The organism is Niastella caeni, assembly GCF_004834005.1.
GTDB lineage: Bacteria > Bacteroidota > Bacteroidia > Chitinophagales > Chitinophagaceae > Niastella > Niastella caeni.
The window spans coordinates 346,029-402,734 of the sequence record NZ_STFF01000007.1; the positions used below are offsets into that span (position 1 = coordinate 346,029).

The window sequence follows — 56,706 nt, forward strand, 5'->3', positions numbered from 1 at the left end:
GTTGCTATGATGCTGGCGATTAGCCTCATATGACCTTTTCCGTTACTTTGGTGCGTTTTACTGCCGGCGCCTCCTGTGTTTGCTCCTGCATCATACCACGCAACACCTGCTTCAGCGTATTCAGTTGTTTGAAGATATCATTCTCTGCAGGTTCTCCATGTTGCGTTTGGGGCGATTTAAGATAGAACGACAACCAGTCCTGTACACCGTACATGCCTGCACGTTGGGCCAGGTCGGCAAATAACGCCAGGTCAAGTACAATGGGGGCTGCCAGAATAGAATCACGGCAAAGGAAGTTGATCTTGATCTGCATGGGATAATTGAGCCAGCCGAAAATGTCGATATTGTCCCAGCTCTCTTTATTATCTCCATGCGGAGGATAGTAATTGATGCGGATCTTATGATACAGTTCTCCATAAAGATCGGGGTGAAGGTCGGGCCGCAGAATATCTTCCAGTACACCCAGCTTCGATACTTCTTTTGTTTTAAAATTCTCTTCATCATCCAGCACCAGGCCATCGCGGTTTCCGAGGATGTTGGTACTGAACCAGCCGTTCACGCCCAGTGAGCGGGCTGCCAGGCCGGGCGCCACGATCGTTTTCATCAGCGTTTGTCCTGTTTTGAAATCCTTACCGCCGATAGGTGTTTTTGTTTTGTGCGCCAGTTGTACAATGGCCGGTATATCGGTGGTAAGATTCGGAGCGCCATTGATAAAAGGAACACCCATGCTTACGGCTGCGTACGCATACACCATACTGGGAGCAATAGCGGCATCATTATTTTTCAGTCCGGCCTCAAAAGAAGCGATCGTTTCATGCACGGCCGTTTGCTCCAGGTACTTCTCGGTAGAGCCGGTCCATACGATCACTACCCGGCTCAGGTTGTTTTCTTTTTTGAACGTTTCAATATCCTTTTTCAATTCCTGGGCCGCGTCCCATTTGGTTGCAGTTTGTTTAATGAACGTACCATCCAGGTTCTTCACATAATTTCTGTCAAAAACCGCTTTCATGGGTTTTATCGCTTCCAGTTCGGGCCTGATGGCATTCAGCAAATGCTGGTCGAGCACCCGGGCATGACTTGCTGCCTGGAAAACATTATCCTCATAGATATCCCATCCGCCAAATACTACATCTTCCAGTGCAGCCAGCGGTACAAAATCTTTAATGAATGGATACCGGTCGCCCTTTCCTTCTCCCAGCTCAATATGACCTGTTTGTGTAAACGATCCGATTGGTTTAGCCAATTCCTTCCTGCTGGCAATAACGCCTGCGATGGTAGTAGAGGCTACAGCACCCAGGCCAGGAAGCAGGATCCCTAATTTTCCTTCTGCCGGTAACATTTGTTCTTTCATCCGTATATTTTTTACTTTTTTAATTGGTCGGATGGAACTCCGCATACCTTTTCCATTTTTTACACGGGTATGCTTCGTTTCATAAACCTTGATTTTTCTTATATAATTATAACCACTTGTTTAAACGATACCATTGCAATGTTTCCCAGAGCCCCTGCTTTAAGGAATACTGCGGCCGATAATCCAGGTGCTTTTTTGCTTTTTCAATACTGCATTGCCAGTTGACGGCCGTTAGTTCATGCAGCTTCTCTCTGTTCAGCACCGGCGTTTTTCCACGCCACCCATTCCATTTTTCCATGGCAAAGGCAAGTCCTTTGATCATTGCATAGGGCACATGCAGCCGCAAGGTCTTCCGGTTCAGGATCTGTTTGGAAAGATTGGCGAGCTCATATTGATCATAGCTCCCACCATCTGAAATATGGAACGTCAGATGCGATCCGCTGCTGAATAACGAATGAATGGCAACCGCAACCAGGTCCTTTACATATACAAAGCTTAGCTGTTGTTCAACCCGGCCGATATACGGTTCTATACCGCGATGAATAGAACGCAGCATTATAAAAATATCCCGCTCACGCGGCCCATACACTGCTGTAGGCCGCAGAATTACCAGCGGAAGCGATGACAGTGTTTTTAATTGTTGCTCAGCAAGCAGCTTGCTTCTGCCATATGCTGTTACCGGAGCAGGCGTTACGTCTTCCGTGATCAACGCCAAACGACTGTTCAAGGGGCCAACTGCAGCCAGGCTGCTCACAAAGACAAACTTTTTTAGTTTACTTCCCAGGCCTTCTAACGCAGCACTGGCCAGGTTAAAAGCATAGGAGGCATTCACTGTATCGTACATTTGCTGCGAGCCTGCCCGTGTAGCGCCGGCGGCATGAATAATATATTGACAACCGGTAGCCGCCAGCTGTTTCGCCAACTCATTCACATTGGTGTAATCCAGTTCGCAAAATTTGATCTCATATTCTTTCAGGTGACTAATATCGCTGCCTGGCCGCACTGCTGCATATACATCCAGTCTCTGGCGAAGCGCAGCTTCAATAAGGTGAAAGCCTATGAAACCACTGGCGCCCGTTATCAGTACCTTTTCTTTCATAATTGTTTTTCTAATGCCTTTTCATAAATGCGATAGCGCTTATAAACCCTGCCATTGATGCTTTCTATACCTTTAGTCATCATTTCATTGTGCTCCAGGATCCAGGATGCTTCCGCTCCCTTCATCTGGCGGGCGCCTACCCGTTTTATAATGGCGGCATAAAAACAGGCTTCAATACCCAGCTTCCTGTATTCCTTATTCACGCCCAGCGCCAGCACGCGGATCCGGTCGATCTTTTTCATATTGAGCAACAGCTTGAAGATGCCGGTAGGCAGCAATCTTCCCCGCCGCACTTTGATCAGGATCTGGTTAATATCGGGGATGGCCAGGGCAAAACCTATCTGCTTGCCGTTGTGTTCCGCTATCAGGCAAAACTGTTCGTCAAGCACCATCTTCAGGTCTTTTGCCAGGTAGCTGAACTCTGCATCTGTCATGGGCACAAATCCCATGTTCTTATCCCAGGCTGCATTGTATACTTCGCGCACGTTCCTGGCTTCATGCGCCAGGTCTTTCTTGTTTACAGGCCTTATAGTGATATTCTTTTGCCGCAGCCTGCTCAGCAATCGCTCTTCCAGCAATAGCGGCCGGTCGCCCACATCCTCTTTGTTAATATTATAAGCCAGCAGGTCTATTTTTTTCTTAAGTGACATGGCTTCCATCAAAGAAGTATAATACGATTTATTATACGTCATCATGGCAAGCGGCGGTTTGTCGAAGCCATCGATCAGCAAACCGCAGGGTTCATTGGTTGATGGATTCACCGGGCCGATGATCGTAGTGGCGCCTTGTTCCCGCAGCCATTGTTCCGCCGTGTTGAACAAAGTACTGGCTGCCTGCAGGTCGTTGATGCATTCGAAAAAGCCAAAGAACCCATCGGTCGTATTATTAAAGCGGTTATGATTGTTGTTAAGGATGGCAGCGATCCTTCCACTGATAACATTGTCCTTATAATAAAGGAATAACTGCACCTTCGAATGTTCATGAAAGGGGTGCTTGCCGGGCGTTAAAAGATCACGCTGGGCAATAAAAAGTTCAGGTACATAATTGCTGTCTCCTTTATACAGGTCATGAGGAAAATCAATGAAAGCCTTTAACTGCTTCCGGGTATAAACGGTTACTATACCGGTCATGCGCTTTCTTTTTTCAGTTTCAATTCAATACCCAGCATAAGGGCTGTTTCTTTCATTTTCTCTACCGCTTCTTCAATCTGGCTGAAAGAATGCGTGGCCATCAGCGAAAGCCTTATCAGGGATGATTCTGAGGGAACTGCGGGTGATACCACGGGATTTACAAAAACACCTTTGTCCTGCAGGGCCTTGGTAAACAAAAAAGTTTTATGATTGTCGCCAATGCGTACAGGAATGATGGGACTTTGTGTGTCGCCGGTGTCGAAGCCCTGCTCCTGCAGCAACAGCAGCATATGGTTGGTATTATCCCATAGTTTGTGTATTCGGTGAGGCTCCTCTTCAATAATATCCAGGGCGGCTATTACACTGGCGGTTGAAGCAGGCGTCATGCTGGCGCTGAAAATAAGCGCCCGGGCTTTGTGCTTCAGGTAATCGATCACTGCGCTGTCGCCTGCCACAAAGCCGCCCAGCGAAGCCAGCGACTTGCTGAAGGTTCCCATAATGAGGTCGGTTTCATTGGTGAGGTTGAAATGCGAAGCCGTGCCGGCGCCATTTACGCCGATAACGCCTAACGCATGCGCATCATCTACCATTACGGCGGCGTCATACTTTTCTGCAAGGGCTGTAATAGCCGGCAAATGGGCGATGTCACCTTCCATGCTGAAAATACCGTCTGTAACGATCAGCTTAAAAGCATTGGCGGGCAGCAGCTGCAGGCGATGTTCAAGGTCCTGCATATCGTTATGGCGGTACTTGATCACCCGTGAAAATGACAACCTGCTGCCATCAATAATAGATGCATGGTCGTACTCATCGAGCAACAGTACATCTGCACGACCCGACAATGCAGAGAGCACGCCCAGGTTGGCCTGGAAGCCCGTGCTGAAAAGAATAGCATCTTCCTTGCCGGTATAAGCGGCCAACCTGCTTTCCAGTTCAACATGTAAGTCGAGCGTACCATTTAAAAACCGGGAGCCTGCGCAACCGCTGCCATATTTTTCAATGGCGCGACTGGCTGCTTCGGCTATCCTTGGGTGGTTGGTAAGTCCTAGATAAGAGTTAGAACCAAACATCAATACGCGCTTCCCATTGAGCACTACCTCGGTTTCCTGTCCTGATTCAATTACGCGGAAATAGGGATATAGGTCTTGCGCTCTTATCAGGTCTGCTTCTTTAAACAGTGAGATCTTTTGCTGTAGTATATTTCGCATTAAATAACTTTCCAATCTTTATAGAATCCAATCTTCGTATGCAAAGTTGAAAAGAGCGTCACACAACTTCAATGTCAGAAAGTCGCCGGAATATGTCTAAAATTCCTTAACTGCATTGCCAATGATTGAATTAAAAATAATTGCTGACTGCATGAACAAAAGCCTGTGCTGGCTTGTATTGTGCATATTCTATTGATACAATAAATGCATGTAACCATGCATGGCTCTTTTCGGGTGAGCCGGCATGGTATATGTCTAAAAGGAATGAACAATATTCGCTTTAAACGCTTTTTCTATAGACGGAAGGAGTAATTCCTGTATAGCGTTTAAAAAATTTGCTGAAGAAAAACTGATCACTGAAATAAAGAAGGTCTGCCACCTGGGCAATGGTCAAAGCAGGGTCGCGCAGTAAATTCTTGGCTTCTACAATTACCAGTTCATCAATATATTTTCCGGCTGTTTTGCCTGTAAGTTTCTTAACCGTTTGCGTAAGGTATTTGGGTGTTACATATAATCTGTTCGCATAGAACAGCAGGTTACGTTCAGATTTAACGTGTTTCGATAGTAACCCAAGGAACCGCCATACGATCTCTTCCTTGTGATCATGCACTGCCTTTTTCTGATTTGAATGTTTGTGGTAAAGACCGGCCAGTTCAAACTGGAACACATTAAAGAAGTGACGTACCACTTCAGTGGCAAACGGATGGTGTTCCCGGGAGAAATTCTTTTCCTGCAACATGGTGATCATGGTAAGGAACCGGGAAGCGTCCTCTGAAGCCAACCGCAGATGTGTACTGTGGCTATTAAAAAGATATTCAAATAGATCAATATGCCTTTGTGAAAGACCTGTATCCAACATGAAATCCGGCGTAAACGCCACACAGGCCGCATTACAGGTATTATTAGGTGCTTCGTCAAACTGGCGCACTACGTGCGGCGGTATGATCAACATGCTATTCTCATTTATTACCTGCTCTTCTCCATTCAATTGAATGGTTAAAGACCCGTTTAAAACCAGGGCAACCCAGTAAGAATCACTGCGGAAAGGATATTGAATGAAATCTTTTTTATGTTCGGGTCTGCTTAAAAATACCCTGAGGCCTTCCATATTCCATGAATGATCAGAATAGTCATTCATGTCCTTCAGGGGATACAGGTAAACAGCAGAAGTAGCCTTCATTGCAGCGTTAGCCTTCATAGAAAACCAGCTTTAAATCATAGCAGTAATAGATTAATCGCATACCTGTCATCTTAGAATGGCAGGAACGGCAGATCAAAATTAACGGGAAAATAACATGGGGGATTGGTCAATTGTTCGGCAGGTTTGAAAAAAATCTGTTTTTATTTTATTGAGATGCGCAGTGGGCCGGAAACGTTTTATACATCCATTCGTTTCCTTTCTTATGGATGTTGTTCCTCCAGCACCAACAAACTGATGGGCGTGTGCTCCTGTATATAATATATAGACATTTCATATTGCTGCCTGCAAAAGGGCAACAGTTTTTCAATAAAAGGTTTTGCCATCAACCGTTGGGGAGTGGTTAACAGAATGACCGTGCCTTGTTGAAGAAACCGTTGCATTACCTGGTAAAGCTGGTCAAACTGGTCGGGATCGTAATTGATATCACTTAATAATAATACGTCTGCAGTAAGATCGTCGGGCAACTGGTTCCAATCGAGTACCTGGCAGGTAACATGGGGAAGCTGTAAATGCCGGGCAGACTTAGCCATAGTGGCAACGGCTTCTTCCAGGTAATCGCTGCAGCAAACAGTTTTGGCGTACCGGGCAGCCATAAAAGAGGGGAGTCCGAGACCGGCGGCCAGCTCCAGCACGTTTTTATTCTGAACCAGTTCGGGATGCTTATATATAAAGTCTCCCATAGCCAGTGCAGCCGGCCATAGTTTTGTCCAATGCGGAAAAGGGACCTGCGCCTGTACCTGCTTTTGCCGAAAGTAGTTATTCTGTACTTCCTGTGCATTGGGTACAAACAGGTCTATGGTATAACCTGGTCTTACTACGTGCTGTAATTGCAGTGATAGGGACATGAATGTTGCGTAAACCTGTAAAGTAAATGCATTTTAAGGTACAGGTTTATAAGAACGGAAAAAAATGGGGAAGAAAATTTATCCGTTCTTTCTAAAAAAGGTTTGAAAGCGATTTACTTTCTATGTTCTTCATTTTAAGATTAAAATCGTTTCCCTGAAACTCAAATAAGGGTGTTTCTTTGGGATTGCGATTGTACTTGTCAATAAGACCATTGACAGCATCAACTATATATTGATTTTGAAATAACTCTCCAACCCAAAGGTTGTGTATTATTTTATACTCGGTAAAAAATTTATTTTCCTCATTTTCCCAGGCGCCGCCGTACCCTTCGCTTAACCAGTTGTAGAAAAGCATTATCTGCTCGTGGTTGCTTAGCTGCGCTCTGAGTATTTTTAAATATTTCATCTTGCCATCATAGTCAGTTATTGCATTACTGTAAGCAACAAACTTTACCATCAAAAATAAATGCCTGAAATAGTGACCTAATGAACTTGAATACCCTTTGTATTCTCTAAAGTCAATGGGGAATAAATGATTATCCTCATTTGGTCCGTCTATTATCCTGTTCCAGGAGCTTGATAATGTATCTATGTCTATATATTCTTTATTCCAGCCCCAGAAGAAAATGTCGAGCGCATGTTTATACTCATGAATGAATGGCAGGTGATCGTAGTTGATATAGCTTAAAAAAATTTTAAATTCATCTGCCATCGTAACAAAGGCCTGTCGCTTTGTAACTTGTTTTCCGTTTACAACACTAATTATATTAAGTTCATCAACATTCTCTTTATGTAAACGTAGCATTTCAAAAAACTGGCTTTCAAATTGCTGGACCTTGTTTTGTGTTTCCTTATATAAATGCTCTTTCCTGAACTGTCTTTCAGTTTGTTTTATCTGGTCGGTGAAGATCTGCACCTGTAATGTATTAGCTCTATACTGCATGTAAAAAGCCAGGCCTGTAACTATTACTGCCGCCAGGTTAATGAACGGGCTCATTAAGCCGCCCAGGGTGTCGCCAATTTGACCGGTGTTTCTAAAGTCAACATATTTTAATAAAGCAGGGTTGGTAAATAGATGTGGCGCAAATGGCGCAAACACGAATAGCGACCCTGCTAATATTAATAAGGTTATTAGGAGTGGGGTGAGGTTGGTTTGATAGTCCTTTTTCTTGTCTTGCATGATGAACTATTTTGTGTCTGTGTAATGTTGTTCGTACGCATTAGGTTCATCAAATCAGACCCGGTTTAACCTTACTATAAGTAACGGAGATATGTATATCAAAAATAATGCATCTCAGATCTCTTTCAATATTATTAACTCATTTTCTTTTGTATGAAATGTAAGCCGGTTACCGGTAAGCGCGGCTGCTTTTTTTCCATTGCGTATCAGTTGTACTGTTTTACCCGGCCAAGGGTTTTCCATAATACAGGTACGGCCTTTTTCGCTCTGTATGTTTACATATTCAATACGTCTATTTTGCAGGCTGCTGCTGATCACAAATGCGCCATATGCGCGCAGTTTGCTGAACCTGGCATTTTTAGTATGGTTCCAGTTGGGAAAAATGCGTATTACCCCTTCATAACTTTGTAACAGCATTTCATTAATGGTCATAGGAACAGCTGACAATGTTTCTGTGCCGCCACCGCCGGCTGTGATCCAGCCGTTGGGAAATGATTGTAGCGCAATACGATCTTTCAATTGTTGCAGAATATCATCGGGGTCATAACCAACACGAACGGCCGCGGGAAAACAGGTTTCAATACCATTATTCAATGTATTGCCCCATTCGCCTGCATGCTGCATCCGGTCTTTCCAATGCGCCACATCATTCAGTAATATGTTATTGAATATACTGTCTGTCACCGGTCCGCAAACGGCGCCGGGGAGTATGAGACCATGAATAGATACTCTTGACAATCCCGTTGTTTTTTTTAACCACTCAGCGGGGCTTCGCTCCACGGGTTTTAAGCTCAGCCTGCTCCCGGTTTCACCAACAGGGAATGGACTTATGTGTGTAACAATATCCTGCCATTTTTCCTGCCGGGATAGGTCCTTTTTTAAAAACGTACTTACTTCAATAATTCCTTTGAATAACATTTTTACCAATCCCAAGGAGAGCGTGGAGTTGAAATCGCCCAACAGGTGGCGCCACTGGCCCCGATTGCGCAGGTTAGGCATTACTTCACCATAATGGTCCATGTAAATAACATAACGGCCATTCTCCAGCTTCAGGTAATCTTCCCAAAAATCGGCACAAGCCAATAAGTAAGGATAAATGCGATTGGCATAACCAGTGTCGTACGTACTATAAAAACGCATCAACATATTGCCCACGCCAAAGACGGCGTTTATTTTTTGGCCAAGAAATTTATAACCGCTGTCAATAGTGTTTTCGGTAGTGCCGTACCGTAACAACATTTCTTCGGGCGTAAGCGGCCATCGTGTGGTGCACAAACCCTTTGGGCCAATGCCCACAGGATAATAGATGCCTTTTACCTGCAGCAGTTCCCTGGCATGCACTTTACCTTTTTCCATATAATCCAGCAATGGTTGATCGTAATTGTCTGTGAGATCGATATAATTGCTCGAATAGGCCGCCCAATACGGCGCCTGGTAATTATAGTTAAGATGGTAATCACCACCCCATGCCGAAGAATCTTTTGTTATAAAAGGGCCCCAGATGCCGGGTGCAAATTTACCGGCGCGTGAAGCGCAGGCAAATAAATACTGGGAGGTATAATAATATTTTTCTATCACCGGATCGTTTACCTGCACACCTGATCTTTCCCAAAATGCCCGCCACCATTGCTGATGTGCTGAATACATGGTTTGTATAATAGCGGGGGTTAACGATTGCGCTTCTTTAATGGCCCCTTCCTTCCAGTTTGTACGATCATTATTGGTATAAATAGTAACAGTGATAATTGTTTTTTACCGGGCGCCAATGTTATTATTTCATTTGAACCGTTGTTTCCCAATACGCGCATCGCCAGCGCAACGTGGCAGGGCCATTCCAGCAATGGGGTGTTTTCAAAAGAACGTGTTGCCCAGATAACATTTCCCGTTGCACCTTCGCTGTTTATAGCGGTATTACCTTTAGCTGCCCATAACGCGGGTTGTAGTGTACAGGTTTTACTGGCTGTTATTTCAATGATCACGGTATTGCGTGTGGCCGCTACCCAGCTATCAACGGTTATTGTTAAATCTTCTTTTTTAAAGGATGCATGAATAACCCCTTTATCAGGTAACTGTTCTGCATAATAATTGGCGCCTTTCAATGCATCTATAGTAAGGTTGAGGCCGCCTGGTAAAGCAATGCCGCCACCGGGATAAACAGGGTAGGCCCGCCAGAAATCATTTTTCCCGAAATATAATTGCAGCTGGCCGGGTTCGCCGCCAAAAGTTAAACCTATATCGCCATTTCCGGTGAGCGGGGCATCTGGTGTTTTTGCCGTGGGCACGTTTGAAGGCGGTGTAGTAAATATGGTTTTATAACGGCCGGCGTATATGGGCTGGGCAACCGTTTCGATGGCATTAAATAAAAGGATAATGCAAAGGAGGACGCTTACTTTCAACGTAAATTTTATTCCTAAAGTACAGGTAATAAGCGGTTGCTGTATTATGAACTTTCGCAAAACAGTAAGCTGGGTTAGCCAGCTGCCGTTAAACTGCCCACATTTTTTTTCTGTTCCGTCGTCCATACAAAAGGAAGCTTTGTGTATCTCTTTTTTTTCGGGCTCCCGGCAAAATTACTTTTGGTATCACATAGAGGCCTCTATACCAGCCGTAGCCGAAAAGCTGTTAAAAGAGTAGGCAATCATTTTTAAAACAAATACAATCATGAAACCAGTAAATCAACAGCAAAAAAACAAATTGTTCCTGAACAAACAAACAGTTACCAAATTAGATGCTACACATCTCAATGCAGTACGCGCAGGTAATGCAAACGCCGCCGTTACCTCCGTTCCATGCTTGATCATTTATTCCATTGCCGTTTCCTGCTCCAATTGCGACGCGCAGGCGGATTAATTTTTTTGGGATGATATAACAGTCTCTCACCGGGGGGACTGTTACCTTCTCTATAAAATTTAAACCTGAAAAAATGAAACCTAACCAATTAACGCAGCAAAATAATCTGCGCCTCAACAAGCAAACCATCGCCAAAATGGAAGCGGCAAAATTACAGGCTATCCAGGGAGGACAGGCCCATAACCAGGCTACCTGGTTATTCGACTGCATCACAGATACGATTTCGAAACTGCTGTCGTGCAATGCCAATTGCGATGCAAACGCTGTATAATCGAGGAATCAAAAACCAACAATTATGAAAGAGGTTAAAAAATCAAAGCTCAGGCTCGATAAGAAAGTTGTTACTATTCTTAATGACGAGCAACAGCAGCAGGTGCAGGGTGGTATAAAAGCCGGAGCGATAAGCAATTTTGAAAGTTTTTGGGCATGCGATACTATTTTCTGTTGTTCCGTTCCGGCCTGCTCCTTATTTGATTGCCCGGAAGAATATTTATAAAATTACCGGTAAGGTTGACCGGGGCTTTACAAGAAAAAGGAAAAAACCAACAATTATGAAAGAGGTTAAAAAATCAACGCTCAGGCTGAACAAGAAAACCGTCACTATTCTCAGTAACGTGCAACAGATGCAGGTAAAGGGTGGTGAAAAAGCCGCATTGGCTTCAGGCTCGTTTCACAGTATGTGGGGATGCGACACTATATCTTGTTGTTCTATTCCGTTCTGCAGCCTGTACGATTGTGATCAGCAATCCGATTAATAAAAAAACCAAAAACTAACAATTATGAAACCAGTTCAAAAACCGAAGCTCACCCTGAGCAAAAAAACGGTTACTGTACTCAGTAACCAGCACCAGCAGCAAATTCAGGGCGGTGCAAACGCTCAGGGAGCTTACAGCGCATGGCAGAGTTTCTGGGAATGTAATACAATCACCTGCTGCTCTGTACCGGCGTGTTCTTTGTGGGACTGTGAAATACAATTATAGTAACCACAGTTAAACAAAAGCCCCCGGGACGAACCAGGGGGCCATTCAGATTGTACAAGTACAATCATGAAACCGATACAAATGTAACGGTAAACCGAAGGGTGGCAAAAATTTCTTCATTACCTTACTCTTGTACGGTTTCATCTGCTGCGTTGGTCAAAGGGCAAAGACGTCTCCCTTTCACGGAGAAATTACAGGTTCGAATCCTGTACGCAGTACGGAACAGGCAATTAAATGAAATAAACTTTTTTCCATGAAAATTCCCTATTACTTCCACCCCGCGCTGGTATTGCGTACCCCACAATTCCCTCTCTGCCAGGATCTCGACGAGCCTGCCATCCGTAACCTCACAGATAACCGGTTGTTCATGGAAGCCATTTACCTGGCTTCGCCTGTATTGTACGATGAATGCATGAAATGGAAAACCGGGGTGCTTACCGATACGAAGGGGATACAAAAGCTCAGCCGTTCACTGGTAAAATATTTCTGGCGTATGAGCAGCCGCTGCACGCCCTTTGGCCTGTTTTCAGGCTGCACCGTGGTGCCCTGGGGCGAATCAAAAACCCAGATAACGCATAACCACACCCGTGTAAAAAGGCATACCCGGTTCGATATGCATTATCTCTGCGCCTTATCGCAAAAGCTGGCAACCCTGCCTGGGATAAAAGAACATTTACGATATTTTCCCAATAACAGTGCTTACCCGGTAGGTGATGAACTCCGTTATATTGAATACAAGTATGTGGGAGGTGCACGCATACACCAGATCAGCTCGGTTTCAGATGCCAGTTACCTGCGATTGATCTTGAAAGAGAGCGAAAAAGGCATTACCATCGACGAGGCGGCCGCTTTGCTGGTCAATGATGAGATCGGCAGCGAGGAGGCCGCTGCCTTCATAGATGAAATACTGCAGGCGCAACTGCTCACCAGTGAGTTGGAACCGGCAATTACCGGTGAAGAATTCATATACCAGGTAATAAGCGTGCTGGAGCGCATCTGGCTGGAGAACCAGAATGAAGGCGTGCGCGAAATTATAGATATCCTCACAGAAGCCAACAGGCAACTGTCGCAGCTCGACCAGCATACCGGTAATGCTGCGGAGCCTTACCGGGCCATTCAAAAATTGCTCGATAAACTGGATATCCCGTACGACGAGAGCAAATTATTCCAGGCGGATATTATCATCGAAGCAGCTCAGGCCGTAGTGTCAAACACCATACAGCAACAGCTCCTTTCCGCGCTGTCGTTACTGAACAGGATGACCCTGACACGCACCAACGAAAATTTGCAATCGTTCATACGCCGGTATTACGACCGCTATGAAGATCGTGAAATGCCCTTACTGGAAGTGCTCGACAATGAATCGGGCATCGGTTATCCCGAAGGCAAAACCGATAATCACACCCCGCTGGTGGAAGACCTGCTGCTGCCCGATAAAAAAGATTCGGAAGGAACGGTGCGCTGGGGACTGGTTGAAAAATGCCTGGTCAATAAGGTGAACAAAGCGATTGAAACCGGCTCATTTTCCATTGACCTGCACGAGAATGAGCTAACCCTTTTTCCTGGTGAAAACTGGGCCGACCTGCCACCATCCCTCGCTGTTATGTTCCGGATGATGGATGCAACTACAAATACCATTTTGCTGGAACATGCCTGTGGCAGCAGCGCCGCCAACCTGTTAGGCCGGTTTGCCCATGCCGACAAAGCCATCAACCAGATCGTGCTTGACATAACAGCTGCAGAACAAAAAAATGATCCGGAGATCCTGTATGCCGAAATAATACACCTGCCCGAAAGCCGGGTAGGGAATATCCTGCTTCATCCTGCATTCCGGGAATATGAAATTCCTTATCTCGCCAAATCTTCGCTGAACGCAGAACACCAGATCCAACTCTCCGACCTGGTTGTTTCCGTAAAAAGCGGCAGGATCGTTTTACGCTCCAAAAGATTGAATAAACAGATCATCCCGCGCCTGAGCACAGCACATAATTACAGTTACAATGCCCTTCCGGTTTATCATTTTCTTTGCGACCTCCAAATGCAAAAGCAACGGTCTTCTGTTTCTTTTAATTGGGGAAGCCTGAAATATCAATACAAATTCCTGCCACGCGTAATGCAGAACAATACAATACTGGAGCTGGCCAGTTGGCGATTGTTACGCGGCGATTATGAACATTTGATGACTGCCAAAGAGGAGCAGTTGCCGGAATTATTACAAGCTTTCCGGAAGGAATGGCGCCTTCCCCGGTACATTGTGCTGGCTGATAGCGATAACGAAATGTTGGTTGACCTGGAGAGCACCATGATGGTAAGGAACTGGCTCGACATGGTTAAGAACCGTCCGGGTATGGAACTGAAAGAATTCTACTATCCGGAAAATACGGCAGTGACCGACGGGCAAAACAACACATACTGTAATCAGTTTGTGGCAACGATCATTAAAGAGCACGCAACCTACAGCGCGCCGAAACAGGTACAAAAAAAAGAACTGCCGCCCGTAACGGCCGATTTTTCCATAGGATCAGAGTGGCTGTATTATAAATTTTATTGTGGCGTAAAATCGGCCGACAAAATACTGTCAGAGGCCATACAGCCCGCTGTTGACGAACTGCTGCAACGAAAGGCGATCGATCAGTTTTTCTTTATCCGTTATTACGACCCCGGGTTCCATATACGGTTGCGTTTACATATGCCCGACGTGTCGGTGATCGGTGAAGTGATCGGTACATTGAGCCGCCACATCAGCCAATATGAAAGGATGGGATATATCTACAAAACGCTGACCGATACTTATAAACGTGAGCTGGACCGGTATGGCCGCGGTACTATCGAATTGACCGAACAGTTTTTTTACCACGATAGCGAAGCTGTTCTGAAAATGCTGCAGCACACCTGGGGCGATGCACGCGAGCAGATCCGCTGGATCTGGACCCTGAGATCGATCGATGAACTGCTGAATGGCTTCGGTTTTTCGATTGGCGAAAAACTAAGTCAGATGGAGTCTATGAAAAATGCATTTGCGACAGAGTTCAACGCCGATAAAATGCTCAACAACCAGTTGAACAATAAATACAGGAAATACCGCAAACAGATAGAACAGGCGCTGGACCCCGTGCAGGACGATACGAACGATCTGCAACCAATTATGGCCGTGTTGAAGCAGCGTAGCGAACAATTGGCGCCGGTGATCGATAAAATAAAAGGCAGGCTGCAGATCAACGAGCCCGAAGTTACTTTATCTGAATTGCTCTTTAGCTATATCCACATGGTGGTGAACCGGTCGGTATCTTCCAAACCGCGTGTACACGAGCTGGTGATGTACGACCTGCTGCATCAGTACTACCGGTCGGTGGTTGCCAGGGAAAAGCAAAAAACATCCTCTAAAATAATTGTTAAAGCCGCCTAACAGTAAAGTATGCTTAAAAAATTTCCACACTATAAACAGCACGACGAAATGGATTGCGGGCCTGCATGCCTTCGCATTATCTGTAAATATTATGGCAAGTCATTTCCGCTTGAACATCTCCGTTCTTTAACGCATACCAATAGAACCGGTTCCAGCCTGCTGGCCCTCAGTGAGGCGGCCGAAAAGCTGGGACTTCGTTCAGTAGGCGCCCGTATCAGCTATAAAGACCTGGAAGAATGCAACCCCCTGCCATGTATAGCCTTCTGGAACCAGCACCATTTTATAGTAGTGTACAAGATCAAAAAAGACAGGGTATATGTATCTGACCCTGCGCATGGACTGGTTGAATACAGCAAAGAGGAATTCCTGAAAGGATGGTCGCTGGGGAATGAGCAGGGGATCATCCTTTCACTGGAACCATCGCCTGAATTTATGAAAATGGAAGAAGGCGGCGGCAATGTCAGGGAGAAAGGTTTTGCATTTATCTTTTCCTATCTCACCCGTTACCGTAAGGAGTTGATGCAGATCCTGATGGGATTGCTGGCCGGCAGCCTGTTGCAATTGATCTTTCCTTTCCTTACCCAAAGCATCGTGGATATTGGGATCCGTCATCATGATATGCCCTTCATTTATATGATCCTGACGGCGCAACTGATGGTTTTCATTGGTAAAACCACCGTTGAAATGCTGCGTGGTTATATTGTTCTACACCTGAGCAGCCGGATCAATATTACGTTGCTGTCTGATTTTTTTATTAAGCTCATGAAGCTGCCGTTAGGTTTTTTCGATACCAAAATGATAGGAGATATTCTGCAGCGCATCGGAGACCATCAGCGCGTGGAAAATTTTCTGACCAGCGGTACGTTCACCACTATTTTTTCGCTGCTTAACCTGGTTGTTTTCAGCATCATTCTTGCTATTTATAGCCCGCTTATCTTTTTGGTGTTCCTCGCGGGCAGTGCCTGTTATTTTGTGTGGGTCATTTCATTCCTTAAAAAAAGGGCTAAGCTCGATTACAAACGGTTCAGCCAGTTGTCGGCCAACCAGGAAAAAAATTTCGAACTAATTTTTGGCATGCAGGAGATCAAGCTGCACAATGCAGAAAGAAAAAAACGGTGGCAATGGGAACATCTGCAGGTGAAGTTATTCAGGATAAACCTGAAAAGCCTTACGTTGAAACAGGTGCAATCGGGGGGCGCTTCGGTCATCAATGAGCTGAAGAATATTTTCATTTCTTTTCTGGCCGCCAAACTGGTGCTGCAGGGAGATATGACGCTGGGCATGATGTTGTCGGTTTCTTACATTACCGGTCAATTGAATGCTCCTATTACGCAACTGGTAGAATTTATACAATCATTACAGGATGCCCGCCTGAGTATGGAACGGATCAATGAAATTCACAATAAGCCCGATGAAGAAGCTGCCTTCGTTAAAAAGATTGAAACAGTGCCGGCCGGTGATATCGTTATCGAAAACCTCTCGTTCAAATACGATACAGATCCCCGCATGCCGGGTATTTTAAAGAACATCAACTGCGTAATACCTGCTAAAAAAGTGACAGCTATTGTGGGCGCCAGCGGAAGCGGAAAAACCACCCTGCTAAAGTTGTTGCTCAAATTCTATGAGCCGGCGGCCGGAGCAATTTATGCCGGCAACACGGCTATAGCGAATATTCACAACAGCAGTTGGCGAAATGCCTGCGGCGTGGTGATGCAGGAAGGATTTATTTTCAACGATACCGTTGCCAATAATATAGCAGTGGGTGAAGAAAACATCGATAGAAAACGCCTGCTCGAGGCGGCGCGCGTAGCAAATATTGTTGAGTTTGTAGATTCACTTCCACTGAAGTTCGAAACAAAGATCGGATCAAATGGTATTGGCATAAGTACCGGTCAGAAGCAGCGCATCCTTATTGCGCGGGCTATATATAAAAATCCCGACATCCTTTTGTTCGACGAAGCCACCAGTGCGCTCGACACGCAGAATGAACGGATTATTATGGAGAACCTGCAACATTTTTTCAAGGGAAAAACTGTGATCGTGATCGCTCACCGCCTCAGTACTGTGCGCAATGCAGATAAGATTGTAGTACTCGATAAGGGCGAGCTCACTGAAGTAGGCACACACGAAGAACTGATCACCGAAAAAGGATTTTATTTCAATCTCATCAAAAACCAGTTAGAGCTGGGCAATTAAAAAATTCAAATTATGCCGCAAACATCCTCTTCCGAAATCACCGTTAATTATGAAGTGAATGAAATACTCGGCGCCACCCCCGGTTTTTTTGTGCGCACCGGCAATTTCCTGTTATTAGGGCTGGTGGCCATTGCAATGGCTCTTTCTGCAATTATTACCTATCCTGATGTAATTACAGGCGCTGTATCGGTCAATCCTTACAGGGTCGTACAGCTTAAAAGTCCGCCGGCCGAAACAACAATTGCAGCCATACAGGTGAAAGAAGGGGATACGGTGGCAGCCGGTGATCAACTACTAACGCTGACCGATATGAATAACGGGACAATGCATGTACTGTGTGCACCTACCGCAGGCGTTGTTTTTTTTCAACGTATGCTGCCCCTGAACGACCTGGTGGAACCCGGCGCCCTGTTGTTGTACATTCAGGATCTTTCAGGGCGGTATAAAGTAAAGATCAGGACGAGCCACTACGGCTCCGGCAAAATTCATAAGGGACAAAAAGTATATATCAGCCTCGACAAATTTCCCCGGGATGAATTTGGCGAACTTACCGCCCGGGTCATTTCCAATCCTTTTTCCGATTCGTTGGGCGTGGTACTGGTAGATGCCGTGCTTACAAAAGATATAGCCACCACCTATGGCCGCCATCCTGACCTGGGCCTGGGCGCGGCCGGCACCGCATCGATCGTTACCGGGCGTAAATCTTTTTTTTCCAGGTTATTTCCCTGAGTTACGAACAGGGGGGATGGGTTGGTTATTTTGGTACCTGCAATAAGGCCTTTGGTGTAAAGAAATTTGTAACGTTTGGGATCATGGGTATTTTTAACCCGATTCATTAATGTATCTTTCATAACAGGAACCTGCGAAACAACTTTCATTCTAAAACCTTTATTTATGGAAAAAATTCAAAACCAGAAGCCAAAGCTGAAACTCAACAAACAGGTAATTGCAGTACTGGCCCAAACCGATATGATGAACATTAAAGGAGGCCGGGACGGAATGAATAACAGGTCATGGATAGGATGCACCGGCCGCCCTACCAGCATACCTGATATGTCTTTCATTTGCTGCGGGGAGCAAGAGTCGAATTGACCTTCCCGTCCGTGCCCTCTTTTCCCTTCTTACGAATCGCCCCATGCATGAAAACCATTCATAAGCATATTTTATTCTGGGTGTTATACACCATTTATTTCAGCATACTGGATTGGATCCAATTGTCCCGGATCCATGTGCTTGACCAGGTAGTGTATGTTATGATCCATACCTGGATCTTTTATTCTTCCTGGTATTTTCTGAAAAATTTTTCCTTAGCAGGAAGAAAAAAGATCTTTAGGACTGCAGCATTACTGCTGATCAGTTTCGGTGTGTTCATTGGCCTCGATTATTTGTATTATTTCCATTTCCACGTGTTCATTTTCCCTGATCATAATAAGACACTCGACCTGCGGTACAGGCTCATCGATGGGGTAGTGTGGTATAACCAGTTTTTCCTGTATGCCCTGGGATATTACTATGCACAGCAATCTATAAAAAAAGAACGGCGCCTTCGGATGGCTGAGCAGGAGAAGAAAAACCTGTTGGAAGAAAAATTGCAACTCGAACTGGTACATCATAAGTCCGAGAAGGAACGCATACTCACAGAACATGCGTACCTGCGTGCACAGATCAGCCCGCATTTTTTGCACAACGTCCTAAATTTCTTTTATGCCAAATCCCTCCCTTATTCACCTGAATTATCAGATAGTATCTTAACCCTTTCCAGTGTAATGCGATATGCGCTGCAGAATGAAGAAGACAGCAATGGGATGGTATTGCTCGATAAAGAAGTGGAGCATTTGCAAAATGTAATTAAAATAAACCAGTTACGCTTCAACAAAAAATTGCAGATCCGGTTTACCGTTACCGGCAACCTGGCCGATCTGCGGATCATTCCGCTGGTGCTGATCACACTGATAGAGAATTCATTCAAGCATGGAGAGCTCACCGACAGTGCACACCCGGTTACCATTCTGCTGACCGTAAACGACAGTAATAAACAATTGTATTTCCGCGTGCATAACCGGAAGAAGAAAGGACCGAAAGAGTTATCGAATGGAATAGGCCTCGATAATACGCGCAGAAGACTGGACTGGGTATATAAAGACCAATACCGTTTTCTCATTCATGACGAGGAAGAATTTTTTACCACTGAATTATTCCTTCCTGCCCAGGCGGGGTATGGAAATTATGCCGATAAAATAAAAAACTATGCTTAGTTGCCTTATCGTAGATGACGAACAGCATGCCATCGATGTATTGGTGCATTATGTAAAACAGGTGCAGTTTCTGCAACTGACCGGCGCCTGTACCAATCCGCTGGAGGCGCTTCAAATTGTGAACGAACAAAAAATCGACCTGTTGTTTCTCGATATCCAGATGCCTGATATCAGCGGGATCGATTTTATAAAAGCGGCCAATGGGAAAAGCCATTTTATACTCACAACAGCCTACAGTGAGTTTGCTACGCAGGGTTTTGAGCTGGAGGTGGTGGATTACCTGCTGAAGCCCATACCTTTTCCGCGCTTTCTCAAAGCGGTACAAAGGGTAGTAAATATGACCACGAGGAGCAACCCCGTATTCGACAATTACGAGTCGATAGATGGAGATTATATTTTTGTGAAAACCGAATTCAAGGGTAAAATGCTCAAAATAAATTTGCGCGATATCGATTATATAGAAGGCATGAAGAATTATGTGGCTATCTATCACAATGGCCAGAAAACAATGGCCCTGCTCAACCTGAAGGACCTGGAGCAGCGGTTACCTAAGAAAAATTTCCTGCGCATACATAAATCATTTATTGTAGCTATTGCCAAAATAATTGCGGTTGAGGGTAACAGGGTCTTGTTGCGGAATTTGAATACCGAGATCCTGCTGGGGGATGCTTTCAAAACTGAATTTATGGAGATCATGAAAAGCAAATTAATGGAGTAAAGCATTTTTGTCCATTCAATCGGGCGATTGGTGTAAGCTTTTTAACTATTTTTTCCCCGTCAATTAACTTTATATGCAATATATAGTTGATATGCACGAAATTATTCAGGACAGATTAAATACGTTAAACCGCATACTGCAATCGACCAGCAGTAGCAGTACGCAGAACACTTTTTTTAGCGGCAGGCTGGGTCTGCTTTTTTATTTTTACCATGCTTACCAGGCCACCGACAACTCCGATTTTTACCAGTTGGGCGAAAAATTGCTGGAAGCCGTTTTTGAAGATCTCAATTCGGGCAACCCCGGTTTAATTGGAACTGCGTTCAGCAGCGGCGGCGCAGGATTGGGTTATGTGGTAAATGCGTTGAACAAACAACGCCTGATCACCTTCGAGGTGGATAATGAATTTAATGAGCTGGATAAATATTTATTCAACACCGCCCTTTCTCAAATTGAAGAAGATTCCATCGATTACCTGCATGGCGCACTCGGCGTGCTGCATTATTTTAACGACCGCGAACAAACGCCGGTTGTTAATGCCTACGTAAATACTTTGGTGGAAAAACTTTGTGAAAGGGCCGTATATACCGATGCGGGTGTCTGGTTCAGAAACCATGTGATAAAACTGGATGAAAAAGAAAATATCAATTTTGGTTTGGCCCATGGACTTTCCGGTATACTTATGATCCTGATAAATGCCTGGCCACACGTACAGAATAAAGACCTGGTGAAAAAGGTAGTGAAAGAAGGGATCAGCTTTATACTGCGACATAAAATAGACGTTGATTTCAGCAATGAGGAGTATACGGTTTTTCCATTTTCTATTAAACAGGAGGCTTCGGAGATCACGGCAACCAGCCGGTTGGCCTGGTGTTACGGCGATCTGAATGAAGTATTGCTTTTTTACCGGTCGCACCAGATGCTGGGAGATGCGCAACTGACCAGCCTGGCCGATGTGATCGGAACACAAACATTGCTGCGCAAAACCAGTAAAGCTACCCTGGCCAAAGATTCACATTTTTGTCATGGCGCCAGCGGGCTGGCGCAGTTTTATAGAACCTTATATCTTGAAACCGGGAACCTCGCTTACCAGCAGGGATATGAATACTGGATCGAACAAACCGTGATCATGCTCGACAGGGACATGAAAGAGGGCAGATGGAATGGGAAAGAACATAATTTCCTGGATGGACTGCTTGGGTCGGCCTTTACATTACTTTCCTATGTATCGAATAAAGAGCTGCATTGGAGCAGGGCATTGTTGCTGTAGTTATTAGGCCGTGCCTCCCTAAGAGGCGGCCTTTTGTTTTTTTGGTTGTTTGAAATTGATCCTTAACTTTAACATATAGAAAACCGTTAGTTTACGGAAATTTTATATGTTTTAATTGTTAACCGGAAAAATTAACTATACCCTACTTAATTAATTAGTTTATTGATTATACATATATTATTTCTGACAACATAATCAACCTAACCAACCAACCTGAACCTGTTTATGAAACCTTACCATTGGCAAATACCCGCCACACAGAATATTTCCTTCGAACAATTCAATAAGCCCCGCTTTACTTCCGCTTCTCACGCTCCTGATTCTTAAAAATTTATTATTCTATAACGTACATCGAACCTGAATAAGCCGGATACGGCTTTTGGGCTATGCTTTTTTTGGCAAAGCATAACCTATCCGTACACTATATTAAAGCATATTAACCCAAACTATACCACTTTATGTACCGCCTCCTGTTAGTGCTTATCTTTTTTTGCCTGGGAAAGACACTTTCTGCGCAACATGTATACACGATCAAAGCCGATAGTGTAAAAATTACCAACAATTGTGATACGGCTGAACTTATTATTGAGAATCATACGCAAAATGTTCCCGGGTTTCTGTACAACAAGGGAAGAGGACGTACAGAATTCAGAAAGGGAACTTCAAAATTGAATGACAGCTTGTATCTTATTGGTGCCGATACATTGAAAATACCGAAGCCTCCCGTTATCACAGCTTCAAACGGATTGAGCATGGTTGGAAATTCAGTTCAATTGGGTGGCACTTTAACCGGTACCAGACATCTTGATTTGAACAGATATAATCTGCTCATTACTAATGGTACTACATATTTTGCAAATCAGGTAACAGCGGCTAGTGTTATTCGCCAGCCTTTGCTAATTCTTAATTCTCATTGGAATACAACCGGTAGTCCTTCAGCGTTTGGTATTGAGGTGACTAAGGCTGCATCATCAGATTATGCCCAGCCATTCTACGTAAATTTACGCAATGGTACTGGTGCTGTTACTAGTATGTTTGGTTTAAGAGCAAATCGACAACGACTACAAATGGAATTTTATGATTCTACGTCAACTGGTTCTTATCTACACATAGAATCGAACAATATTAAGGGATATCTTGATTATGCGGGTTTAGCGGTTATTAATTTAACTGGATACTACGTGCCAAGTGGCGGTCAGGGCATGGTATCCGGCATCTATGATCGTAGTGAATATGGACCAACGGGTGGCACTATCGGTTATAGCAGTCACCGGATTCAACCAATTATTACTACTGCTGTGCCTTCAACTGCAACAGTAAGAGGAATATATTATGCTCTGGGGTTTAGCGCATCTGGTTCTATACCTAACAATAGCAATATCGCTTTCGAGAATTATAACGGAAATGTACTTTTAAATAACCAGGCCGGAGATGCCGGCGGAAGAACCGCTATTCATAGAGGATATGGAAATGCACCTACAGCCTGGCTGCATCTCGGCGCAGGCTTAGCAACTGCCAATTCGGCTCCTTTAAAATTTACTACCGGTCCGGTACTCACTACGCCTGAAGACGGCGCAGTAGAATACGATGGAACCGACCTCTATCTTACTACCAGTTCCGTGCGTTATAAGTTATCCAAAACATTAACCGGGCAGTTGACCACCAATTTTGGCGGGGCTTCCCTGGCGGCCTGGAATTCCGTCACCACCACCTTGTCGGTTGCAGGGGCGCAGCCGGGTGATGTGGTAACGGTGAGTGAAAATACCGGTGCTGTGAATCCGCCATCGATTACTGTTGCTGGCTATGTAACAACTGCCAATACCGTAACGCTGCGGGCATATAATGCCAGTAATAGTGCCGTTACCATTGCATCGGATACCTATAAGGTGCGGGTGATTAAGTAAGCGGTAATCGCCGCTTTTTTCTGTACACTATATTAAAACATTTTAACCTCAACTATACCATCTTATGAACCGTCTCCTCTTATTGCTTTTCTTTTTTTGCGTGGGGAAAACACTTTCTGCACAGCATGTGTACACGATCAAAGCCGACAGTGTAAAAATCACCAACAATTGTGATACGGCTGAGCTTATTATTGAAAACCATACGCAAAACGTTCCGGGTTTTCTGTTCAACAAGGGAAAAGGACGTACAGAGTTCAGAAAGGGACTTGTAAAATTAAATGACAGTTTATACCGTATTGGCGCAGATACGCTAAAAATACCGAAGCCTCCCGTTATTACCGCTTCAAACGGGGTAAGCATGGTTGGTAATTCCGTTCAATTAGGACAAGCTACCTCAGGACAATCTTTTGCCCATTTTACCAGTGACAGATTAATTCCTATGGCCGGATATAATTTACATTTTGGTACTGGTACTATATTAATATCAAATAGTTTCACAGGTTCCAGTAGTGGCGCTATGCTACATCTTAGTACTTCATTTAATACAACCGGTAGTGCTACAGGGCTATTGATTGATGCAACTAATAGAGGATCAGGTTTGGGTCTCCCATTGGATGTAAGACTCCATGGTAATTCTGCTTTTCGTATAAGGGCATTGGGGCAACGACCAATTTTTGATTTTTATGATGAAACCCAGCAATCTGCTTATCTACATATAATGTCAGGCAATATTACTCCAGGAAGTGGTGATAATACGTATAGTGGAGGGATTATTACTTTAAAGGGAACTTATCGTCAAAGTGCTGGATCGGGCATGGTATCCGGCATATATGATGGAAGCAGTTATGCACCAACGGGCGGCACTATCAGTTATTGCAGTCATCGGATTCAGCCATCAATTAATACTACAATACCTGCAACAGGAATCGTAAGGGGAATATATTATGGTTTGGCGTTTGGTGGGTCTGGTTCTATACCTAATAATAGCAATATAGCCTTCGAGAATTATAACGGAAATGTGCTGTTAAATAACCAGGTTGGCAATGCCGCCGGCAGAACCGCCATTCATATAAACGGATATGATCCTACAGCATGGCTGCATTTAGGAGCAGGTATAAACACTGCCAACGGGGCTCCTTTAAAATTTACCAGCGGCATGGTACTCGATGTTCCCGAGAACGGCGCGGTAGAGTACGATGGTACCAATCTGTACCTTACTACCAACTCAGTACGTTACCAGTTATCAAAAACATTATCCGGACAAGTGACCACCAATTTTAGCGGATCACCCCTTGCCGCCTGGACTTCCGTTACCACCAGCTTGTTCATAACAGGAGTGCAGGTAGGTGATGTGGTAGTGGTGAACGGTAATACCGGTACGGTGAACCCGCCGTCGATTATTATTACTGCCAACGTAACGGCTGCCAATACGGTTACGCTGCGCGCATATAATGCCGGTAACAGCGCCGTTACTATTGTATCGGATACCTATAAGGTAAAGGTGATCAAATAAGCATACGCTTTAGTGTTAACAATTTTTGCAAAAGCACATTGGGTAATTATGCATAAGAAATGGTTACTGTTTGGGTTACTGCTGCCGGCAATGTTTCAGGTAACGCATGCCCAGGTAAGTATGACGCTGCAGGTTCCGTCAACAGGCGTTCTGCTCAAAAACCAGTTATGGAATATGGTGCTGGTAAATGCGGAGAACAGAAATATACTGGTAAAGCTGAACCTGGTATTGCTCGATGTTCAAACCAATCAGCCGGTAATAACTGCTTCATCGGCGCCATTTTCATTGAGTAAAGGCGCTCGTCAATTGCAGGCGCGCGATGTATCGCCTGTTCAGTATGCCTATAGCATTCCCGCTTCCCGGGTTGATATGGACCCCAATGGGATGTTGCCGGCGGGCCGGTACCAGGCTTGTTACACCGTAGTGGGCGTTGATAAAGGAAATATAACGCTGGTGGAGAATTGCATTCCTGTAAATGTAGATCCGTTAAGCCCGCCGTTGCTGAATACACCGGCCGATGCAGAAAGGCTGCTTACGCCTTATCCGCAATTTACCTGGTTGCCGCCAACACCCTTAGGCTTGTTCAACGAGCTCAGCTATGCCATGGTTGTAGTGGAAGTATTGCCGGGGCAGGGTAAAGCAGATGCCATTCAGCAAAATATTCCTTTAAACGCTTCCGTATATACGAAAGACCTGTTCTGGAATTATCCGGCATCATCGAGATCGCTCGATACAGGCAGGTTATATGCCTGGCGGGTGGTGGCCATGAACAGTGGTAAACCCGTTGCCCTGAGCGATATCTGGACGTTTAAAGTGTCAGCGGTTAAACCTGGCTACGTGGCGGAGAAAGGAGTGCCGTATGTAGCAGTGAAACGAACGCAGGATGCCGTCATTGCCGCTGCTGGTAATGTATTGCGCATTACCTATGATAATGCCGCAGCAGATACAACTATTAAATATACCATCACCAGCATAGAGGAGGCCGGTAACCCGGTGGTGCAGGAGGGTGAACTGGCCGTTAAATACGGTCAAAACCAGTTGCAGGTGCCGTTGAGGAAGAATAACAGGATACGATCAAATAAAGTATACCTGTTCCGGTTTGCCAGCAGCCGTAATGAGAACTGGAGTGTGAAGTTTACGGTCAACAGGCAATAGACAACCCTTCGACTTCGCTCAGGGCCAATAAGCAAAGCCAACAATTAAACAATAGTAGCACCACTTAATATACCCCAGCATTATGTTATTGAGTTTAGCTTTAAGGTATCAGAAACACACCGCCTTGTTCCTGTTGAGCATTTCGTTTGTTCAGTTGACCATAGCAGAGCGGCTTCCTTATTATCAAGATGGAGGTTTCCCTTCTTACAGGATGAGCCATATAAATAGCGGCAGTAGTAGATGCTTTAATCTACCTGCTATTTCACTGGAGAATGTTAAGCAGCAGACCTTTCTCCCCTCCACCGGAGGGGTTGGGGGAGGCTTGGACGCTCGACGCCCATTCATCGGCGGACCCACGCAGCCGGAGTCGCAATCATTTCAATCGGTGAACAGCAACAACATGGTAGATCTGTTCACCGGTGATTTTTCATACAACATTCCTTTAATGGATGTAGGCGGCTACCCGGTAAATATTGCTTACAACAGCAGCGTTACTATGGATGAAGAAGCGAGCTGGGTGGGGCTTGGCTGGAATATCAACCCGGGTTCCATTACCCGCAACATGCGCGGGGTGCCCGATGATTTTAACGGCGGAACAGATACCATGCGCAAAGTATCGCATGTAAAAGACAACGTAACCGGTGGCGTATCGCTGGGCGCCAGTATTGGTGAGGTATTCGGGCTTCCGCTGAATGTAAGCAAATCGTATGGCATTTTTAATAATACATATAATGGATGGGGGCTTGAAACATCCCTGAACGCATCTATTAACGGCGGATCAAAATCGTATGGGTACATGTCTGCCGGTTTGTCTTTAACCAATAACTCGCAAAATGGGTTCACCGTTAGTCCAGGTTTATCTTACAACACCAAAAAACAATCTGCAGAAGATCATGGCACCGGCGTGGGGTTCCAGGTCTCCTCACCTTACAATTCCAGGTCCGGTTTAAAATCTATACAACTTGGATTGAACGTCAATGCCAAAAACAAGAATGGTTCGGCAAGCGCAAGCGATTTCGCCGGGCTCACATTTGCCTGGCCTACTTACAGTCCTTCTATTACCATGCCCATGACCAACTATAATTTTTCCTTTACCGCGAAGTATGGATTTGAGATCAACGGGTATCACCCTACTTTTTTTATCAGCGGGTACGGGGGCAAGGAATACATTGCAGCGGCTGACACCTCATTAGCCATACCGGTGTATGGCTATATGAACTACCAGAACATGGGCGGCAACTGGGCGGCCATCACAGATTTCAACCGCGAGAAAGAGATCCCTTATCGCGAAAAACCGGCTATTCCGCATATTGCAGTGCCTGCTTACACCTATGATGTGTTTTCTGTTTCGGGTGAAGGTACCAGTGGAAGTTTCAGGGCATATCGCGGCGATATTGGTTTTATTGCCGACCATATAGTGAAAAGTAAAACCATTACCGGGTCAGCCAGCATCGACCTGGGCGCCGGCAACCTGGTACATGGCGGAACCGACCTGAATGCAAACTATTCCGTGTCGCAGGCAGGTCCCTGGCTTCCTGATAATGCATTGGCTAAAACCATTGCATTCCGCAATAACAAGGAACTGTACGAAGCCGTTTATTTTCGTAACCCCGGTGAAAAAGCCATTAACACCACGGCATTTTATGATGCCATTGGCGGTGATGATGTGGTTACGCCTGAATTGTATCAATCGAATAACAGTAGTTCAACCATACTCGCAACGAATACCCTTGCCCGTTTCAATGGAAAAAAGAGAGTGGGCGCCATTACCCTCAAAACTGATTCTGCTATCCGAACCACCCGCGATAAACGTTCGCAGGTGATAACATACCTCTCGGCTGCGGAAGCTGCTGTTGCCGGGCTTGACAAATACATTTACCGGTACGATATTAATAAGTTCGGCTCCCGTCATTGTGAAGACAATAGTACCGAAGATGCTGTAGGTGAAAAGAACGGGTTGATGGGCTATTATTACCGAAACACATCGCTTAACGGCCCATTTATTACCCGGCTTGACACGAATATCTATTTCAACTGGGACAAGGACTACCCGTTGTGGAATAGAAGAGGCGGTGTCAATACTCTGATCGATCAAACCTATCCCAGAGATAATCTCTCGGTTCGCTGGGTAGGGCGATTAAAAGCCCCGGCCACCGGCGCTTATACATTTGGTATTTATTGGGATGATGCGGTGCGCTTTTGGATCAATGATTCACTGGTAATTGACCGGTGGAAGCGGCCCCAGGGCGATGGGTGGGACACCTGCCGGGTGAACCTGTTAAAAGACAAGTTATACAATATCAGGCTCGAATACTTTGAGCTCGGCGGCAAGGCCTATGTACAACTGGCATGGCGAACACCCGACATGCCCGGTGCCCCTTTGTCGAGGCATAATAAAGTGGCAGTGCCTTCCAAATACCTGTATCTGCCTAAGTTTCATGACACTACAGCCGTTGACCCCATTCTTACGCGGGAAGACCGGGTGAACAATTTTCGCAAAGCCAGTCATATGTCTGAAGTACGGGTCTTAAATGCAGACGGGATGCGATACGTGTATGGAATACCGGTATATAACCTGCTGCAGAAGGAAGTAAGTTTTTCTGTGAATAAGGGTAATGAAAATACCGACCTTGGATTGACTAAATATACTGATGGAGAGAACAGCACCGGCAATAATAGCGGTAAAACCGGTTATTACAGCCGGGAAGAAATTCCTGCTTATGCCCATACTTTTTTACTCACGGGTATATTAACGCCCGATTATGTAGATGTAACCGGTAACGGCATAAGTGACGATGACCTGGGCGACGGGGTGAAGTTCAATTATTCAAAAGCATGTGGTATTGCAAATCCGTTTGAATGGCGCGCGCCTTATATAACAGACAGCGCCAATTACAACGAGGGATTAAAAACCTATGACCGCGACGATAAGGCACATTATATCTATGGAAAAAAGGAATTATGGTACCTGCATTCTATTGAATCAAAGACCATGATCGCCAACTTTACCCTGCAGCGCCGGGAAGACCTGCTTGAAATAGATGAAAGCGGAAAAAAGAAAAACAATGGAAAAGCCTATTGCCTGAAGCAGATTGACCTGTATTCAAAAGCCGATTTTCTGCAGCATGGCCAAAACGCTACACCCATTAAAACGGTGCATTTTGAATACAGTTATGAGTTATGCCCCGGTGTAAACAGGCCGGTGAATGAATTGGGGAAACTAACCCTGAAGCGCATCTGGTTTACTTACAATGGAAACGAAAAAGGGAAACTGAATCCATACGTATTTCACTATCATAAAAATAATCCAGGTTATCGCACCAATGCTACCGACAAATGGGGCACTTATAAAGATCCGGCGCAAAATCCGGGTTCTGCGTCCGGCAATCTCCATACCAATGCCGATTATCCATATGCACTGCAAGACAGTACCCTGGCAGCCAATAATGCGGGCGCCTGGAAGCTGGATTCGATAAAACTGCCTTCAGGCGCACGGATAAAAGTAAAATACGAGAGTGACGATTACGCCTATGTGCAAAACCGCCGCGCTACACAAATGCTTGAGCTGGCCGGTTTTGGCCAGAATGGAAACGGTACTTATTCCGATAAATTATACCGTACTGCAGGCGACCAGGTATACGCATATGTAAAAATTCCATTCGCGGTAAGCTCGCGACAGGAATTGTATGCCCGCTACCTGGAGGACCTGACCAAAATATATTTCAAAATATTTGTGCATATGCCTTCGAACGATGGGTTTGGCAGTGGCGCGGAATATGTACCCGCTTATGCCGAACCTGATTTCGGGGCTTCACAATGGTACGGTACAACCAGCGACCCGAATATTATCTGGATAAAATTAGCCGGGGTCAATAAATCGGGCGATGGCGGTGGATCGTATAGCCCACTGGCCCAAACGGCTATTCATTACCTGCGCCTGAACCTGCCTTCCAAGGCCTATCCCGGTTCTGAGCTGGAAGGTGGGATCGATTTTAAAGACCTTATTCGCATTATGGCATCGAGCGTAGGCAACGTAGTGAACATGTTGTATGGTTTCAGTAATACTACCAGGGCATTGGGCTGGGCATGTAAAACAGATCCCCATCGTTCTTACGTGCGGTTGAATTGTGCTACCCTCAAAAAATATGGTGGCGGGCTGCGGGTGAAAAGCATTCTTATTTATGATCACTGGAATGCCATGACGAAGAAAAAGGAAACCGTATATGGCCAGCATTATGATTATACCACTACCAGTACTGTAAATGGAAAAGTAACCCGCATCAGTAGTGGCGTGGCGTCCTGGGAGCCGGCCATTGGCGGGGATGAAAATCCTTTTCATTTGCCTATTGAATACCTTGACCAGGTTTCGGTAATGGCCCCGGCTGCCATGCAGTATACCGAAGAACCGCTGGGTGAAGCTTTTTACCCCGCTGCATCCGTAGGATATAGCAAGGTTAGGATGAGGACCGTGCATGCTGCCAAAACCCGTTCTGCTAACGGCTATACAGAATCGACGTTCTATACCAGTTATGATTTTCCCACCAGTTGGGACTGGTCTATGATCGATGGCAATACCAAAAAACGCTTTAAACCATTGTTGGGTAATTTACTTCGGGTGAATGCCCGCAGTTTTTTGGCCTTGTCGCAGGGATTTAAAGTGGAGTTGAACGACATGAATGGGAAAATGCGTACCCAGGCCAGCTATTCCGAAACAGACCCTGTTCATCCGATCTCGTATACAGAGAACTTTTACCGGGTAGATAATCAGTCGGCCACCTTCAAACACCTGAATAACGAGGTCGCAGCCATCGATCCGTATGGCAATATTGATCCTGCTGCTACCATTGGCAAAGATGTAGAGTTGATGGCCGATATGCGCGACCATACATCTACCTCCATAGGCGGTAACCTGAACCTGAATGTAGACCTGTTTGCTGCCGGCGTATGGCCACTTGCCATTCCTACCGCGTTGTCGATGTACCAGCAGGAAAAGAACCAGTTCCGTTCTGCTGCTATCACTAAAATCATCCACCGGTATGGCATACTTGATAGTGTGGTGCATTTTGAAAAAGGAAGTCTGATCTCTAGCAAAAATGTGCTTTATGATGCGGAAACGGGAAATCCCTTACTGGTAAGAACGCAAAATGAATTCAACGATCCGGTTTACCAGTTTACCTATCCTGCTCATTGGGTATATAAAGGAACAGGCCCCGCGTACCGGAATATTGGCGTGCTGCTTAAAAATGTGACTGTAAAGAACGGTAAGATCGTAAGTGCGCTTCCGCAGCCCGATTCGGCGTACCTGACGGCGGGCGATGAATTGCTGGTATACAGCAAACAAACGATCAGCTCTCCAAACTGCAATACCAGCACGTATGCAACTTTTCCCGATGCGTACAGGCTATGGGTGATCGATACGAATGTATTAAATGGCGGACCACAACAGTTATATTTGATTGATCAGCATGGCGTGCCTTTTTCCGGCAATGATATAACGTTAAAAGTCGTTCGCTCGGGTCATCGCAATTTGAACGGTGCTGCAGGTTCCATAACCTCGTTGCGTAATCCCATGGTAGCCGATGCACAGAAACAGTACCACCTGGTGTTTGATACGGCTACACGGGTAGTGAGCGCCGCCGCCGCTGAAATGCAGCAATACTGGAAAGTAGCTGACAGGCGGAAATCAGATGTTCTGAAAGATTGCATCAATACACCTCTCGACAGTGCACGGTTCAAGGCCGAGGCCTGTTCGTGCCTGAAGCCTTTCTTCCAGTACCTGATAGCTTCGAATAATCTGTTCATAAAAAAGTGGAGGTTTAAATCAGTTCGCTCACTTGTAAATGAGGCCAATGCTGCGGGTTATACTATTAACCTGTCCAATTGCCCGGTTTTACAGGCCAATGCCAATGAACGGTTCTATGCGCTTACAGATAATGCAACCTTTAATATTTACAAGGCTAAAATTGGCGATGTTACCATCAACCTGAACAGCAGAACGGGGCTGCCCGTATCTTTCTATTCGTTAACAGGCAGCGCGTGTACGCCCGAAGGAGTGGTGTACAAAGATCCATCGGCCGTTGCGCCTTCGCCCGCTACGGTTACCATACGCATTGTACCTGATTTTTCTGCCAGCCTTATTTCCAATAATGGCCAGTGTCCCTCTTTTCGCGACTCTCTGACAACCGTTGATTCAACTTCCGATCGCCTGATAATAGAAAATAACCTGAATGTAGGCGGATATGATCGCAATGCGATATCCATCCTGCGATTTAAGGGAGTACAACAAATTCCATTGGGCGCCACCATTACATCGGCTAAACTGGTGTTACAGGCCGATCAGCGCGGGCATCATTTACCCATGTGGCCCCATGCCAATTCGGTTCACCCGGTAGATTCTGTAAGTGTGGCGATGCTAACGCCCGGCTGGTTCCCTTTTGTGCCGCTGGATACATTACGCAATGCAGGACTTGCAAGCGACTGGCATCAGGAAGTGAGCAAAGCAACTCCTTTTCAGAACGATACCATTGATGTAACAGATTACCTGAATGGCTACCGGGAAGGAACATATGCTTCCAATACATTTATATTGACCCAGGGGTCGCAGGACCTGCATGGCGCCGATGCCATCGATGATGAGAAATGGGCGAATTACCTTCAGGGCGGATATGGAAATTATTATTCAACCTACTATTCCCAACGGTATCCGGACGCTGCCAAATGGCCGGCCATGAACATCACGTATGTTATGCCGGCCGGATATGCAGATACGATGGGCGCTATACTACAATATGACGGTACCATACATTGTACCGACATTGTTTCTCGTTTTTGTTACAGCGCAGTGACCGATACTACTGTAAACCCTTATCAATATGGCATACTCGGCAACTTCAGGCCGCTGCGCAGCTATGTATATTATGCACAGCGTAGCGAATCAGATCCTGCCGGCCCGATAGATCTCCGTAGCAATGGTGCAATAAAAGAATTTGCGCCATTCTGGACGTTACAGGGTAACCGGTGGATGCCTTCCTACGATACCACCCGCTGGGTATGGAACAGCCAGTCTACCTTGTTTAACCCAAAAGGGTTCGAGCTTGAAAATAAAGATCCGCTTGGCCGGTACAATGCCGGTGTGTACGGGTATGGTTCAACGTTGCCTACGGCGGTATTGCAGAACAGTCATTTTCAGGAAGGCGCTTATGAGGGATTTGAAGATTATAGCTATGAAGGCAATACCTGCGATACCGGTTGTTCAGTGAGCAGGTCCTTCGATTTCTCAGCATACAAGGCCAGTTTTAGCACTAAGCAGGCGCATACAGGTTTGTATAGTATAAAAGTAAACCAGGGCAGCACCATTAGCATAACGGCTAACATACAGCCGGCTGCCGATGCAGCCAATGCATGGTTAACCGCAGCTGCTCTCCCCGATGCATGCGCAGGTTCAAAACTAAAAGGTATGCTGGCGTCGCCTGGTATCATTCTGCCTTCTTTTGCGCCATTGGCCGGCCAAAGAATGATCATAGGCGCATGGGTAAAAGAAGATGGCGACTGTCTTTGCAAAAGCTATACGCGCAACCATATCATAGTAGGTTTTGAACAGGGTGGAAGCAGTACCACATTGGCGTTGACCGCATCAGGCAACCTGGTTGAAGGATGGCAACGTTATGACGCGGTGGTAGACATACCGGCTAACGCAACGCAAATGACCCTTACCCTGCAGGCATCCGATATGGCCACTACTTACTTCGACGACATCCGCATTCATCCGTATAATGCACAGATGAGATCATATGTATACAATGCGGTAAACCTGCGGCAGATGGCGGAGCTGGATGAGAATAACTATGCCACTTTTTATGAATACGATGATGATGGCACGTTGATAAGGCTGAAGAAAGAAACAGATAGAGGTATACAAACCATAAAAGAAACGAGAAGTGCTTTATTGAAAGAATGATTACCGGATCTTTTTTGGCTTCCCTGAATTTGTAAATTTTAAAGAACCTCAAACTCACATGCAAACCCATTCCTTATACCGCATAGTATTACTGTTAGGCCTTATTTGTACAACGCCATTTGTGCATGCAGGCGACGGCGGCGGAGTTGTAGCCAGCGCCATACTGGATGGCAGTAAACAACAGGTGCGAACCGATTCTTCGCGAACCATACAGGATTCCGCGTTCTTTAATGCATCGGCCAATGGAGTAGATACCGGTTATTCGGTGCAGAATGTAATTACGCTTAAAATAAATGAAGCATCACCGTTATACCTGCGTACCCCCTTTACTGCCACGGTGCAGTTGCGGATCATTTACAGCAATGGGTCGGCAATAGATTCAATAAGCAGAGACTTTACCATCAATTACGATTCGGCCCGCAGCTACCATGCACGCAACAGTTTTGTATTTCATGGGGGGCGCCGGGTTACAGTGAGGATATTATCGGTAAATACACACGGCGCTACGTGGGATGTGGCATCTGTGTTGATGGTCGAAAACCAGTTAATGGCTAAGCCAAAATATGTTTTCTCCTGTACCAATACGGTTACCAATATTACTGTATTACCGTCATCGGATGCCAAAGCCGATGAATTGCAGGTGCAGTGGACGGCCATCCGCGGTGCTGACCAGTATGATGTTGAGTGGACCTATATCGATTCTTCCGCCCTCGCTAACAATAAATATGGCAATCCGTTGGATCCTGCACTGATCTTTCTTCATAATGCCACCCGTATCAGCACAACCGCCAATGCCTACAGCATTCCTGTTATTTATGACAACTCCGGCACCCTGTTCATCAGGGTACGGCCGGTGCAGATAGGCCGGGCCCATTCGGTAGTAGCAGCCATCTGGAGCTCGGATGCCTCCCCATCGGTAATGGGCCAATACCAGTTTACCGGTCATGAACGACTGCTGAACTGGCAATCGAACATCAGTTTTGCTGAAGAAGGAAAAAGAAAAGTAGTAGTGCAATATTTCGATGGCAGTTTGCGCAACCGCCAAACGGTTACCAAAGACAATACCACCAATAACACCATTGTTGCAGAAACTTTTTACGATTACCAGGGAAGGCCGGCCATACAGGTAATACCATCCCCATCATTGAAAAATGTAATTCAGTATAAAGCCGGGTTTAATGTAAGTATCAATCACGCCGAATACAGCCAAAGCGATTTTGACTCCTTATACAGTCCCGATGTATTTTGTACAACCCATGCAGAAGCAATGAGTGCCGATTCGGGCGCCAGCCTGTATTATTCCCGCAATAACCCAAATAAAACAAAAGGGCTGAACCAGTTTATTCCCGATGCAAAAAATTATCCTTTTACCGAAACGGAGTATACGCAGGATAACACCGGCCGCATCAGCCGCCAGGGTGGGGTAGGGCCCGACCATCAACTCGGCAGCGGACATGAAACAAAATATTTTTATGGCACCCCCGACCAGAATGAACTGGATGCCTTGTTCGGTACGGATGCAGGCGACAAATCGCACTACTTCAAAAATATGGTACGTGATGACAACGGACAGTATAGTGTGAGCTATGTAGATATGCATGGGCGTACCATTGCTACTGCGCTGGCTGGTAATTCACCTGGCAGCTTGGCCTCCCTGGCATCGAATGTGCCCGCCATGATAACGGAGAACCTGGCAGATGCCGGCTCGCGCTTTTTGCAGGACTGGAGTATGATCAACCAGAAATCGCTGGTGGTGCCGGTTGCCGATACATACCGGTTCAATTACCGCCTTGACCCGAAATCGCTGACCGAAGCCAACTGCCGGCAGCAAAATATCTGCTATACCTGTTTGTACGATCTGCAAATAACCATTACCGATAATTGTAATAACCGCCTGTTACCGGGTGGTAAAGCCTTTGATACGGTATTGCATAATTTTTCATTTGGCAATCTTCCGGGCTCGTGTTCGCCGGCCTCTATGAACCTGAGCTTCTCCCTATACCTGCCAGAAGGCAGCTACCAGGTAACCAAATCGCTCACGGTGAACCGCCGTGCTTTTGTGTATTATCGCGATAGCGTGTACCTGCCCAATAATACCTGCATCTCTATGCAGCAGTTTATTACCGAACAACGCTCCATTATTGCAGCGGCCAGTACACAGTGCGCTCCTGACTGCCGTTCGTGCCGCGACAGTGTAGGTACCTATGAGCAATTCAAAAATAAGTTCATTACAAGAACCGGGATCGCTGCCGCTGATACCGCGGCCTTCAGTGCTGAAATAGCAACAGCTTATAAAAATGCGTTGGCATCGTGCAATGATCTCTGTGGCGACAGCAGCGCTGTTGACAATGATATCCGCAGCGCCATGCTACAGGATATGACCCCGCCCTATGGTCAGTATGCCGATACCGCCAAAGGGGTATACGAAGACCTGTACTCTATTTTTTATATTGACCCCAAAGACACACTGAACTTTGTTCCTGTTTACAGGTATGATGGACTGCAATATGCAGATGTGAATGGGCGTCCTGATTACGTATACAATCTCGAATCTGATCTGATGGTGGAGCCTGGTTCCCTTAGTATGAGTCAGTTTGTACAAAACTTCCGCAGTTCATGGGCCGAAGCCTTGTTGCCTTATCATCCGGAGTATTGCAAACTCCAGGCGTTGGAAGCGCAAAAGGCAGGTAATATCTGGGACCGGCAAATGGAAGCCATCGATAATTTCCGGGATGCCCGCGAGTTGGGTTATCTGAACCCTACGGGTAATGCGGCTTATCCTTATCCCATTGTTCCCGCCAATATAGATCCCTTATCGCTTCAGTCGGCCTCGTTGAAAAACAAGCTGCAGGCGAAACTGGCAGAATACCTTGCGGCAGCAGGCGGCAATCCCAAATTAAGTTTATGGGCCATGGCCTGTGTGTTGACCAAATGTGATTCAGGAAATGTTACCTGTGTAAAATTCTTTGGAAATACCCCGGCGAATGTATTCGATACGGTTAACATGTGCGATGGCGACCTGGATATGGCCTGGCGCAATTTCAGGCAATTATACCTGGGCTTTAAACAAGACCTGGTAAACGAGCTGGTTAATAACCCCGCTGGTTGTACGCCTTTGAATGCAGCATATACCAAGGTCCCCAAAAATGCAGATCTGATAAAATATGGCCACCAGCCTCAATTTAACCAGGACACCAAAACAACCGTTTCGCAATATACAGACCTGAATACGGCATTACAGGGTACCGGAGACCCGGGCAAAGCAGGGCAGGCCAGTGCGGCTTCGCAGCAGCAATTCAACCAGTTTTATGAGGAGAATATAAATGCCATGGTAAATCAGTGGGCTACCCAGCTATCGCCCTGTGCTTACAGCGAAGCGGCCCTGCGTGACACGATATTACCCCGGTTGAAAGGACTGTGCGTTAAAGCCAGTGACAAAGAACATCCTTTTGGCGCCAGCACGCTGCCTGCCGGTATTACCTATACGCCGCCGGGTACAAACTATGCGTTTACCAGTTTTGAACATATCATCAATACCTGGAACCAGGAACATAATATAACCAATTGGCAGGCCTGTAATGCCGATCTTATTACATCGCCCCAGCCATATGACAGACAGCCGGTGTATAATAATAAACCGGTACTAACCAAACCATCCGGCTGCGAGTGCCAACTCATTAATGATCTGTACATCAAATACCGCCTTACCCGCCGCGATGCCACTTTTGCAGCTTATTTAACAAGAACACAAGGCATTACTATGTCTGACAGTGACCTGCGGATGTTACGTGAATTATGCAGCAATGAAGGAGCGCCCACAGCAGGAGGAGCTGCCTGTGTGTTCCTTAAACAACCTATTTATTTGCCGCCCTCCATGCAGTGTAATGCAGGGGAGGTATGCGCCTCCTGCACACTGGTAGATAGCATGTACCGGCACTACATTCAGCAATATCCTGGCGATGCGCCGCAAATAGCCGATCCTGAAGACACCCGGCAAAACCAGCGCAACCAGCATTTTCAAAACTATATGAACAACCGCCTGGGCTTTTCATTGCAGGCCTGGGAGTATCTGCAATTTTTGGCAGAATGCCAAAGTGCTGCGGGAAGCATCAGCAATACGACGGAATGTGTAGACCAGCCGGTAGGAAATATTTTTTTATCAGGGGTGCCCGGTAAACTGGAAGATATACAGTCTACACCGGATGCAGGGTATATTATGGTAGGCAGCACCGGATTGAATGCGCGCGATGCCAGCATTATCAAAACCGATAATAATGGCAATGTTCAGTGGGCTAAGAAATATGGCGGTAACGGCGATGATCAGCTTACCCGCGTGCGCCGAACTTCCGATAACGGGTATATTGCCATTGGGACTACCAAATCAGACCACTATGCAACAGGGGCAATGTGGGTGGTGAAGATGGATGCAGGCGGTACCGTTCAATGGACAAAGACCATTGGCTTTAACACGTATTTTGGCGAGCGCGGATATGACGTTATAGAAACCAGCGATGGGGGGTATGCTGCACTCGGTATCTATAACCAGCATACCGGTCATGGCGAATTTTTACTGAGTAGTTTAACAAGTGATGGCGGCATTAACTGGGTACGCCGTTTTGGCACCAGCCGCCTGCAGGAAGACGGCGTTGGCTGTTCGCCTGGCCAGCCCGACACGCTTACTTACGATGGCGCCCCCGGTTATAGTTTACTGGAAAAGAACGATACACTTCTGATAGCCGGTGCAGCCTACGATGTAAACATGGGCAACCGTTACTTTGGGGCAATCTATCGTGTAAATAAGTATGATGGTAACCTGCTCGACGCCTGGCATTATGCTGATAGCACCAGCGACAACAAAAGCACCTGGTTCAGGAATATTTACGCCACCCCGGGCGGTTATATGATCACTGCCGGTAACGCAGAAAATCTGGGCACCACCAATGACCAGATGGCTGTAGTGCACCTGCTGAGTGATGGTACCGTTTCATCATACAAGCGATTCAACCTGCCTGCAGGAAGCAATAAGATCACCTCATCCGCCGTGTATCCTGCCTCAGATGGCGGTTATATAGTGGCCCAGACCGGTAATAACGGCTCGCATATATTCTGGCAACGCATGGATGCATCAGGATCACTCCTGTGGTCAACCGAAACGGCGTTGCCCGGCAACCAAACCATCGGGCGGCTGATACAAAACAATGACAGCAGCTTTACACTGGTTGGCGCCAACAACCAGCAGATGCTGATGCTGAACCTGCACCACGATCATGGAAGTTGTTATGATAATGCGGTAGCCGTTGGTGTAACGAACCCACTGATGGGTCGCATTAACTGGTCTACGGTAAACGACGCGTTGGTTTACCCGGAAGATATTGATTTTGGTTTGACCGCAGTGCCGCTGTTATTGACAAACTCTGTTATTGCCTGTCCCGGTAACGGTAACTGCTACAATATTTATAACGGGCCGCTGCTTTGTGGAAAATCACAACCATTGTTTCAGCCCATAGGCATAGATTCTACGGGTATCTGTACCGACAGCACTTTCTTTGCTGTTAGCATAGGGACCGAACTGCATAGAACCTATACCGATTCACTGACCGGGAATTTTGAAGAACGCTATATCAATACCTGCCTGCAGGCCTGGCGTTATGAAACGTTTACGGTTACACACACAAGGAGTGAATATCATCATACATTATATTATTATGACCAGGCAGGTAACCTGGTACGTACCGTACCGCCTGCCGGTGTGCATGCGATAACAGATACAACCGTATTGAAACAGGTAAAAGCAGCCCGGGCTGCCGGTACCGGGTTGGCGCCTGCCCATACACTGGTAACCGATTACCGGTACAACACATTGAACCAGGTAGTGGCGCAACGTTCACCGGATGGAGGAACGAGCCGCTTCTGGTACGACCGGCTGGGAAGATTAAGTGTGTCGCAGAATGCAATACAAAAAGACAGTGCGCATTATAGTTATACAAAATATGACGTTATTGGTCGTGTAACCGAAGTAGCGCAGTTGGCCAGCAGCACAGGCATGGCCGATGGGATCAGCAGAAGTCAGGGAGCATTGGAGCAATGGCTGACCAACGCAGCGGCTACCGCAACGCAGATAACAAAGACAACCTATGATGTAGAATATAGTCCGGTGCAACCGGTGATGGCAGCCCGAAATTTGCGAAACCGGGTATCGTGGACGGCCTTGTACAATACGGCTGCCGACCTGCCGGTTAATAATTTCGCTACAGCCACCTTTTACAGTTACGATATCCTGGGGAATGTAGATACGTTGCTACAGGATTACAGGATTGGCACAATGGGTAACAACCTCAACCGGTTTAAAAAAATTGCCTATGACTACGACCTGATAAGCGGTAAAGTAAACCAGGTAAGTTATCAACCGGGCCAGCCCGATGCGTTCTATCACCGGTATGAGTATGATGCGGAGAATCGCATTACAAATGTGCTTACCAGTGCCGATAGTATTAACTGGGACAACGATGCCTTTTACCAGTATTATGACCATGGGCTGCTGGCAAGGACCATCCTGGGTGAACAGCAGGTGCAGGGGATTAATTATGCTTATAATCTGATGGGGTGGACGAAGTCGATCAATCCTGATATTTACGCCGGTGCAGGATATACATTGAAGGCCGATGGTAGTACGGGTAGTGTGGTTGGTAAAACGGCATACAATGTGATGCTGAACTACTTCAATGGAGATTATAAGGCCATCAGCGGCGCTGCGCCGTCCGATACAGGGGTGAACGCAACGTTGGGTGGTGAGTATCGTCCGCTGTACAATGGCAATATCAGCAGCATGGCGGTAACTATAGGTAAGCTTAATAATCCGCTATTATCCAACTATCAATACGATCAGCTCAACCGCCTCGTGGCAATGGATGCCTGGCAAAAGACAGGCGTTGCCTGGAGGAACTTAACACGCAGGGGCGACTTCCAGGAGCGCGTTCGCTACGATGCTAATGGCAATATCTTAGGTTACAAACGCAATGGTAATAACACATTTGCCGGCAAGCCGCTGGGTATGGACAGCCTGACGTACAAATATATAATGGGTACCAACAGGCTGGATCATATAAGTGATAGTGTACAGGCCGGTAATTATGATACGGATATTGACAGGCAATCGGCCGGTAATTATGAATACGATGCCATTGGCAACCTGGTTAAAGACAGAGCCGAAGGAATTAATAAAATTAGCTGGACGGTATATGGAAAGATCAGTCGCATAATCAAAAGCGATGGAACGAATATCTCCTACACATACGATGCGGGCGGAAATCGCATCAGCAAAGCGGTTGTTAAAACGGCGCCTGCTTCGGCAGATACCACCTGGTATGTAAGAGATGCGCAGGGAAATGTGATGAGCGTATATGCATCGGGCATTGATTCGGTAAATGATGGACACTTAACCCAAACGGAGTTGCATGTATATGGCAGCAGCCGTATAGGTTTGTTGCAGCGTAACAATGATGTAACGCAATATGAGCCGGTCGTTATTACGATGCCGTTGCTGGGCGCAGGCTATGGTCTAAGCTTTGGCAGAGGGAATAAGCTCTTTGAATTAAGCAATCATTTGGGGAATGTGCTTGCTACAATTAGCGATAAGAAAATTGGCGTACCTTCCGGCGGAAGTTCTTTGATAGATCACTATGAGCCACAGGTAGTGAATGCACAGGATTATTATCCGTTTGGGATGGTAATGCCGGGAAGAACGTATGCTGAAGGAAATAGTTATAGGTATGGGTTTAATGGAAAGGAGAATGATGCAGAAACAAAAACACAGGATTATGGATTTAGAATTTATAATCCGGCATTGGGAAGGTTTTTGAGCGTTGACCCTTTAACAAAGAATTACCCTTGGTATACCCCATATCAGTTTGCAGGTAATAAACCAATAAATAGTATTGACCTTGATGGCTTAGAAGAGTATGAGAATTATGAGGCTTATTCAAAAGCAAAAGGTAAATCGGCTTTAAAAACGATGGATGGTTCTGATGGGGCGTGGTTAGCTTCTGACAGAAAAGATAAAAAAGGAACTTGGTCAAATGCAATGGCGGCTATTACTAAAAACAAATGGAAAGATAAGTTGAAATCTTATTCTCTTGTTCCCGCAAGCCCTGATGGATTTACCCCAGCATATATAAGGGAAGATAATTATTCATTTGGTATAGTAAGAGATTATTATAATTGGGTACAACATGAACTAGATGCAAAAGGATTTGGCAGTCAATGGGCGAAAGGTGCTTCATACTTATCGGACGAACTTGCGGATACATATGAGGAAGGTGCGGTGTCTGGCAGTGCCACAAGCATGGGGGGGATATTAAAAGGGTTAAGTCAAGGGATAGCTGGCTATGCAGTAGGAAAGTTCAGTTCTGTTTTATATGGTGGAGAAACGGTTCCTAATACAGAGGATGGTTGGTATGCCTGGGATGCCAATTTTGTTATGGAGGAACAAGTTACAAAAGTGGCTCCATCTATATATCAAAGCTATGCAGGTACAAATGCGTTGAATCAGCTTAATAGCCTTTCACGAAAGGAAGGGTTTATTGGAGGAGCGGCCTCTTTGCTGTCAAAACATTTCTTTCCAAGTTTTGCCAAATTTGGGGTTAGTGTAAATGACCCATCCACTCAATTTGGAGCACAAGGGCGTTATAATATTCCATTACTGATGCTTTATCCGTACACTCATCAAGCAAAAGGCGGGGTGAAATTAAGCAATGAACAATTTAAGGAAATTATGAAGGCCCATAATGCAATTAACTCTTATTATAAAAACTCAATGAAGTATTAAATGTCAGTTAAAATAAGAATAGCAGCTTCTATTTTCTGTTTCGCTTATTTGCTGCACATCACAGGATGTAAAACACAAATAACCAATATAGCTTTGAGCCCTGATATAACAAAATATACAAGCCATTCACTTGATTTCCCGTCTATTATTGGAAATGAATATAAGATTATAAGCACTGTTGTTAAACAGAAAAAATTGTTAGTAAAAGCAACCAGATCTGACACATCTTTCTTTATAGGCGTTGATTTGCTGAAGGGCAATGTTTTTTTTATTAAACCTGATCCTTCTAATGATTACGTTTCGAGTACGTTTGATATAAGTGGTGATAGCATATTTTCTTTGTCTTCACTAACGCCATCAGAAATATTTATTACGAACATCAAATCAGATAACACTCAAAAGAAGGCTGTTGATTTTGAAAAGGCAACACGGCCAGGAAAAATTGTTTTAAATCATAATCAGATTTTTTTGTTGAATGATGTTTATGGTGTCGGTGTAGTAAATCAAATCAACTTTAAACAGATCATGTTTCATAATGAAGGTATAACAGGTCTTGTCAACCCTCAATCAAGCACATTATCGTTTCCTGTTAATAGTTCATTGAATTTAATATCAGGCCATGTCATTGCAAATAATACAATACAGTTATATGCGATTGATAATCGAGGCAGTATTCGATGGCGGTATCTTGTTAAGCAAAATTCTAAGAGGGAAGCCGTGTCAATTTTGAGCTTTTCTAATCTCTTTGTTGTAAAGTATGACAGTACTCTTGTTGGATTGAATAAAGAGGATGGTAAGGAAGTTTGGCATAATACTTTGCAGAACTCCGTCAGCGACATATACAAATGGCAGGATAAAATTTTGGCTTATTGTTTAGTGAACCCGTCAGGAACGTATCCTGATAATGAGGATTTTGAATATAAAGTAGTGATGAAGTTATTTGATAGTAAACAAGGCAAAGAAGTATGGAGCACAGATTTTAACTCTGCCAATGTGCCTCACATTGGAATTTGTGGCACCAACCTATTAGTGAGTGATAATAAATTATTCACTCTTTTTTCATTGAATAATGGAACTATATTGAGTAAAAAACATTTTCCCCAAAAAAACAAAGGTGATTATGCTTTTGAAATGCTTGCTGATATAGGAACAGGCGATTATTATATAAAGTCTTATGGTGGGGAAATTTATTGGTAACGTAAGCATATAATGAACGATAAAGCGGCCCACGCAACTGCAAATTTTCAAATTGTATGATTGACAATTGAGCTATTTTAATTAGGTGTTCTAGCTATGTAACCGCACCACTTTTATTAGATGAATAAAATCTGCCGTACTACCAATATTAATAGCTCCTAGTAACGGCTACATTATTCGCCAATGATTTCTACACCCGCTTTATCTCCTGCATAAACCGGGTGGGCGTTTAGCCAAATTCTTTTTTTAAAAGGGTCTGCTTAAAATAATACCGAAAAGTTTTGGCGGTATTATTTTTTTTTACCAAATTGTATCCACCATAACCTTAGCCAAAATGAAACTGTTATCCTGCACACCTTGCCAGTCTTTGGTCAAACGCCTGCATCTTTCTCTGATAAAGAGTCATTTTTCCCCATAAAAAAATGCTTCTTCAATGCTATAAAGCAATTATTCCGTTTCTATTAAGGTTAGCGATCCATCGCATATAATTACGCCAATACCGTCTACAGGCGCATGCCAGAAAGTATTTCTATCAGTGACCTTGTTCTAAAAGACTAAACTAAAACTAGTAGCTCGTTCCCTAAAATACCGAACATGAAACCTTATCTGTCTTCCTGCATTAAGGATTGTTTTTTCAAACTTATTATTACTGTTGCTCTTGTTGTTGTTAGTGTTTCGGCCAAAGCGCAGTGTTATGCAAACTTTTCCCTGAGCAGAACTTATCCTTACGGCCAGTTATGCTCACCCCAAAATGTAACTGTTCGTGCCCAACATTATAATCCAAATCCCGGATGGGTAGATGGTGAGTTTCGCTGGTACAGGAGCAATACAGCCCCTGATCCGGTTCAAACCAATTTTATCAGCTCGGATTATATATTGATCGCTGACTATAGTTTTTATGCCACCAATGGTTCAGGAGTATGGGTAAGTTTTTATGATTACGCTACCAGTTGCGAATCCCCTCGCATTCCATATATTCTTTCTATTGGGACCATGCCCAATTTATCCCAGACTTACGCACGCGTATGCGATGATTATATTGGTCGCATACAACTGGGCAGCAACGTAAGCGGCGTTACCTTTCAGCTTTATTATTTTGATCAATCAAATACCTATCAACTACTTGGCCAAAATACCACAGGTTATTTTGAACTTCCGGATTATTCGATTGGCGATGAAGGCAGGTATTTTGCAAAAATTTCTTATTCAGGCTGTTCATCGCTTTCCTATTACCCGTTACATCTTGAAGTGATAGGTTCTGCGCCCCCAACCATTACCGGTAACCTGTCGATACTGGTGGGGAACAACAACACTTTAACAGCAAGCGGAAGTGCATCTACTTTCAACTGGTATGATGCAGGAGGTAACCTTCTTAAAGCAGGCTTGCAATACACTATGCCCAATACCCTTACCGGTAATACCTATACCTACCAGGTGCGGGGACGCAGCAGTGATGGGGCTTGTTTTACCAATCCAGCCTATGTTACGGTTACAGTTAGCAATCCGGCTGTTACATATACGACCCCATATACCAGTTCTAATTTTACTAAATCAATTGATTTAAGCAAACCGGTTGGTACTGTTTCAGGTACATCTGGTACAACCGCTGCCGGCGGAGCTACTTATTCCATCCCCATTTATACCCCTCCCGGAGCCAATGGCATACAACCTTCTGTAAGTGTTGTTTACAATTCCATGTCGGGAAATGGTAATGTGGGTTTGGGATGGAATATTTCGGGTCTTTCTGCAATTACAAGGTTTGGCAAAAACATGTACCATAATGGAGTAGTAGCTCCTGTTTCCTATACCAACCAGGATGGTTTTTCATTAGACGGCGCCCGGTTGAATGCAATCTCTGGCACATATGGAGCGGCTGGTACTGTTTACGCTACCGAAAGGGAGGTTTTTTTTAAAATTATTTCTTATGGCAGTTCGGCCAATAATCCCGATTGGTTTAAGGTAACTACAAAAGATGGAACAATCATGGAGTATGGGAATACCACTGATTCGCGCATGCGCACAGACAATGGTGCAAATGTGATGGTATGGCGGTTGAATAAAATCATTGATATTAACGGTAATTATATTTCTTTTAAATACGATAATGGATTCAGGGATAGCCGCATCGATGAAATTAATTATACCGGTAACGACAATACCGGGTTACAGCCATTTAACAAATTGAAATTTAATTATCAAACAAGAGAAGACCGGACGACGAGTTACGAAGGAGGCGCTTCCCTTGCATCAAGGCATTTATTAAAGAGTATAGTCGTTACCAGTGAGGGAAGTGCAGTGAAGACCTACCAGTTTAATTATGCATTTGACAATCTTACCTCGCTGTTAAAGGAAGTTATTGAATCAGGAACGGATGGTTCTTCGCTTAACAGTACTATTTTCTTGTATGGCGATCAGCCACAGAACATGGTAACGCAAACAACCGTTGCGCTGGAGGGTTCCTACGATTTCTTTTCAGGAGATTTTGATGCCGATGGAAAATCAGATCTGCTGGCAGCAGAAACCTATTTAGACGCCAATATGGGCATTCGGCTTCATTCCAATTACTCATTGATTAAAGATGTGTATGAGTATGGTTATACATTTATTTATAATAAAACATTGCCGCAGAACATAGGGTCACAGGTGATCCAGGATAAAAAATTCTTCAACTTTCTGACAGCAGATTATAATGGCGACGGACGGGATGATGTTTTGGAGGTGTATTCTTCTACAATAAATGTGAGTCCCTGTAATGGATACAGGAGAAAAGTTTCGGGCGGTAGTATAAATTATACTAAAAATATAAATAACCAAACTGGTTACACTGCAGCGCCTTTTGACTATCCAACAGATGTGCTGAATGTACCATACCAATATGTGAGTGAAAAAGGACATTTCTTTATTCCAGGCGATTTTGATGGTGATGGTAATAAGGATTACATTTTGTTACTCGGCAAACCAAGACAAAATGGAACCTGTGTATTAAACATTCCCCGTGTCGCATTTGACTATAAAGCCTTTCTTACCAGCCCATCTACCAATGAGACCAATGCTGAAATTGCTAATTTCGGTTTTGGCGCAACGGCTGACTATTATGCAGGAACTGTAGCAGGCGCCGACATGCTCAATACATTGGATTTTGACGGTGATGGAAAAACGGAAATCCTGGTAACAAAAGATAATCTGAGTTATGTAATAAGAATTCAACGGGTATCTGCTACCAGCGGTTTTTTGTTCGGGGCATCGGTTATCTATACAACCGGAGAAATTACCAAAACCAGTAAAATTTATCCGGGCGATTTCAATAGCGACCACAAAACAGATATACTGGTAAGAAACAGCAGCGGTTCATGGAAGATCCTGTATGGAACCGGTACCAGCTTTACCGTAGCCAGTTTCACCTTCAACCAAACGCCCAATCTTCCAGATGACCATACAACAGATAAAATTATCGTTTCTGATTTTAATGGCGACGGCAACAGCGATATTATGCATGGATTTCGGGTGACCGGAACCGGCACTTCAAAAATCTCCATGTATTATTTTAGAGGAGTAAACAGCGGAACTCCTTTTTATTATGAACAATATAATTACAATAACCTGCTGGCGTACGGCGAACTTACTGTGGGTGATTTTAATGGCGACGGCAGAAGCGATTTATTAAACAGGCCCAATGTTGAATCTTCTGCCGATTTCATTTCTTTTAAACCATTCGGAAAAGAACGATTGCTTGCGAAAGTAACAAATGGCCACAATGTTACGGTTGAATTTCAATACAGAAATCTTACCGACGAAAGCACCTTTCCTTATGTTTATAGCCGCACTATTTCTCTTGATAGTGCCAGCAATAAAAATCCATTTAATTACATACAATTACCCATCTATGTAATTTCAGCCCTGATTACTCCGAATGGGATTGGCGGTACATCTACTACAATGTATAATTATGAAAATGCCATTTTGCATAGAGCGGCAAAAGGGTTTCTTGGGTTTAAAAAGACCAGTGCGCTGAATTTAACCACAAGGATCAACGTTGTTACCGAAATCGATCTCAATACCCAGTTCGCAACACTTTACAATGTTAAGGTTGCTTCACTAACAAGTACCGGTGACGTTTTGGGAGAATCAATTACCACCAGCTCTTTTTCCAACCTGAGCACCGGCAACCTTGATAAGCGGTACTTCCAGAAAATTGATAAAGTATTGGACATTGATTTTGTTAAGGGCTCGGCATCTGAAACTTTAAATACGTATGATAGTTACGGAAATATTGTTACAAACGTTTTAAAGACCGGTACCCTCTCAGGAAGCAGTGTGAATGCAGTGGAAAGTTCAACCTCTACAATTACTTACAGCATTCACAATACGCCGGTGCCTGCGAAACCAGACCAGGTAACCGTGGTAAAATCAAGAGCCGGGGCAACATCGCAAAGCAACACTACCCAATATACCTATACCAGTACTGGGTTGTTATTGTCGCAAACCGATTTTTACGGCTTGCCTAAGGCGGTAACCACCACATACAGTTATAATGGATTTGGTAACCCTGCCATCATTACATTGAGCGCAACAGGAGTGAATAACCGGGTTAGTAATTTAACCTATGATAGTAAAGGAAGATTTGTTATATCGAAAACCATTGCTGCAGGAACGCCTATCGCTCAAACAGAAAGCTTTACTTATGATGGAAAATGGGGGAAGCCTTTGTCAATGACTACCAGCGATTGTATTACTGTCCAGTATGAGTATGATGTTTTTGGGCAAGCCAAAAAAACAATCGAGCCGGCATTTACAGCAATCCATTCTCTTGTATGGGATGTTCAGGGCAATAATGTGTACTATAGCCTTGTCGATTATTCGGGTGGCAAACCCGACACCAAAGCCTGGTTCGATAAGTTAAACAGGGAAACCAAAAAACAGGTGGCCGGGTTTAATAACCAGTGGCTCAACAGTGCTGTTACCTATGATGTAAAAGGAAATGTAGCGAGCAACACCAATACATACTATTCAACGGAAACACCCATAACAACTACAAACACGTATGACGGTTACAACAGGCTGAGGATCGTATCGAACCCGTTAAATACGATCAATTATAATTATAACATGCAATCGGGCGGAAATGTACAGGTTACTGCAACAGACCAGGCCGGCCAAACAAATAATAAAACCACTGATGCCGCTGGGAAAATAATTGCAGGCAATGATAAAGGCGGCAGCCTGACCTTTACGTATGATAGCCGTGGTGCACAAACAGAAGTTAAACATGGTGGCAATACCATAATTACCAATACGTATGATGCTTACGGCCGGAAAACAAGCCAGGTTGATAAGAATGCAGGTACCATAACTTACGAATATGATGCCCTGGGGCAGCTAAAACAGCAAACTGATAATACCAATCATACTTACCAGATGAGTTATGATGAGTTGGGAAGGGTTATTAGCCGCCAGGGACCTGAAGGCGTAACTACCTACGAATATTATAAAGATAATGAAACGGGCTGCAGCAACAATAAGCTGCAGAAGGTTACCGGGTTCAACGGAGTAATTAAGGAATACACCTATGATAACCTGAAACGGCTGCAATCGGAAAAAGTGACTATTGCCGGAATCACATATATAACCATGTATAGTTACGATGCGTACAGCCGTGTGAACAAGGTCACGTATCCTTCGGGTGTAGAAGTAAATAATGTATATGATAACAACGGACTACTGACTTCAGTTACGGGAGGCAATACAGGCGCTCAAACAACATTATTTACCGTAACAAAAATTAACGGCTACGGACGATATATAGATTATACGCTCGGTAATAACAAAAGCTCACAAATCACTTATCAAAACGGGTTTCCAACACACTATTATACTCAGGGGGTACAGGATTTGAATTTTACCTGGGATTATGCCAAAGGAAATTTATCAGGTCGCCAGGAAGTGATCAAAGGAGTAACTGAAAGTTTTCAATATGATGCGCTGAACCGGTTAACACAAACATCAGTAAATAACCAGGTACAGTTGAACCTCAGTTATGACGGCAACAGCACATTTTCGATGGGCAATATTGTTTCGAAAACAGATGCCGGGGAGTATACATATAAAACCGACAAAATTCATGCGGTAGCATATATTACCAATCCGGCGGGCAGTACAGCGCCACCTGTTACTACCAGTCAAACAGAGCAAACCATTACCTATACACCGTTTTTGAAAACTGCTACCATCAATGAACAACCATATCAGATAGCGTTCACCTACGGACCCGATTATCAAAGAGTGAAAAGTGAATTACAAACAAACGGCGTACTTACCGAAACCAGGTTGTATATAGGAAATTATGAGAAACAAACCGACAATACAGGCGCCAAAGAAATACATTATGTTTATGGAGGTAATGGCTTATGTGCCATCATTGTACGGCAAAACGGGGTAAATAATTTTTATGTAACCTATACCGACCATCTGGGTTCTATACTCACGCTTACCGATTTGAACGGAAATATTGTGGTAGAGCAAAATTTTGACGCCTGGGGACGAAAGCGCAATCCGCAAAACTGGACCTATAGCTCCATTCCATCGGTTCCCGGATGGTTGAACAGAGGTTATACTGGCCATGAACACCTGGCGCAATTTGCCCTGATTAACATGAATGGCCGGCTGTACGATCCGGTACAAGGCCGTATGTTAAGCCCTGATAATTATATACCGGGTGCTTTTAGTACACAGGGGTATAACCGGTATGCGTATGGCCATAATAACCCAATGAGCTATGTTGATCCCGATGGCAATTTTCCCTGGTTAATAGTTGGAATGGCAGCTTTGTTTGCTTTAGGAAATACAGCTACACATGCCATGGGAGGGGATATAGATAACTTTGGGGATGGCTTAAAATATTTTGCACAAGGGGCCATTACCGGTGCAGCTTTAGGCGCAGGTATAACTTTCGGATTACCTGTTCCAGTTGTTGGCCCCATAATAAAAGGAGCGGCATTCGTATATGCCGTTACTACCAAACTGAGTTTTGTAAGCGCGGCGATACGAAGTATTGTTAAAGGAGATTTAACGCCTCTTGCCAATGCCGGGAAAATATTCGCCGGAAACTTTTATCTGGATGAAAATAAATCGTTTTTTGGCGGTGTGTGGGAAGGAGTAAGTCGTTTTACGTGGCAACTTCCTCAGACTACTATAGGGCATGCTTCGGCTGCAATGCTAAATACTTTTGGCGGGGTTCGCAGTGTAGGTTATTATGGTGGGGCCACAGTTGTTGAAACAAACCGTGATAATTGGGGTGGAATAACACAGGGTAGCTTTATTATTGGCGACAGGGGCATAAGAGCTAAGCCTAATGATCCGCTTTTTCAGCATGAGTATGGACATTATATACAGAGCCAGCTTTTTGGTCCCCTGTATTATGGAAAGGTAGGTATTCCAAGTGTGTTAAGTAAGGATCCCCATGAATTACATCCGGCAGAGCAGGATGCCAACGCAAGAGCTTTTGCTTATTTTAACAAACATGTACCTGGGTATGCAGGGTGGGATTTTGGTTTTAATCCTATCATTAATACCGGGTATAGATTGGGTTTTCACTGGTTTGATGTGATCGACCCATTAGGTATTATAAATACTATTTTTTTAAACAGGCAATATTAAATGATGAATGTGGGTAGAATAATTGTGCTGTTATTACTTTCCAATATCTTCCTGTCTGCAGGATGCAGAAGAGATACAAAAAATTGTCATCATAATATTGCTGTATATAATACAAGCAACAAACCTATATATGCGTCCATTAGTGCAACGTATCCCGATACCAGTATAACGGTTCCCAATCCGGTTCTATCACCGGAGACTCATAAAGTGGCAATACAGGAAAAGACACTGGTATTTTCTATTCGCGATTGCGTAGAGGTCTATTATAAATACTTGCTGCATTCAGACACCCTGGTGTTATTTGTTTTCGACGCCAGTGTGTTAGAGTCAAATTCATGGGAAACGGTAAAACAAAACGATTGGGTACTGAAACGTTACCTGTTTAGTCTTTCTGATTTGAAAAACAAAAATTTTACCATTGATTATCCTTAGTAAACTTATCTATATGAAGATAAAAGCCTTTCTATTCATAATTCAAATGCTGGTTGGCTTTGTAATATATGCCCAGCAATTGCCTTTAGGGGCCTGCGGAATTGTTTGCACTTACGATGCCTCCGGTAACAGGTTAAAACGACTTTATTTTTGTAATAATGGTGGCGTTTATCCTGCCAGAGTAAGCCAGGAAGCGGCCAAAACAACCGAAGAATTTCAATCTGTTGAGGCATTATATCCCAATCCTACCACAGGCCTGTTCTTTGTAACTTTTAGCAAAGAACTTATAAATGCCAAAGTATTCCTGACAGACCTGAATGGTAAAATTGTACTACAATTTGCAGGAAACGGGAACAAGCTAAAGTTTGATTTATCTGCCGCGCCAGCCGGGATATATATAGTAAGAATAGAAGACAATGGTTTAATAATTACAAAAAAAGTAGTTAAACTATAAGTACCCGTGTTTATTTAACTGATGAATATCACTCCGGGATGGGTGTGCAAATACTTTATTGTTAAAATATATTTTTGTACTTTTAATAAACAGGTGCTTTTACAACGAACCTTCTGAATGCCTCTTTTAATTCTCCCTCGTTTATTAATATTGAACAAAGTTCCGACATCCAAAAACTCGCTCAATTTTTGAATCGACTCTACAGCTACAATTCCTTGCCTTATTAAACTTACCTGCTCAGTTTGCCTGTTTAGTTTTTATTATGTCATCTAAAACTAATGTTATGCAAACATCCTTTTACATCAACCATTATAGTTGGGTTGAGAGTCGTTTTTTTAAATACTACGGATGGTCTCTGCTGGCTTTTGTTCTCCTTTTCGGTTCATGTAAGAAAGATGAAGCGGAGCCGGGTACGGTTACTGTTTTTGGCTCCGGGTTGAACAACCCACGTGGCTTGAAGTTTGGACCGGATGGCTTTTTATATGTGGCAGAAGCTGGTCTTGGAGGAACAGAGAACCATGATGCCAAATGCCCGGCATTAGTGCCGCCTGACGGCCCTTACCTGGGAAGTGCAACCGGTGGGCGAATTTCAAAGTTCAGTAAGCATGGTACACGCACTACTGTTACCGATCAACTTCCTTCTGTAACATCTGCCTTCGGTGATAAATTGGGTGTGAATGATGTGGCGTTCGTCGGCAACACATTGTATGCGGTGCTTTATGCGGGATGCGGGCATGGGGTTCCATCAGTGCCTACCAGCATTGTAAGGATCAATTCAGGCACTTCACATACGGTGATCGCAGATCTTGGACAATGGAGGGTTACTCATCCCGTTGCAAATCCTGAACCTGCTGATTTTGACCCTGAAGGCGCCTGGTACAGTATGATCAGTGTTCATAACGATTTATATACGTTGGATGCAAACCATGGCGAACTGGTGAAAGTAACCACTGATGGAACCATCACCAGCGTGATTGACATTTCTGCAAGCCAGGGACACGTTGTTCCTACCGCAATTGATTATCGTGGAAATTTTTATGTCGGTAATCTGGGTACTTTCCCCATTGTTGATGGCAGTTCAAACATTTACAAAATAAACCCCGGCGGGCAGATCAGTATAGTGCATACTGGTTTTACCACTATACTTGGATTGGTGTTTGACAACAGGGGCCGCATGTATGTATTGGAAAGCACTACCGGGAATCCATTCCCTACACCAGGTACGGGAAGGGTTGTACGGGTTGATCCCGACGGGTCGAAAGAAGTGATTGCAACTGGGTTTTCCAATCCTACAGCAATGACGTATGGCCCCGATGGAAATCTGTATGTAGCCAATTGGGGTTTTGGCGGCGAGGCAGGTGATGGCGAAATACTGAAAGTAAGGTTAAAGAAAAATGGGCTTTGGTAAAATATACATGTAGTAATGCGTATATCAGGGAAAGCCAAATGTTAGCGGCCACCTTGCAGGGTGCCGCTACATTTATTAAATAGTATTTTGCTGTCGTTGAAATTGACGATGCAGTTTTTGCTGTCCTCTTCGGCTACAATTTCAATTTTTTTCATTAGTATTGGAATGAAGGTCAATTTATATAGTTCGTATGTCATAAGACCGCGTCCCGTGAATCCTTTATCTACTATGTATTCTATTTGATAGCCTTTTAGTTTCCATTTTTTTTCCGTCGTTTCACCTCCGCCCATTGTCCTGATGAACCAGGCATAACCCATAACAACCAATAATAGTCCTCCTGACAATAGCGCAGCAACGAATTTTACTCCCTGACCTTGTATCTGTTTTGAGAAAAAGGAATAACCACACGCTAAAAGAATTAGTACTAAAACAGGAAAAGCGTTGAAAAATGAATATCTGTATCCAAATAATAAAGGGATCAATAAAGTCAATGCCGCTATTGCGATGAGGCGTATTTTCCTGGATGATAATCCAATTTCTAATGCTAGTCCCACAAATGGGAAAAGTACCAGGATGAATGTTTGTTTCCCGTGCTGTATTAAAAATTCCATATTGATATTTCAGGATATCGTTCTTAATACCGCTAAACTAACTAAAAAAGCCCCATCCGCCAGGTGACGGATGTGACTTTTTTAGTTGGTAATTGCCAGTTTCTTCGGTGCAAAACTAATTCTTATTCAACGCACGTTCAGCAATTTTCCAGTATGATCTACAATTATTGGCGATCTGCGTTGCCCGATATGGGTGGGTAAATCTTCCAGTTGATAAACATCACCCTGATCGGCGTATGAAAGATTTGCCATTTCCAGGCGGCCAAAATCAATCCCGAAGGAACGTTCACCCAATAAATTATATACGGCGGCATAAGCCAGTTGTAAAAAAAGATGTTCATTGTCTTCCGAACATAACGGGTGATACACTATAATATCCGTATCGTAAGGATCATCGCTTGCAAAAGAAAAACACAATTCACTGGGATCTATACCTGCTTTCTCTATTTGCTTTTCCAATAAAAAATCAACGGGCATGGGATCTTCCAGCGCAATAATGTTCCATCCGGGTATTTCAGGTGCTGTGGCGACAAATGCGTCTACTTTTTTAAAATGCATCACTTTGCCATTTACGGTGATGGTAAGCCTCGCCAATCCATTATCAGGCAATGTTACACTGAAGCCAAAAAATTTAAAATAGGCGCGTAAATGAGCGTTCAATTCATGCAGCCAGTAAGCAGCTTCTTTTTTAGTCTTTTTATTCAGCTCAAGATATTCCTGATTATAACGTTTGAACCACTCCCAAAAATGACGCTTTGGTAATTTGCTCATATCATTTGTTTGTAGTTGTTTAAAAAGGAACCCCGTCCCGGCTAAGCCGGAACAGGATTCCTGGTAAAACCTTACAAAGTAACTTCCAACGATCCTTCATTTTCCGGAACATCGGTTGCTATGGCTATGATCTTGCTACCAGCCAGCGGATTGTTAACCTGCGTGGCGGTGTAGGTCCAGTCAAGGCCATTGGTGCTTTGTACAGCATTACCTGCTTCCAGTAGCGTGCCGTTGGCAGCATATATTTCCACCCGTACACTTATTACGCGAAAATCATCTATTGCACGAACAGCGATCTTGTCGCCGGCTGCGCCTTTATAATTACGCGTATTGATGCTTTTAACAACGGGCGGAGATAGAAAATCTTCCAACGCTCTGCTATACACGTTTTGCCGGGGCCTTAGAACAGCGGCATAGGCTTCAGCCATGCCTTTGTCGGGACTTCGGATAATTGCCCGTGCATATCGTGATGCGAGCAGGAATTTTTCCTGTGTTTCTGCCTGTGCAGGTGTGGGATCTCCCTCCCTGCTTTTAGGTGCTTTCGCAACTACTGTTTTACCCTCCCACTCGCGAAATACGAGTTCTTTTCCGAGGGATCCTCTAAGCTTGCCTGTTACCAGGCTATTATTTGAATGTGCCATGATTGTTTGTTTTTAATGGTGAATAAAAAAGATACCTTACCAATCGCTGCCGGGGAGAGGGTTTGCGGGTTCGCTCTTCCCGTTAGCCCTGAGCGAAACTCCTTTGGCGGCGACTGATGACACAAATGTATACAAGCTTTCAAACCGTTTTTTCCAAAATGTGATGGTGTTTTGTTCTTGATGTGACGGGCTTCGGAAAGTGGTGTGATGAACTGCATTTTCTCCTCGGGAACACCTGTTTTTTTGTGACGGTGTTCGATAAATGGTGTGACGAACAGTACAAAACGGGTGATGAAAAACACAGCCTCCTCTTTGCCTCCTCGGCTCCCCCTCTGTTCCACCTCTTTGGCTCCTCGGAATCCGAGGAAGCAAAGAGGACCCAAAGAGAACACAATGAGGTAGCATCGCGGTAGCATTGAGGTGTCTTATACCGTTATTGTCTAGTCCTATTCCATACAGCGTACACTTTACGCAATCCTGATAGTGAAAGGGTAATT

The 56,706-nt window shown here is 44.6% G+C and carries 36 protein-coding genes and 1 tRNA gene (1 of these 37 cut by a window edge); 23 read left to right on the plus strand and 14 right to left on the minus strand.

The genetic code is table 11. The features are described from left to right. The 10 genes from FAM09_RS23525 to FAM09_RS31140 all read right to left on the minus strand — a co-directional run. On the minus strand, positions 1 to 29 hold the start of the coding sequence (locus tag FAM09_RS23525; protein WP_136579607.1) for a phosphatidylglycerophosphatase A family protein. It extends 421 nt beyond the left edge of the window; only the first 29 of its 450 coding nucleotides appear in the window; its start codon is at positions 27 to 29; its stop codon lies beyond the left edge, outside the window. After that, positions 26 to 1,351, minus strand: a complete 1,326-nt coding sequence (locus tag FAM09_RS23530) for an inositol-3-phosphate synthase (protein WP_136579608.1) — start codon at positions 1,349 to 1,351, stop codon at positions 26 to 28. Before FAM09_RS23530 ends, FAM09_RS23525 begins: the two co-directional genes overlap by 4 nt. Before the next feature lie 106 nt (positions 1,352 to 1,457). After that, positions 1,458 to 2,450 carry an NAD-dependent epimerase/dehydratase family protein gene (locus FAM09_RS23535; protein WP_136579609.1) on the minus strand — a complete coding sequence of 331 codons (993 nt, stop codon included), beginning with the start codon at positions 2,448 to 2,450 and terminating at the stop codon, positions 1,458 to 1,460. Next, entirely contained in the window at positions 2,447 to 3,580 is a 1,134-nt protein-coding gene (locus tag FAM09_RS23540; protein WP_136579610.1) for a GNAT family N-acetyltransferase, read from the minus strand. The genes FAM09_RS23535 and FAM09_RS23540 overlap by 4 nt, the downstream gene beginning before the upstream one ends. Next, positions 3,577 to 4,788: a serine palmitoyltransferase gene (spt, locus tag FAM09_RS23545; protein ID WP_136579611.1), complete on the minus strand. Its 1,212-nt coding sequence runs from the start codon at positions 4,786 to 4,788 to the stop codon at positions 3,577 to 3,579. Before spt ends, FAM09_RS23540 begins: the two co-directional genes overlap by 4 nt. Before the next feature lie 280 nt (positions 4,789 to 5,068). Further along, positions 5,069 to 5,986: an AraC family transcriptional regulator gene (locus tag FAM09_RS23550; RefSeq protein ID WP_136579612.1), complete on the minus strand. Its 918-nt coding sequence runs from the start codon at positions 5,984 to 5,986 to the stop codon at positions 5,069 to 5,071. 203 nt (positions 5,987 to 6,189) lie between these two features. Then, a complete protein-coding gene (locus tag FAM09_RS23555; protein ID WP_136579613.1) occupies positions 6,190 to 6,834 on the minus strand; it encodes a class I SAM-dependent methyltransferase in 645 nt (214 codons plus the stop codon). A 91-nt stretch (positions 6,835 to 6,925) separates the two neighbouring features. Beyond that, complete coding sequence (locus FAM09_RS23560; protein ID WP_136579614.1) at positions 6,926 to 8,014, minus strand: putative phage abortive infection protein; 1,089 nt, start codon at positions 8,012 to 8,014, stop codon at positions 6,926 to 6,928. 114 nt (positions 8,015 to 8,128) lie between these two features. After that, on the minus strand, positions 8,129 to 9,661 hold the full coding sequence (locus FAM09_RS23565; protein ID WP_208025642.1) for a glycosyl hydrolase family 95 catalytic domain-containing protein: 1,533 nt from the start codon (positions 9,659 to 9,661) through the stop codon (positions 8,129 to 8,131). 20 nt (positions 9,662 to 9,681) lie between these two features. Then, positions 9,682 to 10,536: a hypothetical protein gene (locus FAM09_RS31140; RefSeq protein ID WP_208025643.1), complete on the minus strand. Its 855-nt coding sequence runs from the start codon at positions 10,534 to 10,536 to the stop codon at positions 9,682 to 9,684. 139 nt (positions 10,537 to 10,675) lie between these two features. On the opposite strand from FAM09_RS31140, the gene FAM09_RS23570 reads away from it, so the two are divergent. From FAM09_RS23570 to FAM09_RS23680, 23 genes are all read left to right on the plus strand, one after another. Then, the gene (locus tag FAM09_RS23570) at positions 10,676 to 10,864 is read left to right on the plus strand and encodes a class I lanthipeptide (RefSeq protein ID WP_136579615.1); all 189 of its coding nucleotides are present in this window, start codon (positions 10,676 to 10,678) and stop codon (positions 10,862 to 10,864) included. 73 nt (positions 10,865 to 10,937) lie between these two features. Then, complete coding sequence (locus FAM09_RS23575; RefSeq protein WP_136579616.1) at positions 10,938 to 11,135, plus strand: class I lanthipeptide; 198 nt, start codon at positions 10,938 to 10,940, stop codon at positions 11,133 to 11,135. A gap of 24 nt (positions 11,136 to 11,159) precedes the next feature. Further along, a complete protein-coding gene (locus FAM09_RS23580; protein WP_136579617.1) occupies positions 11,160 to 11,360 on the plus strand; it encodes a class I lanthipeptide in 201 nt (66 codons plus the stop codon). Positions 11,361 to 11,415: 55 nt separating this feature from the next. Next, positions 11,416 to 11,619: a hypothetical protein gene (locus FAM09_RS23585; RefSeq protein ID WP_136579618.1), complete on the plus strand. Its 204-nt coding sequence runs from the start codon at positions 11,416 to 11,418 to the stop codon at positions 11,617 to 11,619. Between the two features lie 24 nt (positions 11,620 to 11,643). Continuing rightward, positions 11,644 to 11,844 carry a class I lanthipeptide gene (locus FAM09_RS23590; RefSeq protein ID WP_136579619.1) on the plus strand — a complete coding sequence of 67 codons (201 nt, stop codon included), beginning with the start codon at positions 11,644 to 11,646 and terminating at the stop codon, positions 11,842 to 11,844. 146 nt (positions 11,845 to 11,990) lie between these two features. Beyond that, a tRNA-Glu gene (locus FAM09_RS23595) sits at positions 11,991 to 12,062 on the plus strand. A gap of 35 nt (positions 12,063 to 12,097) precedes the next feature. Beyond that, positions 12,098 to 15,250 (plus strand): lantibiotic dehydratase, encoded by a 3,153-nt coding sequence (locus FAM09_RS23600; protein WP_136579620.1) that lies wholly within the window; start codon positions 12,098 to 12,100, stop codon positions 15,248 to 15,250. 9 nt (positions 15,251 to 15,259) lie between these two features. Beyond that, the gene (locus FAM09_RS23605; RefSeq protein WP_136579621.1) at positions 15,260 to 17,446 is read left to right on the plus strand and encodes a peptidase domain-containing ABC transporter; all 2,187 of its coding nucleotides are present in this window, start codon (positions 15,260 to 15,262) and stop codon (positions 17,444 to 17,446) included. A gap of 12 nt (positions 17,447 to 17,458) precedes the next feature. Continuing rightward, entirely contained in the window at positions 17,459 to 18,175 is a 717-nt protein-coding gene (locus FAM09_RS23610) for an HlyD family efflux transporter periplasmic adaptor subunit (protein WP_136579622.1), read from the plus strand. 165 nt (positions 18,176 to 18,340) lie between these two features. Then, a complete protein-coding gene (locus tag FAM09_RS23615; protein ID WP_136579623.1) occupies positions 18,341 to 18,538 on the plus strand; it encodes a hypothetical protein in 198 nt (65 codons plus the stop codon). A 47-nt stretch (positions 18,539 to 18,585) separates the two neighbouring features. Next, a complete protein-coding gene (locus tag FAM09_RS23620; RefSeq protein WP_136579624.1) occupies positions 18,586 to 19,701 on the plus strand; it encodes a sensor histidine kinase in 1,116 nt (371 codons plus the stop codon). Further along, the gene (locus tag FAM09_RS23625) at positions 19,694 to 20,419 is read left to right on the plus strand and encodes a LytR/AlgR family response regulator transcription factor (RefSeq protein WP_136579625.1); all 726 of its coding nucleotides are present in this window, start codon (positions 19,694 to 19,696) and stop codon (positions 20,417 to 20,419) included. The genes FAM09_RS23620 and FAM09_RS23625 overlap by 8 nt, the downstream gene beginning before the upstream one ends. Positions 20,420 to 20,492: 73 nt before the next feature. After that, a complete protein-coding gene (locus FAM09_RS23630) occupies positions 20,493 to 21,689 on the plus strand; it encodes a lanthionine synthetase C family protein (protein WP_136579626.1) in 1,197 nt (398 codons plus the stop codon). A 458-nt stretch (positions 21,690 to 22,147) separates the two neighbouring features. After that, a complete protein-coding gene (locus FAM09_RS31145; RefSeq protein ID WP_208025644.1) occupies positions 22,148 to 23,593 on the plus strand; it encodes a hypothetical protein in 1,446 nt (481 codons plus the stop codon). Between the two features lie 64 nt (positions 23,594 to 23,657). Then, the gene (locus FAM09_RS31315; RefSeq protein ID WP_243751764.1) at positions 23,658 to 25,106 is read left to right on the plus strand and encodes a hypothetical protein; all 1,449 of its coding nucleotides are present in this window, start codon (positions 23,658 to 23,660) and stop codon (positions 25,104 to 25,106) included. A gap of 48 nt (positions 25,107 to 25,154) precedes the next feature. Continuing rightward, on the plus strand, positions 25,155 to 26,261 hold the full coding sequence (locus FAM09_RS23645; RefSeq protein ID WP_136579627.1) for a hypothetical protein: 1,107 nt from the start codon (positions 25,155 to 25,157) through the stop codon (positions 26,259 to 26,261). A gap of 82 nt (positions 26,262 to 26,343) precedes the next feature. Further along, positions 26,344 to 34,218, plus strand: a complete 7,875-nt coding sequence (locus tag FAM09_RS23650; protein ID WP_136579628.1) for a PA14 domain-containing protein — start codon at positions 26,344 to 26,346, stop codon at positions 34,216 to 34,218. Between the two features lie 58 nt (positions 34,219 to 34,276). After that, positions 34,277 to 43,042, plus strand: coding sequence for an RHS repeat-associated core domain-containing protein (locus tag FAM09_RS23655; protein ID WP_136579629.1), 8,766 nt, complete (start codon positions 34,277 to 34,279; stop codon positions 43,040 to 43,042). Further along, positions 43,043 to 44,239, plus strand: a complete 1,197-nt coding sequence (locus FAM09_RS23660) for an outer membrane protein assembly factor BamB family protein (protein WP_136579630.1) — start codon at positions 43,043 to 43,045, stop codon at positions 44,237 to 44,239. It abuts the gene before it with no gap. 594 nt (positions 44,240 to 44,833) lie between these two features. Further along, positions 44,834 to 51,892, plus strand: coding sequence for an FG-GAP-like repeat-containing protein (locus FAM09_RS23665; protein WP_136579631.1), 7,059 nt, complete (start codon positions 44,834 to 44,836; stop codon positions 51,890 to 51,892). 9 nt (positions 51,893 to 51,901) lie between these two features. Further along, the gene (locus tag FAM09_RS23670; protein WP_136579632.1) at positions 51,902 to 52,324 is read left to right on the plus strand and encodes a hypothetical protein; all 423 of its coding nucleotides are present in this window, start codon (positions 51,902 to 51,904) and stop codon (positions 52,322 to 52,324) included. A 13-nt stretch (positions 52,325 to 52,337) separates the two neighbouring features. After that, positions 52,338 to 52,778 carry a T9SS type A sorting domain-containing protein gene (locus FAM09_RS23675; RefSeq protein ID WP_136579633.1) on the plus strand — a complete coding sequence of 147 codons (441 nt, stop codon included), beginning with the start codon at positions 52,338 to 52,340 and terminating at the stop codon, positions 52,776 to 52,778. Between the two features lie 283 nt (positions 52,779 to 53,061). Next, positions 53,062 to 54,186 carry a ScyD/ScyE family protein gene (locus tag FAM09_RS23680; RefSeq protein ID WP_136579634.1) on the plus strand — a complete coding sequence of 375 codons (1,125 nt, stop codon included), beginning with the start codon at positions 53,062 to 53,064 and terminating at the stop codon, positions 54,184 to 54,186. A gap of 41 nt (positions 54,187 to 54,227) precedes the next feature. On the opposite strand, the gene FAM09_RS23685 is transcribed toward FAM09_RS23680, so the two are convergent. The 4 genes from FAM09_RS23685 to FAM09_RS23700 all read right to left on the minus strand — a co-directional run bounded on the left by FAM09_RS23685 (position 54,228) and on the right by FAM09_RS23700 (position 56,511). Beyond that, entirely contained in the window at positions 54,228 to 54,797 is a 570-nt protein-coding gene (locus FAM09_RS23685; protein ID WP_136579635.1) for a hypothetical protein, read from the minus strand. A gap of 126 nt (positions 54,798 to 54,923) precedes the next feature. Beyond that, positions 54,924 to 55,568, minus strand: coding sequence for a hypothetical protein (locus FAM09_RS23690; protein WP_136579636.1), 645 nt, complete (start codon positions 55,566 to 55,568; stop codon positions 54,924 to 54,926). 71 nt (positions 55,569 to 55,639) lie between these two features. Then, positions 55,640 to 56,209: a hypothetical protein gene (locus tag FAM09_RS23695; RefSeq protein ID WP_136579637.1), complete on the minus strand. Its 570-nt coding sequence runs from the start codon at positions 56,207 to 56,209 to the stop codon at positions 55,640 to 55,642. After that, positions 56,182 to 56,511: a hypothetical protein gene (locus FAM09_RS23700; protein ID WP_136579353.1), complete on the minus strand. Its 330-nt coding sequence runs from the start codon at positions 56,509 to 56,511 to the stop codon at positions 56,182 to 56,184. The genes FAM09_RS23695 and FAM09_RS23700 overlap by 28 nt, the downstream gene beginning before the upstream one ends. Between the last annotated feature and the right edge of the window lie 195 nt (positions 56,512 to 56,706).

Coding starts and splice junctions, on each gene's coding strand:
- FAM09_RS23530 (WP_136579608.1), bottom strand. CDS start 1,351: ATGAAAGAACAAATGTTACCGGCAGAAGGAAAATTAGGGATCCTGCTT.
- FAM09_RS23535 (WP_136579609.1), bottom strand. CDS start 2,450: ATGAAAGAAAAGGTACTGATAACGGGCGCCAGTGGTTTCATAGGCTTT.
- FAM09_RS23540 (WP_136579610.1), bottom strand. CDS start 3,580: ATGACCGGTATAGTAACCGTTTATACCCGGAAGCAGTTAAAGGCTTTC.
- spt (WP_136579611.1), bottom strand. CDS start 4,788: ATGCGAAATATACTACAGCAAAAGATCTCACTGTTTAAAGAAGCAGAC.
- FAM09_RS23550 (WP_136579612.1), bottom strand. CDS start 5,986: ATGAAGGCTAACGCTGCAATGAAGGCTACTTCTGCTGTTTACCTGTAT.
- FAM09_RS23555 (WP_136579613.1), bottom strand. CDS start 6,834: ATGTCCCTATCACTGCAATTACAGCACGTAGTAAGACCAGGTTATACC.
- FAM09_RS23560 (WP_136579614.1), bottom strand. CDS start 8,014: ATGCAAGACAAGAAAAAGGACTATCAAACCAACCTCACCCCACTCCTA.
- FAM09_RS23565 (WP_208025642.1), bottom strand. CDS start 9,661: ATGTATTCAGCACATCAGCAATGGTGGCGGGCATTTTGGGAAAGATCA.
- FAM09_RS31140 (WP_208025643.1), bottom strand. CDS start 10,536: ATGGACGACGGAACAGAAAAAAAATGTGGGCAGTTTAACGGCAGCTGG.
- FAM09_RS23570 (WP_136579615.1), top strand. CDS start 10,676: ATGAAACCAGTAAATCAACAGCAAAAAAACAAATTGTTCCTGAACAAA.
- FAM09_RS23575 (WP_136579616.1), top strand. CDS start 10,938: ATGAAACCTAACCAATTAACGCAGCAAAATAATCTGCGCCTCAACAAG.
- FAM09_RS23580 (WP_136579617.1), top strand. CDS start 11,160: ATGAAAGAGGTTAAAAAATCAAAGCTCAGGCTCGATAAGAAAGTTGTT.
- FAM09_RS23585 (WP_136579618.1), top strand. CDS start 11,416: ATGAAAGAGGTTAAAAAATCAACGCTCAGGCTGAACAAGAAAACCGTC.
- FAM09_RS23590 (WP_136579619.1), top strand. CDS start 11,644: ATGAAACCAGTTCAAAAACCGAAGCTCACCCTGAGCAAAAAAACGGTT.
- FAM09_RS23600 (WP_136579620.1), top strand. CDS start 12,098: ATGAAAATTCCCTATTACTTCCACCCCGCGCTGGTATTGCGTACCCCA.
- FAM09_RS23605 (WP_136579621.1), top strand. CDS start 15,260: ATGCTTAAAAAATTTCCACACTATAAACAGCACGACGAAATGGATTGC.
- FAM09_RS23610 (WP_136579622.1), top strand. CDS start 17,459: ATGCCGCAAACATCCTCTTCCGAAATCACCGTTAATTATGAAGTGAAT.
- FAM09_RS23615 (WP_136579623.1), top strand. CDS start 18,341: ATGGAAAAAATTCAAAACCAGAAGCCAAAGCTGAAACTCAACAAACAG.
- FAM09_RS23620 (WP_136579624.1), top strand. CDS start 18,586: ATGAAAACCATTCATAAGCATATTTTATTCTGGGTGTTATACACCATT.
- FAM09_RS23625 (WP_136579625.1), top strand. CDS start 19,694: ATGCTTAGTTGCCTTATCGTAGATGACGAACAGCATGCCATCGATGTA.
- FAM09_RS23630 (WP_136579626.1), top strand. CDS start 20,493: ATGCAATATATAGTTGATATGCACGAAATTATTCAGGACAGATTAAAT.
- FAM09_RS31145 (WP_208025644.1), top strand. CDS start 22,148: ATGTACCGCCTCCTGTTAGTGCTTATCTTTTTTTGCCTGGGAAAGACA.
- FAM09_RS31315 (WP_243751764.1), top strand. CDS start 23,658: ATGAACCGTCTCCTCTTATTGCTTTTCTTTTTTTGCGTGGGGAAAACA.
- FAM09_RS23645 (WP_136579627.1), top strand. CDS start 25,155: ATGCATAAGAAATGGTTACTGTTTGGGTTACTGCTGCCGGCAATGTTT.
- FAM09_RS23650 (WP_136579628.1), top strand. CDS start 26,344: ATGTTATTGAGTTTAGCTTTAAGGTATCAGAAACACACCGCCTTGTTC.
- FAM09_RS23655 (WP_136579629.1), top strand. CDS start 34,277: ATGCAAACCCATTCCTTATACCGCATAGTATTACTGTTAGGCCTTATT.
- FAM09_RS23660 (WP_136579630.1), top strand. CDS start 43,043: ATGTCAGTTAAAATAAGAATAGCAGCTTCTATTTTCTGTTTCGCTTAT.
- FAM09_RS23665 (WP_136579631.1), top strand. CDS start 44,834: ATGAAACCTTATCTGTCTTCCTGCATTAAGGATTGTTTTTTCAAACTT.
- FAM09_RS23675 (WP_136579633.1), top strand. CDS start 52,338: ATGAAGATAAAAGCCTTTCTATTCATAATTCAAATGCTGGTTGGCTTT.
- FAM09_RS23680 (WP_136579634.1), top strand. CDS start 53,062: ATGCAAACATCCTTTTACATCAACCATTATAGTTGGGTTGAGAGTCGT.
- FAM09_RS23685 (WP_136579635.1), bottom strand. CDS start 54,797: ATGGAATTTTTAATACAGCACGGGAAACAAACATTCATCCTGGTACTT.
- FAM09_RS23690 (WP_136579636.1), bottom strand. CDS start 55,568: ATGAGCAAATTACCAAAGCGTCATTTTTGGGAGTGGTTCAAACGTTAT.
- FAM09_RS23695 (WP_136579637.1), bottom strand. CDS start 56,209: ATGGCACATTCAAATAATAGCCTGGTAACAGGCAAGCTTAGAGGATCC.